This is a genomic window from Pseudonocardia endophytica (assembly GCF_004339565.1).
Lineage (GTDB): Bacteria > Actinomycetota > Actinomycetes > Mycobacteriales > Pseudonocardiaceae > Pseudonocardia > Pseudonocardia endophytica.
Window position 1 is genome coordinate 2,756,273 of the sequence record NZ_SMFZ01000001.1, and the last position, 54,865, is coordinate 2,811,137.

Annotated in this window: 59 protein-coding genes, 2 tRNA genes and 2 pseudogenes (2 of these 63 cut by a window edge); 31 read left to right on the plus strand and 32 right to left on the minus strand. The window is 72.2% G+C overall.

All coding sequences use genetic code 11. The features are described 5' to 3' along the window. Positions 1-18, minus strand: partial view of a hypothetical protein gene (locus tag EV378_RS12490; RefSeq protein ID WP_132424238.1) — the 5' portion only. 492 nt of this gene lie to the left of the window's left edge; the window shows 18 of its 510 coding nt (coding positions 1-18); it begins with the start codon at positions 16-18; its stop codon lies beyond the left edge, outside the window. Positions 19-370: 352 nt separating this feature from the next. Here EV378_RS12490 and EV378_RS12495 point away from each other — a divergent pair, with 352 nt between their 5' ends. Genes EV378_RS12495 through EV378_RS12520 form a run of 6 tightly spaced genes read left to right on the plus strand, consistent with a single transcriptional unit; the run spans position 371 to position 7,435 of the window. After that, on the plus strand, positions 371-2,023 hold the full coding sequence (locus tag EV378_RS12495) for an ATP-binding SpoIIE family protein phosphatase (RefSeq protein ID WP_132424241.1): 1,653 nt from the start codon (positions 371-373) through the stop codon (positions 2,021-2,023). Beyond that, positions 2,020-2,367, plus strand: a complete 348-nt coding sequence (locus EV378_RS12500) for an STAS domain-containing protein (RefSeq protein ID WP_132424244.1) — start codon at positions 2,020-2,022, stop codon at positions 2,365-2,367. Before EV378_RS12495 ends, EV378_RS12500 begins: the two co-directional genes overlap by 4 nt. Before the next feature lie 7 nt (positions 2,368-2,374). Beyond that, entirely contained in the window at positions 2,375-3,817 is a 1,443-nt protein-coding gene (locus tag EV378_RS12505; RefSeq protein ID WP_207908649.1) for a phytoene desaturase family protein, read from the plus strand. After that, positions 3,814-4,995 carry a hypothetical protein gene (locus EV378_RS12510; protein WP_132424250.1) on the plus strand — a complete coding sequence of 394 codons (1,182 nt, stop codon included), beginning with the start codon at positions 3,814-3,816 and terminating at the stop codon, positions 4,993-4,995. The genes EV378_RS12505 and EV378_RS12510 overlap by 4 nt, the downstream gene beginning before the upstream one ends. Next, a complete protein-coding gene (locus EV378_RS12515) occupies positions 4,992-6,173 on the plus strand; it encodes a hypothetical protein (RefSeq protein ID WP_132424253.1) in 1,182 nt (393 codons plus the stop codon). Before EV378_RS12510 ends, EV378_RS12515 begins: the two co-directional genes overlap by 4 nt. Further along, a complete protein-coding gene (locus tag EV378_RS12520; RefSeq protein ID WP_132424256.1) occupies positions 6,170-7,435 on the plus strand; it encodes a hypothetical protein in 1,266 nt (421 codons plus the stop codon). Before EV378_RS12515 ends, EV378_RS12520 begins: the two co-directional genes overlap by 4 nt. On the opposite strand, the gene EV378_RS12525 is transcribed toward EV378_RS12520, so the two are convergent. Continuing rightward, positions 7,390-8,754 carry an FAD-binding oxidoreductase gene (locus EV378_RS12525; protein ID WP_132424259.1) on the minus strand — a complete coding sequence of 455 codons (1,365 nt, stop codon included), beginning with the start codon at positions 8,752-8,754 and terminating at the stop codon, positions 7,390-7,392. The genes EV378_RS12520 and EV378_RS12525 overlap by 46 nt on opposite strands. Positions 8,755-8,964: 210 nt before the next feature. On the opposite strand from EV378_RS12525, the gene EV378_RS12530 reads away from it, so the two are divergent. Genes EV378_RS12530 through EV378_RS12540 form a run of 3 tightly spaced genes read left to right on the plus strand, consistent with a single transcriptional unit; the run spans position 8,965 to position 11,638 of the window. Beyond that, on the plus strand, positions 8,965-10,116 hold the full coding sequence (locus EV378_RS12530) for a response regulator transcription factor (RefSeq protein ID WP_132424262.1): 1,152 nt from the start codon (positions 8,965-8,967) through the stop codon (positions 10,114-10,116). After that, a complete protein-coding gene (locus tag EV378_RS12535; RefSeq protein WP_243653414.1) occupies positions 10,113-10,673 on the plus strand; it encodes a copper resistance CopC family protein in 561 nt (186 codons plus the stop codon). The genes EV378_RS12530 and EV378_RS12535 overlap by 4 nt, the downstream gene beginning before the upstream one ends. After that, on the plus strand, positions 10,670-11,638 hold the full coding sequence (locus tag EV378_RS12540; protein ID WP_132424265.1) for a CopD family protein: 969 nt from the start codon (positions 10,670-10,672) through the stop codon (positions 11,636-11,638). The genes EV378_RS12535 and EV378_RS12540 overlap by 4 nt, the downstream gene beginning before the upstream one ends. Here the strand turns inward: EV378_RS12540 and EV378_RS12545 are convergent. Further along, positions 11,626-12,369 carry an RluA family pseudouridine synthase gene (locus EV378_RS12545; RefSeq protein WP_243653415.1) on the minus strand — a complete coding sequence of 248 codons (744 nt, stop codon included), beginning with the start codon at positions 12,367-12,369 and terminating at the stop codon, positions 11,626-11,628. The two genes, EV378_RS12540 and EV378_RS12545, sit on opposite strands and share 13 nt — an antisense overlap. An 18-nt stretch (positions 12,370-12,387) precedes the next feature. Here EV378_RS12545 and EV378_RS12550 point away from each other — a divergent pair, with 18 nt between their 5' ends. Beyond that, positions 12,388-13,209 carry a class I SAM-dependent methyltransferase gene (locus tag EV378_RS12550; RefSeq protein WP_132424268.1) on the plus strand — a complete coding sequence of 274 codons (822 nt, stop codon included), beginning with the start codon at positions 12,388-12,390 and terminating at the stop codon, positions 13,207-13,209. A gap of 60 nt (positions 13,210-13,269) precedes the next feature. On the opposite strand, the gene EV378_RS12555 is transcribed toward EV378_RS12550, so the two are convergent. Next, positions 13,270-13,980: a MerR family transcriptional regulator gene (locus tag EV378_RS12555; protein ID WP_132424271.1), complete on the minus strand. Its 711-nt coding sequence runs from the start codon at positions 13,978-13,980 to the stop codon at positions 13,270-13,272. A 314-nt stretch (positions 13,981-14,294) separates the two neighbouring features. On the opposite strand from EV378_RS12555, the gene EV378_RS12560 reads away from it, so the two are divergent. Both EV378_RS12560 and EV378_RS12565 read left to right on the plus strand, forming a co-directional pair. After that, a complete protein-coding gene (locus EV378_RS12560) occupies positions 14,295-15,428 on the plus strand; it encodes a DUF418 domain-containing protein (RefSeq protein ID WP_132424274.1) in 1,134 nt (377 codons plus the stop codon). A 252-nt stretch (positions 15,429-15,680) separates the two neighbouring features. Continuing rightward, positions 15,681-16,379 carry a CPBP family intramembrane glutamic endopeptidase gene (locus EV378_RS12565; protein ID WP_132424277.1) on the plus strand — a complete coding sequence of 233 codons (699 nt, stop codon included), beginning with the start codon at positions 15,681-15,683 and terminating at the stop codon, positions 16,377-16,379. A 232-nt stretch (positions 16,380-16,611) separates the two neighbouring features. Here EV378_RS12565 and EV378_RS12570 read toward each other — a convergent pair. The 6 genes from EV378_RS12570 to EV378_RS12595 all read right to left on the minus strand — a co-directional run bounded on the left by EV378_RS12570 (position 16,612) and on the right by EV378_RS12595 (position 21,723). After that, a tRNA-Ala gene (locus EV378_RS12570) sits at positions 16,612-16,684 on the minus strand. A gap of 40 nt (positions 16,685-16,724) precedes the next feature. Continuing rightward, a complete protein-coding gene (gene sepX, locus EV378_RS12575; RefSeq protein ID WP_132424280.1) occupies positions 16,725-17,903 on the minus strand; it encodes a divisome protein SepX/GlpR in 1,179 nt (392 codons plus the stop codon). 254 nt (positions 17,904-18,157) lie between these two features. After that, positions 18,158-18,958 (minus strand): diaminopimelate epimerase, encoded by an 801-nt coding sequence (gene dapF / locus EV378_RS12580; protein ID WP_132424283.1) that lies wholly within the window; start codon positions 18,956-18,958, stop codon positions 18,158-18,160. A gap of 10 nt (positions 18,959-18,968) precedes the next feature. Next, positions 18,969-19,544 (minus strand): GNAT family N-acetyltransferase, encoded by a 576-nt coding sequence (locus EV378_RS12585; protein ID WP_243653416.1) that lies wholly within the window; start codon positions 19,542-19,544, stop codon positions 18,969-18,971. A gap of 70 nt (positions 19,545-19,614) precedes the next feature. Continuing rightward, positions 19,615-20,835, minus strand: a complete 1,221-nt coding sequence (locus tag EV378_RS12590) for a molybdopterin molybdotransferase MoeA (RefSeq protein ID WP_132424289.1) — start codon at positions 20,833-20,835, stop codon at positions 19,615-19,617. Positions 20,836-20,838: 3 nt separating this feature from the next. After that, positions 20,839-21,723 (minus strand): UTP--glucose-1-phosphate uridylyltransferase, encoded by an 885-nt coding sequence (locus EV378_RS12595; RefSeq protein WP_132424292.1) that lies wholly within the window; start codon positions 21,721-21,723, stop codon positions 20,839-20,841. Positions 21,724-21,759: 36 nt separating this feature from the next. Here EV378_RS12595 and EV378_RS12600 point away from each other — a divergent pair, with 36 nt between their 5' ends. Together EV378_RS12600 and EV378_RS37195 are read left to right on the plus strand one after the other, a co-directional pair. Continuing rightward, the gene (locus tag EV378_RS12600; protein WP_243653417.1) at positions 21,760-22,386 is read left to right on the plus strand and encodes a 5-formyltetrahydrofolate cyclo-ligase; all 627 of its coding nucleotides are present in this window, start codon (positions 21,760-21,762) and stop codon (positions 22,384-22,386) included. A gap of 65 nt (positions 22,387-22,451) precedes the next feature. After that, positions 22,452-22,592 (plus strand): annotated as a pseudogene (locus EV378_RS37195) (FmdB family zinc ribbon protein); the annotation flags it as partial. Between the two features lie 14 nt (positions 22,593-22,606). On the opposite strand, the gene EV378_RS37200 reads toward EV378_RS37195, so the two are convergent. Beyond that, a complete protein-coding gene (locus EV378_RS37200) occupies positions 22,607-22,804 on the minus strand; it encodes a hypothetical protein (RefSeq protein ID WP_481404377.1) in 198 nt (65 codons plus the stop codon). A 116-nt stretch (positions 22,805-22,920) separates the two neighbouring features. Between EV378_RS37200 and EV378_RS12610 the strand changes: the two genes are divergently transcribed. After that, the gene (locus tag EV378_RS12610; RefSeq protein ID WP_132424298.1) at positions 22,921-23,604 is read left to right on the plus strand and encodes an SAF domain-containing protein; all 684 of its coding nucleotides are present in this window, start codon (positions 22,921-22,923) and stop codon (positions 23,602-23,604) included. 223 nt (positions 23,605-23,827) lie between these two features. Here EV378_RS12610 and EV378_RS35315 read toward each other — a convergent pair whose 3' ends face one another. After that, entirely contained in the window at positions 23,828-23,995 is a 168-nt protein-coding gene (locus EV378_RS35315) for a hypothetical protein (protein WP_165922258.1), read from the minus strand. A 106-nt stretch (positions 23,996-24,101) separates the two neighbouring features. Between EV378_RS35315 and EV378_RS12615 the strand changes: the two genes are divergently transcribed. Beyond that, positions 24,102-24,578 carry an antitoxin gene (locus EV378_RS12615; protein ID WP_165922259.1) on the plus strand — a complete coding sequence of 159 codons (477 nt, stop codon included), beginning with the start codon at positions 24,102-24,104 and terminating at the stop codon, positions 24,576-24,578. 45 nt (positions 24,579-24,623) lie between these two features. On the opposite strand, the gene EV378_RS12620 is transcribed toward EV378_RS12615, so the two are convergent. The 5 genes from EV378_RS12620 to EV378_RS12640 all read right to left on the minus strand — a co-directional run bounded on the left by EV378_RS12620 (position 24,624) and on the right by EV378_RS12640 (position 30,088). Further along, a complete protein-coding gene (locus tag EV378_RS12620; RefSeq protein WP_424511239.1) occupies positions 24,624-25,115 on the minus strand; it encodes a MogA/MoaB family molybdenum cofactor biosynthesis protein in 492 nt (163 codons plus the stop codon). Positions 25,116-25,327: 212 nt separating this feature from the next. Next, complete coding sequence (locus EV378_RS12625) at positions 25,328-26,953, minus strand: S1C family serine protease (protein WP_243653418.1); 1,626 nt, start codon at positions 26,951-26,953, stop codon at positions 25,328-25,330. 67 nt (positions 26,954-27,020) lie between these two features. Then, a complete protein-coding gene (locus EV378_RS12630) occupies positions 27,021-28,466 on the minus strand; it encodes an ATP-binding protein (protein WP_341540420.1) in 1,446 nt (481 codons plus the stop codon). Further along, entirely contained in the window at positions 28,463-29,164 is a 702-nt protein-coding gene (locus EV378_RS12635) for a response regulator transcription factor (RefSeq protein WP_132424306.1), read from the minus strand. Before EV378_RS12635 ends, EV378_RS12630 begins: the two co-directional genes overlap by 4 nt. A gap of 57 nt (positions 29,165-29,221) precedes the next feature. Continuing rightward, positions 29,222-30,088, minus strand: coding sequence for an NAD(P)-dependent oxidoreductase (locus tag EV378_RS12640; RefSeq protein ID WP_132424309.1), 867 nt, complete (start codon positions 30,086-30,088; stop codon positions 29,222-29,224). Positions 30,089-30,136: 48 nt separating this feature from the next. Between EV378_RS12640 and EV378_RS12645 the strand changes: the two genes are divergently transcribed. Beyond that, a complete protein-coding gene (locus tag EV378_RS12645; RefSeq protein ID WP_243653419.1) occupies positions 30,137-30,814 on the plus strand; it encodes an SGNH/GDSL hydrolase family protein in 678 nt (225 codons plus the stop codon). A gap of 151 nt (positions 30,815-30,965) precedes the next feature. Here EV378_RS12645 and EV378_RS12650 read toward each other — a convergent pair whose 3' ends face one another. Continuing rightward, positions 30,966-32,189: an MFS transporter gene (locus tag EV378_RS12650; RefSeq protein ID WP_132424312.1), complete on the minus strand. Its 1,224-nt coding sequence runs from the start codon at positions 32,187-32,189 to the stop codon at positions 30,966-30,968. A gap of 147 nt (positions 32,190-32,336) precedes the next feature. Between EV378_RS12650 and ppk2 the strand changes: the two genes are divergently transcribed. Further along, complete coding sequence (ppk2, locus tag EV378_RS12655) at positions 32,337-33,143, plus strand: polyphosphate kinase 2 (protein ID WP_132424315.1); 807 nt, start codon at positions 32,337-32,339, stop codon at positions 33,141-33,143. Here the strand turns inward: ppk2 and EV378_RS12660 are convergent. After that, positions 33,132-33,554 carry a protein-tyrosine phosphatase family protein gene (locus EV378_RS12660; protein WP_132424318.1) on the minus strand — a complete coding sequence of 141 codons (423 nt, stop codon included), beginning with the start codon at positions 33,552-33,554 and terminating at the stop codon, positions 33,132-33,134. The genes ppk2 and EV378_RS12660 overlap by 12 nt on opposite strands. Further along, entirely contained in the window at positions 33,551-34,204 is a 654-nt protein-coding gene (locus EV378_RS12665; protein ID WP_132424321.1) for an alpha/beta fold hydrolase, read from the minus strand. Before EV378_RS12665 ends, EV378_RS12660 begins: the two co-directional genes overlap by 4 nt. A 91-nt stretch (positions 34,205-34,295) precedes the next feature. Here EV378_RS12665 and EV378_RS12670 point away from each other — a divergent pair, with 91 nt between their 5' ends. From EV378_RS12670 to EV378_RS12695, 6 genes are all read left to right on the plus strand, one after another. Beyond that, positions 34,296-35,708, plus strand: coding sequence for an amidase (locus EV378_RS12670; protein ID WP_132424324.1), 1,413 nt, complete (start codon positions 34,296-34,298; stop codon positions 35,706-35,708). Further along, positions 35,705-36,301, plus strand: a complete 597-nt coding sequence (locus EV378_RS12675) for a hypothetical protein (RefSeq protein WP_132424327.1) — start codon at positions 35,705-35,707, stop codon at positions 36,299-36,301. Before EV378_RS12670 ends, EV378_RS12675 begins: the two co-directional genes overlap by 4 nt. A gap of 153 nt (positions 36,302-36,454) precedes the next feature. Further along, complete coding sequence (locus EV378_RS12680) at positions 36,455-37,180, plus strand: GAF and ANTAR domain-containing protein (RefSeq protein WP_132424330.1); 726 nt, start codon at positions 36,455-36,457, stop codon at positions 37,178-37,180. A 241-nt stretch (positions 37,181-37,421) separates the two neighbouring features. Further along, on the plus strand, positions 37,422-38,648 hold the full coding sequence (locus EV378_RS12685; RefSeq protein ID WP_132424333.1) for an MFS transporter: 1,227 nt from the start codon (positions 37,422-37,424) through the stop codon (positions 38,646-38,648). 79 nt (positions 38,649-38,727) lie between these two features. Continuing rightward, positions 38,728-39,135: a YciI family protein gene (locus EV378_RS12690; protein ID WP_132424336.1), complete on the plus strand. Its 408-nt coding sequence runs from the start codon at positions 38,728-38,730 to the stop codon at positions 39,133-39,135. Next, positions 39,132-40,277 carry an RNA polymerase sigma factor gene (locus EV378_RS12695; RefSeq protein WP_132424338.1) on the plus strand — a complete coding sequence of 382 codons (1,146 nt, stop codon included), beginning with the start codon at positions 39,132-39,134 and terminating at the stop codon, positions 40,275-40,277. The genes EV378_RS12690 and EV378_RS12695 overlap by 4 nt, the downstream gene beginning before the upstream one ends. Before the next feature lie 33 nt (positions 40,278-40,310). Here the strand turns inward: EV378_RS12695 and EV378_RS12700 are convergent, their stop codons facing one another. Then, on the minus strand, positions 40,311-41,000 hold the full coding sequence (locus tag EV378_RS12700; RefSeq protein ID WP_165922260.1) for a DUF2306 domain-containing protein: 690 nt from the start codon (positions 40,998-41,000) through the stop codon (positions 40,311-40,313). A gap of 111 nt (positions 41,001-41,111) precedes the next feature. Between EV378_RS12700 and EV378_RS12705 the strand changes: the two genes are divergently transcribed. Further along, positions 41,112-41,184 (plus strand) — tRNA-Arg (locus EV378_RS12705). 487 nt (positions 41,185-41,671) lie between these two features. Here the strand turns inward: EV378_RS12705 and EV378_RS12710 are convergent. The 6 genes from EV378_RS12710 to EV378_RS12735 are packed head-to-tail and all read right to left on the minus strand — an operon-like array spanning position 41,672 to position 46,187. Beyond that, entirely contained in the window at positions 41,672-42,322 is a 651-nt protein-coding gene (locus EV378_RS12710) for a 3-oxoacid CoA-transferase subunit B (RefSeq protein ID WP_132424344.1), read from the minus strand. Continuing rightward, positions 42,319-43,098: a CoA transferase subunit A gene (locus tag EV378_RS12715; RefSeq protein ID WP_132424347.1), complete on the minus strand. Its 780-nt coding sequence runs from the start codon at positions 43,096-43,098 to the stop codon at positions 42,319-42,321. The genes EV378_RS12710 and EV378_RS12715 overlap by 4 nt, the downstream gene beginning before the upstream one ends. 32 nt (positions 43,099-43,130) lie before the next feature. After that, the gene (fdxA, locus tag EV378_RS35820) at positions 43,131-43,463 is read right to left on the minus strand and encodes a ferredoxin (protein WP_132424350.1); all 333 of its coding nucleotides are present in this window, start codon (positions 43,461-43,463) and stop codon (positions 43,131-43,133) included. A gap of 16 nt (positions 43,464-43,479) precedes the next feature. Then, on the minus strand, positions 43,480-44,520 hold the full coding sequence (locus EV378_RS12725) for an NAD(P)/FAD-dependent oxidoreductase (RefSeq protein ID WP_132424353.1): 1,041 nt from the start codon (positions 44,518-44,520) through the stop codon (positions 43,480-43,482). Next, complete coding sequence (locus EV378_RS12730; RefSeq protein ID WP_132424356.1) at positions 44,517-44,825, minus strand: EthD family reductase; 309 nt, start codon at positions 44,823-44,825, stop codon at positions 44,517-44,519. Before EV378_RS12730 ends, EV378_RS12725 begins: the two co-directional genes overlap by 4 nt. A 39-nt stretch (positions 44,826-44,864) precedes the next feature. Next, complete coding sequence (locus tag EV378_RS12735; RefSeq protein ID WP_132424359.1) at positions 44,865-46,187, minus strand: cytochrome P450; 1,323 nt, start codon at positions 46,185-46,187, stop codon at positions 44,865-44,867. Between the two features lie 381 nt (positions 46,188-46,568). Here EV378_RS12735 and EV378_RS12740 point away from each other — a divergent pair, with 381 nt between their 5' ends. Continuing rightward, positions 46,569-47,621 (plus strand): AraC family transcriptional regulator, encoded by a 1,053-nt coding sequence (locus EV378_RS12740; RefSeq protein ID WP_165922262.1) that lies wholly within the window; start codon positions 46,569-46,571, stop codon positions 47,619-47,621. Here the strand turns inward: EV378_RS12740 and EV378_RS12745 are convergent. From EV378_RS12745 to EV378_RS12755, 3 genes are all read right to left on the minus strand, one after another. After that, the gene (locus tag EV378_RS12745; RefSeq protein ID WP_132424365.1) at positions 47,618-48,031 is read right to left on the minus strand and encodes a hypothetical protein; all 414 of its coding nucleotides are present in this window, start codon (positions 48,029-48,031) and stop codon (positions 47,618-47,620) included. The two genes, EV378_RS12740 and EV378_RS12745, sit on opposite strands and share 4 nt — an antisense overlap. Before the next feature lie 158 nt (positions 48,032-48,189). Further along, positions 48,190-48,486, minus strand: a complete 297-nt coding sequence (locus tag EV378_RS12750; protein ID WP_132424368.1) for a YciI family protein — start codon at positions 48,484-48,486, stop codon at positions 48,190-48,192. A gap of 125 nt (positions 48,487-48,611) precedes the next feature. After that, positions 48,612-49,814: an acyl-CoA dehydrogenase family protein gene (locus EV378_RS12755; protein WP_132424371.1), complete on the minus strand. Its 1,203-nt coding sequence runs from the start codon at positions 49,812-49,814 to the stop codon at positions 48,612-48,614. A gap of 384 nt (positions 49,815-50,198) precedes the next feature. Between EV378_RS12755 and EV378_RS12760 the strand changes: the two genes are divergently transcribed. Further along, positions 50,199-51,167 carry an AraC family transcriptional regulator gene (locus tag EV378_RS12760; RefSeq protein ID WP_165922263.1) on the plus strand — a complete coding sequence of 323 codons (969 nt, stop codon included), beginning with the start codon at positions 50,199-50,201 and terminating at the stop codon, positions 51,165-51,167. A gap of 18 nt (positions 51,168-51,185) precedes the next feature. Here EV378_RS12760 and EV378_RS12765 read toward each other — a convergent pair whose 3' ends face one another. Next, entirely contained in the window at positions 51,186-52,043 is an 858-nt protein-coding gene (locus EV378_RS12765; protein WP_132424377.1) for a dioxygenase family protein, read from the minus strand. Positions 52,044-52,056: 13 nt separating this feature from the next. After that, entirely contained in the window at positions 52,057-52,356 is a 300-nt protein-coding gene (locus EV378_RS12770) for an antibiotic biosynthesis monooxygenase family protein (RefSeq protein ID WP_132424379.1), read from the minus strand. 226 nt (positions 52,357-52,582) lie between these two features. On the opposite strand from EV378_RS12770, the gene EV378_RS12775 reads away from it, so the two are divergent. The 4 genes and pseudogenes from EV378_RS12775 to EV378_RS12785 all read left to right on the plus strand — a co-directional run. Beyond that, a complete protein-coding gene (locus tag EV378_RS12775; protein ID WP_132424381.1) occupies positions 52,583-53,089 on the plus strand; it encodes a flavin reductase family protein in 507 nt (168 codons plus the stop codon). Between the two features lie 42 nt (positions 53,090-53,131). Further along, a pseudogene (locus EV378_RS36275) lies at positions 53,132-53,446 on the plus strand (VOC family protein); the annotation flags it as partial. Positions 53,447-53,669: 223 nt separating this feature from the next. Continuing rightward, positions 53,670-53,921: a VOC family protein gene (locus EV378_RS36280; RefSeq protein WP_243653639.1), complete on the plus strand. Its 252-nt coding sequence runs from the start codon at positions 53,670-53,672 to the stop codon at positions 53,919-53,921. Positions 53,922-53,980: 59 nt separating this feature from the next. Continuing rightward, positions 53,981-54,865 carry the 5' portion of a maleylacetate reductase gene (locus EV378_RS12785; protein ID WP_132424383.1) on the plus strand. The gene runs 207 nt beyond the window's last position, so the window shows 885 of its 1,092 coding nt (coding positions 1-885); it begins with the start codon at positions 53,981-53,983; the stop codon falls past the right edge of the window.

Here is a 54,865-nt window from a genome sequence, read left to right on the forward strand (position 1 = left end):
GCGGACCCAGTGCCGCATGAAACCTCCACTGTCGGTGAGAACAGAGTCACAGGCGCTCGCCGGCGCTACACCGCCTTTCCGGACGGACAGTTCGCGATCGAAAATTCGTCGACCGAACTGCTCCGTGACGCGTCTGGCTGCCGTCACGTGATGAAACGAGCCCTGTTATCGGCCACGCCCAGGCAGGGTCGGCACCAGTCGAGATGTCGTCCATGGCTGTCCCACCCATGATCGAACAGCCATGAGTGCCATCTCGACCGGAAGTCCGTTCAGCTCGACACGTCGGGCAGGCTCGTGAACGGACGGTTCGGTCGTAACGACAGGCCGCGTCCGGACGACTCCGCAGACGACCCCCACCGCAAGGACTCCCGTGGCCGTGCTGGACCGGATGCGCACGCTCGGACGGCTCGGCCGTTCGAGCGCGCTCGCGCGTCGTCGTTCCGAGATCCCCTCCCAACGCCCGCCGTCCGACGAGCCTGCCCCCGCCCCGCAGGTCGACATCGCCCCGGACGACCCGCTGCTCGACCACCTGCGCCGCACGGCGTCCCCGGTCGACCTGGACACGCTCGACGAGCTGGGCTCCCCCGCCGTCTCGGCGCTGCGGAAGGCCGGGATCGTGCTCGTCGTCCCGCTGGTCACGGCCGGTGAGCTGGTCGGCGTGCTCAACCTCGGACCGCGCCGGTCCGAGCAGGGCTACTCCACCGACGACCGGCGGCTGCTGGACACGCTTGCCGGGCACGCGGCGCCCGCACTGCGGGTCGGGCAGCTGGTGCGCGAGCACGAGGCGGAGGCCCGCGAGGTCGAGCGGATGGAGCAGGAACTGCGTGTCGCGCAGCTGATCCAGCAGCAGTTCCTGCCGCAGGAGCTGCCCGCGCTGCCCGGCTGGACCGTCCAGGCGCTCTACCGGCCGGCGCGCACCGTCGGCGGCGACTTCTACGACTTCGTCGCCCTCGACGACGGACGGCTGATGGTCGTCTGCGGCGACGTCACCGACAAGGGCGTGCCGGCCGCGCTGGTCATGTCCAGCACGCACGCCCTGCTCCGGGAGAACGGGCCGCGGCTCGTGTCCCCCGGCGCCGTGCTCGCCCGGGTCAACGACCTGCTGTGCGCGTCGATCCCCGAGCACATGTTCGTCACCTGCCTGGTCATGGTGATCGACCCCGCTGACGGGCGGGTCGTGTTCGCCAACGCCGGGCACAACCTGCCCTACCTGCGCGGACCCGACGGCGGCGTGCGGGAGCTGCGGGCCACCGGCATGCCGTTGGGGCTGCTGCCGGGTCAGACCTACGACGAGGTCGACGACGTCGTCGTCGCCGGCGAGTCGATGCTGCTGCACAGCGACGGGCTCGCCGAGGCGCACGACGCGCAGCGGAACCTGTTCGGTTTCGGCCGGGTCCGCCGGCTCGTCGGCGCGACGCCCGGCGGGCGCACGCTGATCGACCGCTGCCTGTCCGAGCTCGCCGCGTTCACCGGTCCGGGAGCCGAGCAGGAGGACGACATCACGCTCGTGACCATCGAACGGGAGAGGCGCACGTCCGACGACCCGCGCCAGGAGCCCGGCCACGCCGAGCTCACGCTGCACGTACCGAGCGACCCGGGCGGGGAGCGCGACGTCGTGGACCGCGTCGGCGAGGCGGCGCTCGAGCTGGGCATGGCCTGGGACCGCGTGCAGCGGCTGCGGACGGCGGTCGGGGAGACCGTGGGCAACGCGATGGAGCACGGCAACCGGCACGACCCGGCGCTGACCGTCGACGTGGCCGTGTACGCCACCGACGACGGCGTCGAGGTCCACGTCAGCGACCGCGGCGGCCCGTTCGAGCTGTCCGGCCCGGACCCGGAGCCGGACCTGGACGCGAAGCTCGCCGAGGAGCAGACCCCGCGCGGGTGGGGCCTGTTCCTGGTGCGGCACATGGTCGACGCCGTGGACACGCTGCCGGCGCCGGACGACGACCCGGAGCGCCACACCGTCGTGCTGACCCAGGCCCTGCAGGACTCCGACGCCAGACCGGGGAGGACCCGATGACCGACGTCCAGATGACGGTGCGCCGTCCCGGCACGCGGGTGGCGGTGATCGACGTCGTCGGCGACGTGACGGCCGACGCCAAGCCGGCGCTGGAGGCGGCCTACGACGAGGTCGGTCCGACGGTGCGCGCGGTCGTCCTGAACTTCTCCGGGCTGGGCTACATGAACTCGTCGGGCATCGGGATGCTGGTGACCCTGCTGGTGCGCACGAACCGCGCCAAGCAGCGGCTGCTGGCGTTCGGCCTGTCCGACCACTACCGGGAGATCTTCAGCCTGACCCGGCTGGACGAGGCGATCGCCGTCGTCGACGACGAGGACGCGGCCGTCTCCACCGTGGCGGCCTGAGATCGCGGTGCCGGACGCCGTCGTCGTCGGAGCCGGGCCGAACGGGCTCGCCGGCGCGATCACGCTGGCCAGGGCCGGACTGTCCGTCCGTGTGTACGAGGCCGCGTCGACGCCCGGCGGCGGCTGCCGCACGGCCGAGCTGACCGGCCCCGGTTACCTCCACGACGTCTGCTCGACGGTGCAGGCGCTGGCCGTCGTCTCGCCGTTCTTCCGCACGCTCGACCTGGAGTCGCTGGGCGTGCGGCTGCGCCGCCCGGAGGTCGCCTACGCGCACCCGCTGGACGGCGGGCGGGCCGGTGTCCTGCACGCCGACGTGGACCGCACGGCCGACGGGCTGGACGAGATCGCGCCCGGCGACGGGAAGCGCTGGCGACAGGTGGTCGGCCCGCTCGCCCGCAACGCCGACGACCTCTGGCCGGACGTCCTCGGCGACCTGCGCAGCGTGCCGCGGCATCCGGTGACGCTGGCCCGGTTCGGGGTGCCCGGCCTGCTGCCGGCGTCCGTGCTGGCCCGTTCGTTCCGCTCCGACGAGGGACAGGGCCTGATCGCCGGGGCGGCCGCGCACGCGATGCGCGCGCTGAGCGCCCCGCTGACGTCGGCGTTCGGGCTCGCGCTGATCACCGCGGCGCACGCGTCCGGCTGGCCGGTCGTCGAGGGGGGCAGCGGGGTGCTGGTCGACGCGATGGTGACGGAGCTGACCCGGCTCGGCGGCGAGATCGTCTGCGACCACCCCGTGCGGTCCGTCCCGGACGCCCCGGTGACGCTGCTCGACGTCACGCCCCGCCAGTTCCTCGCGATCGCCGGTGACCACCTGCCGTCGCGCTTCGCGAAGGCCATGCGCGACCACCGGTACGGGCCCGGCGTGTTCAAGATCGACTATGCGCTGTCCGGCCCGGTGCCGTGGACGAACCCGGACGCCCGCCGCGCCGGGACGCTGCACCTCGGCGGCACGCTCGGCGAGCTGGCCCGCAGCGAGGCGGACGTCGAGGCGGGGCGCCATCCGGACGCGCCGTACGTGCTCGCCGTGCAGGGCTCGGTGATGGATCCGACCCGCGCGCCCGCCGGCCACCACACGCTCTGGGCGTACTGCCACGTGCCGAACGGGTCGAATCGCGACATGACCGCCGGGATCGAGCGGCAGGTCGAACGGTTCGCGCCCGGCTTCCGCGACCTGGTGCTGCACCGCTCCACGCGCACCGCCGCCGGATATCACCAGTACGACGAGAACTACGTCGGCGGCGACATCAACGGCGGCATGGCGACGCTGCTCGGAACCGTGCTCGGCCCGGCGCCGCAGTGGTCCCGCTACGCGACGCCGTTGCCCGGCGTCTACCTGTGCTCGTCGTCGACCCCGCCCGGCGGTGGCGTGCACGGCATGTCCGGGCACCTCGCCGCGCGGGAGGCGCTGCGGTCGGTGCACGCGCGCGGACGGGCGGAGGTGCGCCGGTGAGCGACCGGTGGAACCGCGTCTGCGCCGCGATCGTGCTGCTGATCGGCGTCGTCGGCTCGGGTGTGGTGCTGTACGCGTCCTACGGGTTCGGCCGCGTCCACCCCACCGTGGCGGACCTGCTCGCCGGGGCCGTCACGTCGGTGACCACACTGATCTTCGTCGGTGTCGGCGTCGTGATCGTGCTCCGCGGGCACGACCGGGGGCGCCTGATCGGCCGGTTGCTCGTCCTCAGTGGACTGGGGTTGCTGGCGAGCTCCGTCGGGTCCGGGGTGGGGAGCCTCTACCAGGACGGCCACCCGGTCCCGCTCGGCGCGTGGGCCGCGTGGACCGACGACTGGGTGTGGGTGCTGCTCCTGCTCGGGGTCTGGCTGACGCTGATCCTGTTCCCGGACGGCCGCGCGTCCACCCGGACGGCGCGCGTGGCCGTCGCGCTGGGGCTTGCCGTCGCGGTCACCGTGCTGCTGACGTTCCCGTTCACGCCCGGCAATCTCTACGATCTCCCGGGCGTCGCGAACCCCGTCCCGCCGGTACCGGTGCTGTCCGCGCTGTCCGGGCCGGTGCACGCCGCGCTGATCCCGCTGATGCTCGGCATGTTCGTGCTGTCGGCGGTGTGCGTCGTGCTGCGCTACCGGGGTGGCGGGCCCGAGATCCGCGCGCAGATCCGGTGGCTCGGCTGGTCGACGCTGGTCACGGTGCTGTTCGTGATTGCCCAGAACGTGCTCCCCGCGCCGTGGTCGGACGCGGTGTCCGTCGCCACCCTGCTCACGATGCCGGTGCTGCCGGTCGTCGTCGCGATCTCGGTGCTGCGCTACCGGCTCTACGACATCGACCGGCTGTTGTCCCGCACCGTCTCCTACGCGCTGCTGACCGGACTGGTGGTCGCGGTCTACGTCGGCGTCGTCGCGCTGGCGTCGGTGCTGGTGCCGGAGGCGTCCGGGTCGCTCGGGGTCGCGGTCGCGACGCTCGCCGCCGTCTCGCTGGTGCGTCCGCTGCGACGCCGGCTGCAGGACGTCGTCGACCGGCGGTTCGACCGCGCGCGGTCGGACGCCCGCCGCACCGTCGCCGACTACGCCGACCGGTTGCGCACCATGGACACGTTCCAGGAGGACGACCTGCACGACGTCCTGTCCCGCACCGTCGCGCCGACGACGGCCTGGCTGTGGCAGCCGAACCGATGACGCGGGCCCGTCTGCTCTGCACCGGGGCGATCGCGCTGAGCGTGGTCGCGACGCTGCTGTGCTGGTACCTGCTGGCCGTCACGCCGGATCTGACCTGGGCGCGGGTCGTCAGCAACGTGCTGTTCGCGTGCTCCCCGCTGTTCACCGGGCTGGGCACGGTGATCGTCCGCCGCGGACAGGGCCACCGGATCGGGTGGCTGCTGGTCGGGACGGGCGTGGCGCTCGCCGTGGACATGGTCGCCGCGACGGCCGCGCAGGCGTACGTCGGCGGCGTCGCCGTGCCTCTCGGTCCGTGGCTGGCCTGGGCGGACGACTTCGCGTGGGCGCCGCTGCTGCTCGGCTGCTGGCTGATCCTGCTCCTGTTCCCGGACGGCCGGGTGGCGAACCGGCTCACCCGCGTCGGCCTCTGGGCGGGCTGCACGGTGGCCGGGGCGATCCTGGTGCTCGTACCGTTCCACTCCGGACAGCTGATCGACTACCCGACGGTGACCTCGCCGGTGCCGCCGGTACCCGTGCTGACCGACGTCACCCGGGCCGTGCTGCCGTTCCTCCAGCCGTCAGTCCCTCTGGTGTTCCTGCTGGTCGCGGCCTGCGTGATCGTCCGCTACCGGGGGTCCGGGACCGTGGCGCGGGCGCAGATCCGCTGGCTGGCGTGGCAGGCGCTGCTGATCGGGATCGTGATCCCGGTGCGGCTCGTCGTGCCGGAGGGCTGGCTTCCGGTGCTCGACGTCCTGTCCGGCGTCACGTTCCCGATGCTGCCGGTCGTCGTCGCGGTCGCCGTGCTGCGCTACCGGCTCTACGACGTCGACCGCCTGGTCAGCCGCACCGTCTCCTACGCGCTGCTGACCGGCGCGGTCGCCGGGCTGTACGTCGGCGTCGTCGCCGGCACGTCGGCGCTGCTGCACGACGACGCCGGGCAGCTCGGTGTGGCGGCGGCGACGCTGCTCGCCGTCTCGGTGGTGCGGCCGCTGCGACGGCGGCTGCAGGACGTCGTCGACCGGCGCTTCGACCGCGCACGCTACGACGCGCACCGGACCGTCGCCGGCTACGCCGAGCGCCTGCGGACGACCGAGACGTTCCGCGAGGCCGACATCCACGACGTGCTGGAGCGCACCGTCGCCCCGGAGCGGGCGTTCCTCTGGACCCCGACACCGACGCCGACGCAGGGGCGGACGTGACGCGGCGCCGCGCCACCGCCGTCTGCCTCGCCGTGCTGGCGCTGGCCATGGTGTGCTCGGTCCTGACGGTCGTCGTCCGCGTCGGGCGGCCGCTCGTCGGGGCCTCCCCCGCCGAGGCGATCAGCGGCGGGGTGCTGTTCAACACGTCGCTGCTGTTCGTGGCGCTGGGCACGCTGATCGTGCTGCGTGGCGCGGGGCACCGGATCGGCTGGGTGCTCGTCGGGACCGGGGGCGTGCTCGCCGTCGAGACGCTGGCCAGCACGGTCGGCACCACGTACATGTACGGGCAGGCCGTGCCGCTCGGGCAGTGGGCGGCCTGGGTCGACGACTTCGCGTGGGCCCCGCTGCTCTGGGGCGTCTGGGCGACACTCGTGCTGTTCCCGGACGGCCGCGTGCCCGGCCGGTTCGGGCGGGTGGTGCTGGCGGTGGCGACGGCGGTGGCCGGCGCGATCGTCGTCGTGCTGCCGTTCCACTCCGGGATGCTGGTCGACTACCCGACCGTCGCGTCCCCGGTCCCTCCGGTGCCGGTGCTGACCCCGGTCGCGGAGGTCGCCGCCGTCCCGCTGCAGGTCGCGACGAGCGTGGTGTTCGTGCTCGCCGCGTCCGTCACCGTCCTGCGCTACCGGGCGAGCGGCCCGGAGCAGCGGGCCCAGCTGCGCTGGCTCGGGTGGTACGGCGTGGTGCTCGCGACGTCCGTGCTGCTGTCCCAGGCCGTCGGCCGCGGCCTGATCACCGCAGCGCCGTGGCCGGACGTCGTCCAGATCGGCACCGGCCTGACCCTGCCGCTGCTGCCGGTCGTGATCGCGGTCGCCGTGCTGCGCTACCGGCTCTACGACATCGACCGCCTGGTCAGCCGCACCGTGTCCTACGCGCTGCTGACCGGCGCGGTGGTCGCGGTCTACGTCGCCGTCGTCGCGGCGGCATCGGTGCTGGTGCCCGACGCGGCCGGCTCGCTCGGCGTCGCGGCGGCCACGCTGGCGGCGGTGTCCCTGGTGGGTCCGCTGCGACGGCGGCTGCAGGCCGTCGTCGACCGTCGCTTCGACCGGGAACGCCACGAGGCGCACCGCGCCGTCGCCGCCTACGCCGACCGGCTGCGTGCCGACCCTGGCCGGGACACCGAGGCCGAGCTGCTGACCGTCCTCGACCACGCCGTGGCGCCGACCCGGGCCTGGTTGTGGAGGCCCGCGCCGGCGCCGGTGCTGCCGGACCAGCGGAGTCAGCCGATCACCACGTTCGTGCGGAACACGCCCGCCGGGTCGTAGCGCCGCTTGGTGTCCAGCAGCCGGGCCCGGTCGGCGTCCGACCACAGCGACCCGAGCCGCGCCGGACCGGCCTGGCCGTAGAAGTTGACCAGCCCGCCGGCCGCCCACGGCGCGAGCGACTCGACCAGCGACGAGCACCGGGCCGGCACCTGCACGGCCGCGTCCGGACCGGCGGGCACGCCGAGGCAGTACAGCGAGAACGCCGCGTCGCGCCCGGCGACCGCGTTCGGGACCCGCGGCGCCCGCGCGATCGCCCCGCCCATCAGGCGCAGCTCGACGAGCACCAGCGGGCTCGACGAGTCCGGCCCGGCCTCGGCGAGGATCTCCTCGACCGCCTCGGCGGGCAGCGAGGACAGCGTCGTCCCCCTGTCCCAGCACGGCATCGGCGACTGCGGGTCCATGTGCACGGCGTCCACGGCCGCGTACGGCATCTCGTCGACCAGATCCATGATCGGCTCGGCGACGGCGCGCATCGGGGCGATCAGCTCGGCGCCCTCGTCGGCCGACCCGAGGTGGGTGAACCGCAGGTGGGTGACGAACCGGCCCTGCAGCGGCGGCGGCAGCTGCGGGTCGGGGGGAAGCGCAAGCAGTGCCACCGACGTCGTCGTGTCCTCGGGCAGGGTGGGCGCCCACTCCCGCCAGGCGTGCAGCAGCTCGGGCGCCGCCTCACCCGGGAAGAAGATGCCGCCGCCGTAGAACCGCGGCTGCTCGACGAGCTCGAACTCGATCTCGGTGACGATGCCGACGGTGCCCTTACCGCCGCGCACGGCCCAGAACAGGTCCGGGTCGCGCTCCGCGTCGACGGTGCGGATCTCGCCGTCGCCGGTGACGACCGTCGCGGACAGCACGTGGTCGGCGGCGAAGCCGTGCCGGCGGGCCATCGGTCCGAGGCCGCCGCCGGTCGTGTAGCCGACGACCCCGACCGTCGACGACGAGCCGTTCAGCGGCGCCAGGCCGTACGGGGCGGCGGCGTCGATGACCTCGCGCCACCGGACCCCGGCCTGCACCCGCGCCGTGCGGGCGACCGGGTCGACGGTGCAGCCGGTCATCCGGCGGGTGGACACGAGCACGGCGCCGTTCAGGTCGCTGAGCAGGCCGTGGCCGGTCGACTGCACGGCGACCGGGAGGCCGAGCTCCGTGGCGTACCGGACGGCGGCCGCGACGTCCGTGTCGCACGTCGCACCGACCACCAGGCTCGGGGAGGGCATGTAGGCGACGTTGAAGCCCATGACCTCCTCGGTGTAGCCCTCGTCGGTCGCCCGGAACACCGGGCCGACGACGGTGGACAGGGTCTCGTCGGGGGGAAGGATCGTGGTCATGGTGGGCTCCGTGGTTCCGGGTGGTCGGCGGGTCCGTGTGCCCGTCGTCATGGCTGGAACTCTGGTCCGCGGAGTCGTCCGGACCCATCCCAGCGTTCTGGGGAGATGCCCCCCAGAAATCTGGGATAGGGCTCTGAGCTGCGGATTCGTCGGATCGGTTCATCAAGTTCGGGTATGACCGGCCGGTAACCCCGCCGCGAAAATCGGGGGGTGACCGCGACCACCGCAGAGCGCGCCAGGACCCGCCTCGAGGCACTGGCGTCGGCCGGGCTGGACACGCCCGCGTTCGCCACCGGGGCGATCGAGATCCTGCGCGGCGCGCTGCCGTTCTCGGCCGCGTGCCTGGCCACCGCGGACCCGGCGACCGAGCTCGTCACCGGCACCGTGAAGTGGGGCGGGCTGACGAACAACGAGGACGACATCTGGGCCCACCAGGAGTACGTGGTGGACAACCAGTACTCGTTCACCGACGTCACCCGCCGCCCGGGCGGGGTGACGACGGCGGCGGCCGAGACCGGCGGCGAGCCATCCCGCCTGCCGCGGTTCCACGAGTTCTTCACGCCCTGCTACGACTTCGGCGACGAGCTGCGGGTGTCCGCGCCCGCGGACGGCGCCACGTGGGGCTTCATCGCGCTGTTCCGCGACGGGAGCGGCCGGTTCACACCGGCCGAGATGGACTTCGCCAGCTCGGTGGGCCCGCTGTTCGGGCGCGGCCTGCGCGGCGGGCTCGTCGCGGGTGCCGTGGACACCGTGACGGGTCCGGACGGGCCGGCGGTGCTCGTCGTGGACCACGCGGGCGAGGTCGTGCAGGCCGGGGCGGGCGCGACGGCGCGGCTGCTCGACCTCGGTGCGACGGAGAACGGCCCCATGCCGTTCTCGCTGGTCGCGCTCGTCGGGGCGGCTCGCCGGTACGCGTCAGGACGCTCCCACCAGCTGCCGCGGACCCGCCTGCGCACCCGATCGGGGCAGTGGGTGGTGGCGCACGCGTCGCCGATGGCGTCGCGCGACGGGTCCGGCACCGACGTCGTCGTGACCATCGAGGAGGCGCGGCCGCCGGAGATCGTGCCGCTGGTGGTGGCCGCGTTCGGGCTCACCCCACGCGAGCAGGACGTCGTCCGGATGGTGCTGCAGGGGCACGGGACGGCGGAGATCGCGACCGCGCTGCACCTGTCCTCGTACACCGTGCAGGACCACCTGAAGGCGGTGTTCGCGAAGGTCGGCGTGCGCAGCCGCCGCGAGCTGACGTCGCGAGTGTTCTTCGACCAGTACGCCCCGCGCCTTGCCGAGGGCCGCGGCGTCGCGCCGTCCGGATGGTTCGCGCCGGGAACCCCACCGTGCGTGCCGACGACCACTGCCGTGTGACCGCTCTCCTGCCCCGTGTCCTGCGGGCCGCGACGCTCTGCGTCGTGACCGCCGTCGCGCTCGTCCTCGGCAGCGCGCCCGCCTGGGCGCACGCCGAGCTGGAGAGCAGCGACCCGGCCGAAGGCGCGTCGGTCGCGAAGGCCCCTGGCGCGGTGACCCTCACGTTCAGCGAGGCGGTCGCACCGAACCTGGCCACGATCTCCGTCTCCGGTCCCGGCGGAACCCGCTACGAGGCCGGCCCGGCGACCGGATCCGGTCCGACGCTGCGGGTGCCGCTCAAGCCGCTCGGCGCAGCGGGCGGCTACACGATCACCTACCGGGTGACGTCCGACGACGGCCACCCGATCAGCGGGATCGTGCCGTTCACGCTGACCACCCCCGGTCCGGCCGCAGCGGCCGCGTCCCCGGCCGCGTCGGCGCCGTCGGCACAGCCCGCTCCCGCACCGACGGCCGCCGCCTCCGACGACGGCGGCGCGCCGGTCTGGCCGTGGATCGTCGGTGCCGTCGTGGTCGTGCTCGGCGGCGCCGCGCTCGCCCTGCGGCGCAACCGGACGTGACCGAGGGGGCGGTCGGGGCGTCGGCCACCCCGGAGGCGGCCGACCGCCCGGCGGGCCGCGCGGCCCCGCTGGGGTGGGCCGCCGTCGCACTCGGCAGTGCCGTGCTCGCCGCCGGCGCGACCGGTGGCCTCACCGGCGGAATGCCCGCCGTCCTGGCGGCGACGCTCACCCGGGGCGCGATGGACGTCGCGGGCGTCGCCTGCGTGGGCGCCGTGCTCCTCGCGCTGCTCGCGCCGGGGCACGCCGCGGCCGCGGCACCGGTCCTGCGCGGGGCCGCGACGGTCTGGCTGGGCGCGGGCCTCCTCGACCTCGTGTTCCGCACGGCGCTGGTCCTCGGCAAACCGGTCACCGAGGTGCAGCCGCCGGACCTGGTCGCGTTCGTCACCGGACCGTCCGCCGGGACCGGGCTCGTCGCGGGCGTCACCGCGGCCGCCCTCGTGCTCGGCTGCTCGATCGCCGGCCCGCTGGGCGAGTGGCAGGGACCCGGCCCGGCGTGGCTGACGCTGGTGCTCGCACTCGCCGGGCTCGCCGGACCGGCCGCGACCGGCCACGCCACCGGGTCCGGTGAGGTGCCGGCGATCGTCGCGGTGGTCCTGCACGCGCCCGCCGCGGCGCTGTGGGTCGGCGGGCTGGCCGCGATGCTCGTCGTCGCCGGCCAGCGCGACGTGCTGGTCTCGGCGCTCCCCCGTTTCTCCCGGCTGGCCGTTGTCTGCATCACGGTGCTGGCCGTGACCGGCGTGGTCGCCGCCACCGCCCGGATCGACGCCGTCTCCGAGCTGGCGAGCCCGTACGGCGCACTGCTGTTCGCCAAGGCCGGGTGCCTGCTCGCCGCCGGGGTCCTCGGCGGGCTCACCCGCCGTCGCCTGCACACCGGTCGCACGCCGGTGCTGACGTGGGCCGGGGTCGAGGTGCTGGTGCTGGCCGTCGCGGTCGGGCTGGCCGGGACGCTCAGTCAGACGGCCTGAAGCAGTTCTCGGGGGTCGAGCCGGCCCGCGACCGGGTCCCAGAACCCGGCGTCCGGCTCGGCGCGCACGTCGATCCGGCCGTTCGGACCGTCCAGGGACAGCGCCAGCGAGTGCAGGTGGCAGCGCGGGGCGGGTGGCGCGCTCTTCGGACGGAACAACGGGTCTCCGACGATCGTGTGCCCGACCCAGGCCAGGTGCACGCGGATCTGGTGTCGGCGTCCGGTCACCGGATGCGCGAGCACGACGACGTCGTCCCCGTCGTCCCACAGCGCCCTGCACTCCGTCGTGGACGGGTAGTTCTTGCGCGGCAACAGGTCACCGTCGGCATGCCAGCGCGCCGCGGCCTCGTCGAACCGGATGTCGCCGCGCTCCGCCGCGACCCGCACCCGCCCGCTGCCGGCGGTCAGCAGCGGCAGGTCGATCGTCGCCTCGGTCGCGAACCCGCCGGGACGGCAGATCGCGAGGTAGGACTTGTCCACGGTGCGCTTCGCGAACCGGCGGGTCAGCTCCGCGTGCGCGGCCTTCGTCTTGGCCAGCAGCACGACGCCGGACGTGACCTTGTCGATCCGGTTCACCCACTGCAGCGACTCGCCGTCGTCGGCGGCCATCGTGATCAGGTCGGTGTCGTGGCGCTCGCCCATCACGGACAGGCCGTACGGCTTGTCGACGGCCAACACCGCGTCGTCCTCCCACAGCACGACGCGCTCCCGCATCTCGTTCCACCCGCCCACGGGGTCGAGGATGCCGGAATGACCTCCGACGGGTGGACCTGGGACCCCACGCTCTACGCCGGGAGCGCCGCGTACTACGTGACCGGCCGGGTCCCGTACCCGCCGGGACTCGCCTCCGTCCTGGCACGAGCCCTTCCGACCGACGGGACCGGCCGCCTGCTCGACGTCGGGTGCGGGCCCGGCTCGCTGACGCTGCTGCTGGCGCCGTTGTTCGACTCGGTGGTGGGCGTCGACGCCGACGCGGAGATGCTCGCCGTGGCCGCCGGTCAAGCCTCCGACCTGGGCGTCCGGAACGTGACCTGGCGGCACCTGCGTGCCGAGTCCCTGCCCGCCGACCTGCCCACGCCGACCGTGGTCACGTTCGCGCAGTCGTTCCACTGGACGGACCGGCCCCGGGTCGCCGCGGCGGTCCGCTCGATGCTCGCCGACGGCGGTGCGCTCGTGCACGTCCACGCCACGACCCACGAGGGCGATCCCACGTCCGTCCGGATGCCGCACCCGCAACCACCCCGGGCCGAGATCGGCGCGCTGATCCGGCGCTACCTCGGTGAGCGACGACGGGCCGGACGCTCGGTGCGTCCCGAGACGTACGCCCCGAGGCAGGAGGAGACGATCTACCGCGCTGCCGGCTTCCACGGTCCGGAGCGCCACGAGCTGCCGGAACGCACCGTGACCCGCTCGGCGGAGGAAGTGCGGGCGTCGGTCTACTCACTGTCGAACGCCGCCCCGCACCTGTTCGGAGACCGCTTCGACGAGTTCGACGCGGACCTTCGCGCGCTGGTGGACGAGGAGACCTACAGCGAACGCCTGCCCGTGATCACGATCGACGTGTGGAGGTGAGTTGCCCGCCCGGGCTGCCGGGCCGCCTCGCGATCACCCGTGGGCTCGCACGCGAGGGCTTCACGGTGCTGCTCGCCGCCCGACGAGTTCGCTCGCCCGGGCCAGAACCCTGATCTGGGCGGCGTGGTAGTTCTCGGCGAACGCCTGGGCGACCACCGTGTCCGCGGTGCGCTTGCCCCGCGGCGACCTGGATCCCGGATCACGCAACCACGGGAATCTCGCGTGATCCTCACGGACCGCCGCGGCCACCCGCACGGCCAGCGCCTCGATCGTCCCCTCGTCCGCGTCCTCCGGGAGCACCTCGAACTCCGCCTCGTACTCCCGGGATTCCGCAGCGAGCGCACTCAGGTCACCGAGGGACTCGTCCTCCCACACCCGCGAGAACACGGTGAGCAGCGCCCGGTCGCGTGGTCCCAGATCACCGGACACCGCACCGAACGCCGACGGGGTGTCCAGCGGCACCCGATGCTCCAGGATCACCGCCATCTCGGCGCGCATGCGTTGCAGCCGCTCGATCGTCGCGCCCAGCTCGTCATGGACCGCGCGGAGTGCCTCCTCCGGATGCACCGCGGCGCGGATCTCCTTGAGCGGGATCCCGAGCGCGCGCAGGCGCGTGACCTGGAGAAGTCGGACGAGGTGGGACGTCCGGTACTGCTTGTAGCCGTTCGGCTCGCGTTCGGGCTCGTCGAGCACCCCGACCTGGTGGTAGTGGCGCACCGCCTTCACCGTCGTGCCGGCGAGCTCGGCGAGCTCACGGGTGCTCCACGCCACGTCGTCCCCCGCTCTCGTCCTCGGGCTTCACGGCGCGCCGCCACAGGGTGCGCATCCGTGCCAGTACAGACCATGCCGTCGGGGCACAGGCAAGGGTGTCGACGGCCGCGTCACCGTCGCCTTGACCCTGCCCCGACGGCACACCGTTCACTCCGGCCGCGGTCGATCACCAGCCACGGTCGCCGCACATCTCCCCGGCCGCCACCGGGGAGCACCCGCCGGACGCGAGCGCTGCGTCGGCCCGAGGAGGAGGACGAGATGGACAGGACACCGACCGGCGTAGGCGCACCGGTGCACCACGCGAGCGGGCCGGCATGAGCACCGTCGCCGGTACACCGACCGCCCGGGCCGTCGCGCCCGACCTCGCCCGCGGCGCGATGCTGCTGATGATCGCGCTCGCGAACGTCCATCTCTACCTCTACGGCTCTGCCGGGCCGCGCGGCTACCCGGCGGATCTGGGCCTGGTCGATCAGATCGTCGCCGTGTTCCAGCTGCTGTTCGTCGACGGGCGGGCCTATCCGCTGTTCGCGATGCTCGTCGGCTACGGCGCCGTCCAGTCCGCACGAGGGCGGGAACCGGGCCGAGCCGTAGGGATCCTGCGCCGCCGCGGGGCCTGGATGATCGCGATCGGTGCGTCGCACGGCGTGCTGCTGTTCTCCGCGGACATCGTCGGCGCCTACGGCCTGCTGCTGCTCCTGTTCGCCGGGGTCCTGGTGCGCGGCTCCGAGCGCACCCTGCGGGTGATCGCGCTCGCCGGGCTGCTGGTCACCGGCGCGGTCGGGGTCACGTCGGGCCTGCCCTCCGGTCCCGCCTGGCCCAGCATGACGGTGGCCGAACCGGCCACGGCGTTCCTTCTGCGCCTGGCCGAGTGGCTGGGCAGCACGGTTGTCTCGGTGCTCACCACGGTCGGGATGCTCGCCCTCGGTGCCCTCGCGGCCCGCCGCGGCGTTCTCGACGAGCCCGGCCGGTACCGCCCGCTCCTGCTCCGGACCGCCGTCGCCGGGATCTCCGTCGCGGCGGTCACCGGGCTGCCGCTCGCGCTCGCGGCCGCGGGATGGTGGCAGCCGGCGATCGGACCGGCCCTGCTCTCCGGGGTGCTGCACCAGGCCGGCGGTCTCGCGGGTGGCGTCGGGTTCGGCGCGCTGTTCGGCCTGCTCGCGACGCGTGCGGCTCCACAGGTGCTGCTCGCCACCGGCCGTCGGTCGTTGTCGAACTACCTGGGCCAGTCCGCGGTCTTCTGTGCCCTGCTGCCCGCGTGGTCGCTCGGTCTGGGCGCCGACCTGACGGTCTGGCAGGCGTCGCTGCTCGGCGTCGCAACCTGGTTACTCGGGATCGCCGTCTCCGCGATCCTCGACCAGGCGGGTCGACGCGGCCCCGCCGAGGTGGTGCTCCGCCGCCTGACCCACGGCAGGCGACCGGCGCGGACCGATCCGCCCCACATCATCTGAACCCGGACACGGACCAGGGGACGGGACCTCAGGCAGTGGCGGCGGCGGATCCGCCGGTGGCGCGGACGAGGTCGCGACGGACGTCGCTCGAGGATGCAGCGCTCGTCCGACCTTGTCGTGAAGCGGTGCAGGGCGTGTGAAGAACGGTCGGGCGCGAGATGTTCGAGGCCACGCCTCCTCGGTGCCACACACCGAATCGCAGCTGGGAGCCGGCCTTGACCCTGCCCCTGCGGCACAGGAGAAGCTCGTCGCATGGAGATCGCGAACACCGCGCCGCAGGCAAGACCGCGTGTTAGCCGGCCCGGGTGGCTCGAACTTGTCGTTGGACTCGTCGTCGCCGTCGGCTTATACCTGGTGGGCGGAATCGTCGGCTATCTCGTACCCGAGGACGGACCTCTGTCTGCCGGACATGTCGCATTCATCGAGTCGGCGGCCGCCCCTGCCGGGGGCTTCCTCGCTGCGGTCCTCGTACGGATCCGCCGTCTTGGCCCGTTCGGGTTTCACCGAGTCCGCTCCGTCTGGATTCTTGCCGGCGCGGGGGCCGGTAGTGCGTGCTTCTCCCTCAGCTGGCCCGTGTCCTGGCTTCTCGATCCGCTGTTCCCCGGCTCTGAGGCTGTCCAGCAAACCTACCGGGAAGCGACCCAGCTGAGCCTGCTGTCGCTCGCTGTCACGGTCTTCCTCGGAGGAATCCTGTCTCCGATCGGCGAAGAACTGCTGTTCCGGGGCCTCCTTGCCAATTTCCTCTTCCGGTGGGGTCCCTGGGTGGGAGTTCTCGTGAGCGCCGCGATCTTCGCCGTCGCCCACGGTGTCAACGCTGTGATGCCCGTCGCGTTCGTCGTCGGCGTCGCGGCCGGCGTCCTCTTGCGAGTGTCAGGATCGATGTGGCCCGCGATCGCCGTGCACATCGTGTACAACTCGGCAGGATTGGTCTATCACGGGATCACGGGCTGAAAGGGGCCGCGCAGTGGCTTCGGGACACGGACAACTGGCCCGAACTGGCAGGGAACAGCCGACGAGGTCGGACTCCGTGAGATACCCGAGCGCGCCGCCAACGGATACAGCACGGACGAGAACGACTGCTGCAAGCCCATTACGCCAACGCGCTCAACCGGGCTCAGAACAAGGATAAGGCCGACCCCGGCGAACGACTCCATTGGCAAGGGCTCGAGCCTTGTGCGCGGAGTGGAGCTGAGGGGAATCGAACCCCTGACCTTCTCGATGCGAACGAGACGCGCTACCAACTGCGCTACAGCCCCGGAGTCCGCCGTCAGGCGGACGTGAGAACCATATCAGGGCCTACTCGCCGACCGCCGGGCGGTGGTCGGTCGCCCCGACGGCGGCGTCGAGCTCGTCCTCGTCGTCCACGTCGACCAGCGACGTGCCGGACGGGATCGGCGGTGTCGGGGCCGCACTGATCCGCGGGAGCGACGACGCGTGCTCGGTGCTCTCCGGACCGTCGACGGTCCGGCAGCGGGCGGGCAGGACGCCGAGGGGCTCGCCGGTGCCGCGGATGCGGCCGGTCTGATCGTCGTCGGCGGTCCAGTCCTCGTCGTCGGTCGCGTCGTCCTCGACAGCGGTCCCGGTGGCGCGCTGCCCCTCCCGCCGGTCGTCGCGCCGGGTGTCCTCGTCGTCGACGTCCTCGGCGTCGTCGGCGCGGTCGTCGTCAGCGCGGTCGTCGACATCGCGGCCGTCGAACTCCGCGTCGTCGAACCCGTCGACCTCGACCGGGCGGCGGGGACCGTTCAGGCGCTGGGTGCGCCGGGTGCGGATGTCCTCCTCGAACCGGACCTGGCGGCGCAGGTAGGTGAGGTAGCCGGCCAGCGCGAGGCCGATGCCGCCCGCGACCCACCAGAACACGTCGGAGACGAGCAGCGCGCAGGCTGCGGCGCCGAGCAGGAGCACGAGCAACGCGAGCACCAGCCGCTGGCGGAACGCGTACTTGGCGTGGGCCGTCGCGGCGGCCGCCTCCGGGTCGAACCCCCCGCGGCCGGGGCGGTAGCTCCTGACTGCAGGTGCCTCTCGGCGGCCGTCCTCCCGGTCGATCTCCCGGTCGATCTCGTCGCGGTCGAGCTCGCGGTCCAGTTCGTCGTCGAACTCCCCGTCCTCGCGCTCGTCGTCCTGGCTCCCCGTCTCGCGCTCGGAGTCCACGTCGCCGTCGCGTCCGGCCTCGGGGCCGTACCAGTCGCGCTCGTCGACGGGGCGGTCCCCCGCCTCGTCGACCTCGTCACCCTCCCGCGGTGACGGCACGTCGTCGCGTTGCCGGGCGAGCTCCCCCACCGTCGTCGCGCCGCCGTCGTCGCGCCGTTCCGTCATGTCCACCTCCGGGATTCGATGCCGCATCGGCCGCTCCAGCACGCGCCCGGACAGCACGGCCGGGCTCAGCCGCGCGACCTCCTGCTGCCGCCGGGCGACGGCCGGCACCAGAATCAGCAGCCACAGCACGACCAGGCCCGCGAAGATCAGCGAGCTGGGCATGGGGCTGCCTCCTCCCGACCGGCGCAGTCCACACGTGACCGCCCCCGACAGCAGGTCACACCCCGTCACCGTAGTTCGCGGACACGCCGCCACCTGGGCGCGACGCGCCGGGTGTCGCCCGGACGGACGGTGATTCGCGGGAAGAGTGAGGTCCGCGTGGGTGACCTACGACGCCCTGGGTCACGTGTGGCGGGCCCGTGCACCGGTCGGGTCGGCTCCCGGTGCCGCGATCGGGCGCGCCCGGTCGCGACGAGTCAGACGCGGGTCGGGAGGAGCGGCGCGAGCCAGCGGTCGTCGATCTCCCCGGACGCGACGAGCACCGCCGGGCCACAGAGCGTCGCACCGGTGTCGGTGATCGTCGCCCAGGTACGGCCACCCGGCGTGTCGACGGTCACGGTGCCGGTCCCGCCGTCCAGCGTCGCGGCAGCCGCGGCGACGATCCCGGTGCCGCAGGAGCGCGTCTCCCCCGACCCGCGCTCGAACACCCGGAACCGGACCGCGTCCGGCGCCGTGCGCGTCACGAACTCGACGTTCACGCCGTGCGGGAACACGGCCGCGTCGAAGCCGGGCGCCGTGGAGAGGTCGAGCGCGTCCACGTCGTCCACCGGGCACACCAGATGCGGGTTCCCGACGTCGACGGCCGTCCCGTCCAGCGTCGTGCCGGTGACCGTCGCGGTCGACCGGACGCCGAGCGCGGCGCGTCCCATCTCGACGGTGACCAGGTCGTCGGCGACGGTCACCGCGCGCTCACCAGCGCGGGTGTGCACGACGAACTCGCGTCTCGACTCCAGGCCGGAGTCCACGAGGTAGCGGGCGAACACGCGCACGCCGTTGCCGCACATCTCGGCCAGCGACCCGTCGGAGTTGCGGTAGTCCATGAACCAGCCGCCGGACGGAGCCGTGGCCACCCGGATCAGGCCGTCGCCGCCGATCCCGGCCCGCCGGTCGCAGATCGCGCGGACCGCGTCCGGACCGATGTCCAGCTCGTCGTGCGGGTCCGGGACCAGCACGAAGTCGTTCTCGGTGCCGTGCCCCTTGACGAACCGTACGGACATGCCCACCAGACTAGTGAGAGGCGCGGCCCTGCCGGACGAGCCGTCCGGCCAGCCCACCGGCCGGGAGTTCCTCGGCCGTGATCGCGTAGCTGTGGTGGTCGCGCCAGGCGCCGTCCACGTCGAGGTAGCGCAGCAGCACGCCCTCGTGGCGGAAGCCCAGCTTGGCCAGCACACGCAGGCTGGCGACGTTCTCCGGGCGGACGGTGGCCTCGAGCCGGTGCAGGCGCACGGCACGGAAGCAGTGGTCGACGACGAGTGCGACGGCCGCCGTCGTCACGCCCTTGCCGGAGAGCCTGCTGTCGCACCAGTAGCCGACGTAGCCGGACAGCAGCGGCTCGCGGACGACGTTGCCGACCATGACGTGCCCGGCCAGCCGTCCGTCGACGGTGATCGCGTACGGCAGCGTGCTGCCCCGGCGGGCAGCCGCGCGCAACAGGTACCAGCGGCCCGGCCACTCGACCGCGCTGTTGCGCCGGGCCCACCCGCCGTAGGGGGTGGGCTCCCACGGCGTCAGGTACTGCTCGTCGCGGATCCGGATCGCCGACCAGGCGCGCGCGTCACCGAGCCGGACGGGGCGCAGCGCCACCTCCCCCGCCGGTGTCCGCAGCGGCCCGAGCCGGCTCGGCCAGCCCGGATGCCCCCCGAGAGGCTCCGGGTCACGCACGTCCACGGGGCAGGAGCTCGACCTGCTCGCCGACGGTCAGCTCCGCCGTGTCCTCACCGACGATCGCCAGGGCGTTCACCTCGGCCAGCACGGCGAGCATCTGCCGGCCCGACGAGCCCAACGGCTGGGCCAGGTACTCGCCGCCTCCCTCCTCGCGCAGCAGCCGCGCCGGCAGGTACGAGCGCCGTCCCTGCGGCGAGACGACCGGCGAGGTCAGGCGCGCGGTGACGGTCTTGCGGTAGGGCTCCAGGCCGAGCGCGAGCCGCACCAACGGTCGTGCGAACACCTCGAACAGGACGAGCGCCGTCGCCGGGTGGGAGGGGAACAGGAACACCGGGACGGCGTCCGGCCCGAGTCGCCCGTACCCCTGGGCGGATCCCGGGTGCACGGCGACCCGGGTGTCGTCGATCCCGCCGAGCTCGGCGAGTCCGGCGCGGGCCTCCGCGGCCACCGCACCACCGCCCGCGCCACAGACGATGATCACTTCGCTGGCCGGCAGCAGGTCCTCGACGGCAGCCCTGATCTCCGCGGCGTTCCCGCCGGCCGTGCGCGACCGGTTCGTGGCGGCGCCCGCCTCACGGGCGGCCGCGACGATCGCGTGCGAGCACACGTCCGCGACCTGCCCGGACGCGGCCGAGCGCGACACCTCGACCAGCTCGTCGCCGACCGAGACGACCGAGACCCGCGGGCGCGGGTGCACGAGCAGCTTGTCCCGACCGGCCGCGGCGAGCATCGCCACCTGCACGGCGCCGACGACATCGCCCTCGCGCACGGCGACGTCACCGGACTGCACGTCCTCACCGATCCGCCGCACGAAACCGGCCGACGGCACCCCGCGATGCACCTGCACGCGCGCCGACCCGCCGTCGGTCCACCCGACCGGGGCGACGGCGTCGGCCAGCGTAGGCAGCGGCGCCCCGGCCGCGACCCGGACGGCCTGTCCGGGCTGCAGCCGCAGCGGCTGCCGGGATCCGGCCGCGATCTCGCCGACGACGGGGACCGTCGCCGGCTGGGTCGAGCCCGCACCCGCGACGTCCACGCTGCGCACGGCGTAACCGTCGATCGCGGCCTGGTCGAACACCGGGAGGGGCCGGGCCGCGACGACCTCCTCGGCACTGCGCAGGCCCTGGGCGTCGGCGATCGCGACCCGCACCGGGGCGGGCCGCACCGCGACGTCCATGATCCGCGACAGCTGCTCGTCGACCGTGCGCACGAGCTAGCCCTTCAGCCGCTCGTCGAGCCAGGTGCGCAGGCTGTCGCCGTACTCGGGATGCTGTAGCGCGTAGTCGACGAACGCACGCACGTAGCCCCCCGGGTTGCCGAGGTCGTGCCGGCCGCCGCGGTGCACGACGACGTGCACCGGGTGCCCCTCGGAGATCAGCAGTGCGACGGCGTCGGTGAGCTGCAGCTCGCCGCCGGAGCCCGGGGTGATCCGCTCGAGCGCGTCGAAGATCGCCCGGTCGAGCAGGTAGCGGCCGGCCGCGGCGAACGTGGACGGCGCGTCCTCCGGCTCCGGCTTCTCGACCATCCCGTGGACCTGCTTCACGTCCTCGTCGCCGGTGTCCGAGACCTCGAACACCCCGTACGCGGAGATCTGGTCGAGCGGCACGTCGAACGCGCAGAGGACGCTGCCGCCGAACCGCTCGCGGACGGCGGACATCTTCTCCAGCACACCCGTCGGCAGCACCAGGTCGTCCGGCAGCAGCACGGCGACGGCCTGCTCGTCGTCGGCCAGTGCGGGTCCGGCCTGCGCGACCGCGTGCCCGAGCCCCCTGGGTTCGTACTGGTAGACCGTGTCCGCCTCGATCAGGGCGGGCGCCCTGCGGATCTTCGCGAGCTGGTCGTCCTTGCCGCGAGCCTCGAGCGCCTTCTCCAGCTCGGAGTTGCTCCGGAAGTACTCGGCGACGGCCTCCTTGCCCGGTGACGTCACGATCAGCAGGCGCTGGGCGCCCGCCTGCGCGGCCTCGGCGGCGACCAGCTCGATCCCGGGCGTGTCGACGACCGGGAGGAGTTCCTTGGGAACGGCCTTCGTCGTCGGCAGGAACCGGGTGCCCAGACCGGCGGCCGGGACCACGGCGGTGCGGAACGAGGGGCTCGTCATGGTCGGCGAGCCTATCTGCGCGGTTACTCTGCGGGCGTGACGGCTCGCGAGGACACCCCGGGGTTATCGGACGAGAAGCGCCTGCTGCGGCGCCGTCTGCTGGACGCGCGCTCGGCACGGTCCGACGACGAGCGCGCCGCGTCGACCCGCGCACTGGCCGGTCACGTGCTCGATCTCGCTCGCGACATGCGCGGTCCGGTCTGCTGCTACCTCCCGATCGGCCCGGAGCCGGGCGCCACCGGATCGGGTGCGACGACCGTGCCGGACGCGCTGCTCGCCGCAGGCCACGAGGTGTACGCGCCGATCGTGCCCGCCGAGCCGGGGCCGCTGGACTGGACGCGCTACGACGGGCCGGACGGCCTGGTCGAGGGCAAGCTCGGCGTGCGGGAGCCGGGCGGCCCGCGGCTCGGGACCGCGGCCGTCGCCGACGCCGGCCTGGTGCTGGTACCGGCGCTGGCCGTCGACCGGCGCGGTGCGCGGATCGGACGCGGCGGCGGCTACTACGACCGGACGCTGCCCGCCGTGCCTGCCTCGACGCCACTGGCGGTCCTCCTGCACGACGACGAGCTGATCGACCACGTCCCTGCCGACGACCACGACGTCCGGGTAGGGCGAGTCGTGCTGCCCACCGACGGAGTGGTTGCCGTGCGGAACAACGGCTGAGCCCGACGGGTTATGCTTGGCACTCGCATCTATCGAGTGCCAGGTCCGTTACCGCGGAGGATGTTGTGCCGACCTACCAGTACGCATGCACGGCGTGTGACCACCGTTTCGACGCGGTGCAGGCGTTCTCCGACGACGCACTCACGGAGTGCCCGGAGTGCGGCGGGAAGCTGCGCAAGGTGTTCTCCTCGGTCGGGATCGTGTTCAAGGGCAGCGGCTTCTACCGCACGGACAGCCGTGGCGGTTCGGTGAACGGGTCCGGGTCGGACTCCGGGAAGTCGGAGTCGGGCACGTCGGAGTCCGGCTCGTCGTCGTCCGAGAGCAACTCGTCCTCCTCGTCGTCGTCCTCGTCGGACTCGAGCAAGGCGTCCTCCGGTTCGTCGTCGGGTTCGTCGTCCTCAGGGTCCTCCTCGACCACCAGTTCCGCGGCCGCCGCGAGCTCCTGACCCCCGAGTTGTCCACAACCTGACGACTCCGTCCACAGGCGGACGATCGTCGGGTCCGGACGGCGCCCGCGGCCCCTACCGTCGAGGCGTGGGGACATCGACCCCGGGTGACCGCCCGGCCCGGTCGCTCGCGCCGCCGGGGTGGCAGCGGGCGCTCGCCGTGCTGCGTGGCCCGGACTGGGCGCGCACGGCACTGATCCGCCGGATCGCCGCGGGCCTGCTCACCCTGGCCGCCGTCGCGCTCCTGCTCGTACCGGAGGACGCGCCGGCCGAGACGTCCGTGCTGGTCGCCGTGCGGGACCTGGCTCCGGGCTCCACCGTCGCGGCCGCCGACCTCGCCGTGCGGCGCTGGCCGACCGCCCAGGTCCCGGCGGGTGCTCTGCACGCCGTCCCGGACGCCGACGGGCGGGTGCTCGCGGGTGCCGTTCGCGCCGGTGAGGCGCTGACCGACCTCCGGCTGATCGGTCCGCAACTCGTGGTGCGCGCCGGTGGTCCGGACGCGGCGGCCGTGCCGCTGCGCCCCGCCGATCCGGCGGTGGCCGCACTGCTCGCGCCGGGAACCGTCGTCGACGTCGTGGCGCCAGGGGACGGCGCGGGCGGCGCTCGGGTGGTCGCGGGCCGGGCGACCGTGCTGTCCGTGCTCGCCACCGCGCCCGGCGGTCCGGGTCGTGGCACCGAGGGGCCGCTGGTGCTGGTCGCGCTCCCGCAGGACGTCGCGACCGAGGTGGCGGCCGCGTCGCTGGCCGGTGAGCTGGCGGTGACGCTGCGGTGAGGGGGCGCGCCACCGCGGGCATCGACCACACGCTCGACGGACCCGTCGGCGAGTCCGGCGACGGCCCGCCCGCACGCCTCGGCCGTTCCCAGGTGATCCACACCGGTCGACATGGCACTCATGGCTGTCCGAGTGGGTCCGCGACAACCGTGAGTGCCATCTCGACCGGATTTCCACTACTTCGCCCACAGGTGAGCGCTGCCTCGCGGAGTTCGGTCGCGGCTCAGCCGTGGTGGGGCGGGCGGTCCTCGCGCAGGTGGCGCTCGCGGTCGTCGGCGTCCTCGCGCTCGGAGGCGGACCCGCCGTCCGCTCTCTCGTCGCGCGTGGTCGGCGCGTCGTCGCCGAACACCTCGGCGAGGCGGCGGCGCACGGAATCGGGCAGGTCGGTCATGCCTCCATCGTGCCGCGATCTCACGCGAACGCCCACATGGTGCCAACATGGGCGCCAGCACCGCACGACGCGTGCGCTGCACACGGGAAGCGAGGAAGGATCCGCGATGGGGTTCCTGGACAAGGCGAAGGAAGCCGCCGAGAACGCGCTGGAGAAGGCGGGTCCGGCTCTGGAGAAGGCCAAGGAGAAGGCGGGCCCGGCGTTCGAGAAGGCCAGGGAGCAGGCCGGTCCCGCGCTGGACAAGGTCGCCGAGCAGGTCGACAAGGCCACCGGCGGCAAGTACTCCGACCAGATCGACGGCGTGAAGGGCAAGGCGCAGGACGCCCTGGGGACGAACCCGCCGCCCGCGCCGGGTGCCGGGACGCACGGCAGCGGCGTGTCCGCGGTTCCGCCGTCGCCGCCCGGCGGGGACGCGCTGTCCCCGCAGGACCACCGCCCGGCCGACACTACGCCGTCGAACGACGGGCCGTCCGCCGTGCCGCCGCCCCCGCCGGGTGGCGACAAGCCGTCGAACCAGGACCCGAAGCCGGGCACGGCGAGCGGCCCGGACCAGCCGCCCGCGGTTCCGCCGCCGTCGGCCTGACGCTCCGTCCGGCCGCGTCCGCCCGGCGGTTCCTCCGCCGGGCGGTCAGGCGTCCAGCCCGGACAGCTCCGAGATCACGTGCGGGACCAGCGGCGTCAGCGTCGCCATGCCGTCCCGCACCGCGGCACGCGACGGCGCCAGGTTCACGACGAGTGTGCTGCCGGACACACCGACCAGCCCGCGGGACAGCCCCGCGTCCACCGCCCCGGCGGCCAGCCCGGAGGCCCGCACCGCCTCGGCGATACCGGGGATGGGGCGGTCCAGCACGCCCTGCGTCGCGTCCGGCGTGACGTCGCGCGGTGACACCCCGGTTCCACCGACGGTCACGACGAGGTCGACGCCGCCGATCACGGCCGTGTTCAACGCGCTGCGGATCGCGACCAGGTCACCGGGCGCGAAGACCACGCCGTCGACCAGGAAGTTCGCCTCCTCCAGCAGCTCCCTGACCAGCGGTCCCGTGGTGTCGGATCGCTCGCCACCGGCCACCCGGTCGTCCACGATCACGACGAGTGCTCGGCCGATCTGCGGGTCCGCCATCTGCATGCCCGCCACCCTAGCGAGGCGTTTTCGGCGGCCGATTCGGGCCGTGCCGACGCAGGGAGGGGGAACCTGCGCCGGCACGTCCCTTGGTCACCCGGTCGGTGGGGCACCACCGGTCGGGCGGCTCCCAGACCACCATGCGGTCGATTCACACGTCAACGACAGTGCGACGGTGGCCACGATGAGGGACGGATCAGAGTACCCGCCCGTCATTTCTCACCCAACGTGACCTGGACGGTGCGATCCGCGAGCTGGACGTCGACGACGGCGCCCGGAGGCTGGGACCGCACGGCCGCCTGGAGCTCCGTCCCGGTGGTGATCTGCTGGTCACCGAACCGGACGACCAGATCGCCCGGCTTCAGCCCGGCTCGCGCCGCCGCGCCGTCCGGTGTCACCGTCCGCAACCGGGCACCGGTCTGCTGCGGATCGTCGGTGACCTCGACGCCGAGAATCGCGTGGGTCGCCTTCCCGGTGGTCCGCAGCTGGTCGGCGATCCGCTTGGCCTGGTTCACGGGGATCGAGAACCCGACGCCGATCGATCCCCCGCCCGGTCCGGCGGTCGCGATCGCCGAGTTGATGCCGATCACGCGGCCCTGCATGTCGACCAGCGGGCCGCCGGAGTTGCCCGGGTTGATCGCGGCGTCGGTCTGCAGGGCGGACAGCACGGTGCTGGACGCCGTGGGCCTCGTCGCGCCGCCCTCGTCGCCGCCGACGCTCACGGCACGGTTGAGCGCGGACACGATACCGGTGGTCACGGAGCCACCGAGCCCGAGCGGCGACCCGAACGCCGTCACCTGCTGGCCGACCCGCACCCCGTCGGAGTTGCCCAGCTCGACCGGGGTCAGGCCGGTGATGTCCGCCTTGACCAGCGCGATGTCCGACTCCGGGTCCCGGCCGACGATCCGCACGGTCGCGGTCCGGCCGTCCTGGAACACGGCACGCAGGGTGCCTCCGGACGCGGCGGGCTCGACGACGTGGTTGTTCGTCAGCACCAGGCCGTCCGGGCTGACGACCATGCCGGATCCCTCGCCGAGCTGGCCGCTCGCCAGCGCGCCGCCCTCGACGCGCAGCTGCACGACGCTCGGGAGCACCCGCTGCGCGACCTGCTCGACCGGGGTCATCGGCACGTCGGGGTCGACGTCCGGGAGCGGCCCGGCGAGCACGCCGCCGTCGCCGCCACCGGAGCGGGCGATGTCGGCCCCGACCGCGCCGCCGATCCCGCCCGCCACGAGGGCGAGCACCGCGCCGATCGCGATCACGGCGAGGACGCGGTTGCGACGGGTGGGCCCCTGCGCCGGTGCCGGTCCCGGCCCGTAGCCGGGCGGGTACGGCGGCGCTGCGGAGGGCACACCCGGCCCGGCCGGGTGCTGCGCGGTCGGCTGGTCCGCACCCACGGCCGGCATGCCGGGGTACTGCGGTGCACCCGGGTACGGCTGCTGCGCGCCGGGGTAAGGGACGTACGGGTAGTGGCCGTACGTCTGCGGCGCGCCCTGGCCCGCGTACGGCGGGTGCGGCGGCCGGGCCCCCGCCGTCGGGCCTGCGGGGTCCGCGGCGGCCGGACTCGCGGGGTGCTGCTCGCCCGCGCCGGGGTCCGTCGGTCGCTGCTCGGTCGTCGTGGCCTCGGCCGGTCGGTGCTCGGCCGACGCGGAGCCGGGCCGGGCCCAGGGGTTCGGGCCGGGATCGGGTGCGGCACCGGCGGCACCACCGGCACCCGCATCGCCCGTGGCTCCGTCCGCCGCACCGCTGCCCGCCGACGACGTCGACGTCCCGGTCGGCTCGCTGGTGTCGGACGGCTGCCCGGTCTCCTGCTCGCCGCGCGGGTTGTCCTGGGCCATGCGTCCACCGTCCGCCGTCGTGCTTCGTGCCGTGAGGCGGGTCGTGCACCGCCCCGCCGCGTCAAGGCTATGGGCTCGGCACGGTTTCCGGGTGACGGCCCGGAAGTCGCAGGGCGAGAAGCGCTCCGCCCTCCGGCGCGCGGCCCGCGGTGACCGATCCGCCGTGTCGCGCGACCGCCTGGGCGACGATCGACAGCCCGAGCCCGGAGCCGGGCATCGTCCGCGACTCCTCGGACCGGTAGAAGCGGTCGAACACGTGCGGGAGGTCGGCGTCCGCGATGCCCGGACCGGCATCGGCCACCTCGATCGCGATCGAGGTGTCGTCCACCGGGACCATCGTCACCCGGACTCGGGCACCCGGCGGGCTCCACTTCGCAGCGTTGTCCAGCAGGTTGAGCACGGCCCGCTCCAGCGCGTTGGCGTCGCCGTCGATCGTCCACCGCACGGTCGTGAGGTCGAAGTCGATACCAGGGGCGCGACGCCGGACCCGGGACAGCGCACGCTCGACGATCTCGCCGAGGTCCAGCGCCTCCGTCGTGATCATCGGTGCGTCGTCGCGCGCCAGCTCCACCAGGTCCCCGACGAGGTGGGACAGCTCCTCGACCTGTGCCCGGACGTCGACGAGCAGCTCGGCGCGGTCCTGCGGCGGCAACGACGGCGCGTCCGGCTGGTCGGCGGCGGCCAGCAGCTCGAGGTTGGTCCGCAACGACGTGAGCGGGGTCCGCAGCTCGTGCCCGGCGTCCGCGACGAGGCGTCGCTGCTGTTCGCGGGACGCCGCGAGCGCGCCGAGCATCGCGTTGAAGCTGTAGGTCAGCCGGGCGAGCTCGTCCGAGCCGCTGATCGGGATCGGCCGCAGGTCGCCGGTGGTCGCGACACGTTCGGTCGCCGCGGTGAGTCGCTGCACGGGGCGCAGCCCGGTGCGTGCGACGGCGACCCCGGCCAGCCCGGCCAGCACGACGCCGCCGAGCCCGACGACCGGCAGCGCGGTCCCGAGCCGGGTCATCACCGTGTACAGGCTGTCCAGCTTCTGAGCGATCACGAGCGCCCGGCCCTGGCCGGCCTGCACCGCGACCACCCGGTAGGGCTGCTTGTCCACGTAGCCGTCGCGGAACGAGTCCTCCGCCTGGCCGCGGGCCACGGCCAGCTCCTCCTCGCCGAGTGGCGGGACCGACGTCTCGTCGGCGACGGACGCGATGCCGGACGCGTAGAGCACGGCGATGTGCAGGTCGGCGGCTCCGAGCACGGCCGGCGGGACGGCCGTCAGCAACTGCGGGCTGGCCAGCTCGGTCTGCGCGGCGGCGGTCGCGCGGGCGTACAGGTTCTCGTTGAGCGAGTCATTGAGGTTCTTGCGGACGACCAGGAACGCGGCCGTGGAGACGAGCAGCACCATCACGGCGGCGACGAGCGCCGCGAGCACCCCGATCCGGGCCCGGAGGGTGAAGCGCTCCCGGTCGGACTCACGACCCGGGCTCGGCCGGACGGCCCGGACGGCCCGCTGCAGGAACGCGATCACGGTGGCGACTCGCGCAGCACGTAACCGACCCCGCGCACGGTGTGGATCAGGCGGGGCTCGCCCTCGGCCTCGGTCTTGCGCCGCAGGTAGCCGACGTAGACCTCCAACGCGTTCCCGCTGGTCGGGAAGTCGTACCCCCACACCTGCTCCAGGATCTGCGCCCGGGTGAGCACCCGGCGCGGGTGCGCCAGGAGGAGCTCGAGCAGCGAGAACTCGGTGCGGGTGAGGCTGATCGCCCGCTCCCCGCGACGGACCTCACGGGTGTCCGGGTCCAGCGAGAGGTCGGCGAACGTCATCGTGCGCGCCGGCCCGGCCGTCGCCTCGGCGACCTCCTCCGGCGTCCGGCGGCGCAGCAGCGCACGCAACCGGGCCAGCAGCTCCTCGAGGGCGAACGGCTTGGGCAGGTAGTCGTCGGCGCCCGCGTCGAGTCCGGCCACCCGGTCGGACACGGCGTCGCGCGCGGTCAGTACGAGGATCGGCAGCTCGTCGCCCGCACTGCGCAGCCGCCGGCAGACCTCCAACCCGTCCACCCGGGGCATCATCACGTCGAGCACGAGCGCGTCCGGTCGCTGGTCGATCATCAGGTCCAGGGCGGCCTGGCCGTCCTCGGCCAGGTCGACCTGGTACCCGTTGAACGCCAGCGAACGACGCAGCGAGTCCCGCACCGCCTTGTCGTCGTCGACGACCAGAATGCGCATGGTCGTCAGTCTTTCCCATCACCCTGAGAGAAATCTGAGCCCCCGGGGCGAACCACGTCACGACGCGAAGTACGCGCCCGCCATGTCGTCGCCGCCGTGACCGCGCTCGGACGCCCGTCGCAGGCGGGCCCCGACGGCCTGCGCCACGTCGAGCGTGATCCCGGCGTCCTCGGCCGCCGCGACGATCAGGCCGGCGTCCTTGGCCGCGTTGTCGACCGTGAAGTTCGGCGTGTAGTCGTCGCCCAGGATCGCGGACGCCTTGGCCTGCAGGTACGGCAGGTCGAGCGGGCCGCCGGAGATCGCGTCCAGGAACGCCTGCGGGTCGACGCCGAGGCCCTGCGCCAGCGAGATCGTCTCGCCGGTCGCGGCGGTGACGGCCAGCACCCAGCTGTTCGCGACGAGCTTGAGCCGGCTCGCTGCCGCATCCTCGGCCGTGTCCGCGACCCAGACCGTGGCCCTCCCGACCGCGTCCAGCACCGGGTCCACGGTGGATCGCGCGTCGGGCGGGCCGGCCACGAACATCGTCAGCTGCCCGGTCTCGGCTGGCTGGCGGGTGCCGAGCACCGGCGCGTCGAGGAACGTCAGACCGTGCCGGTCGGCGATCTCCCGCAGCCCGGTCGTCGGATCCACCCCGACGGTCGTCGTCTGCAGCCACACCTGCCCGGAGGACAGCCCGTCGGCGGCCTGGTCCATGACGGCGCGCACGTCGTCGGCGTTGCCGAGCATGGTGACCACCACGTCCGCGCCGCGGACCGCGTCGGCCGGGTCGTCCGGGACGGTGGCCCCGGCGTCGGCCAGCGGCGCCGCCTTCTCCGGGCTGCGGTTCCACGCGCGCAACGGAAGTCCCGCGGCCAGGACGTTGTGCCCCATCCCGGCTCCCATGATCCCGGTCCCCAGCAGCGCGACGGTCGGCTTCTCACTCATGCGATCACCGTAGGAGCGTCCGGCCACGAACGCTGCTTGACTGGGATCGTGACCGAGTTCGGCTACTCCAACCTCAGCGGACGGCCCCCCGGACGGCTGATCACGCTGGCCGGCCGGTTCCTGCCCGGTATCCGACGGGTGCAGTCGCAGGTCGAGCCGTACGCGCACGTCTGGCAGACGCGCAACCGCGCCGCACTCGACGCCACCGGCCCGCTGTGGGTCGCGCTCGGCGACTCGATGGCCCAGGGCATCGGCGCGAGCTCGCCGGAGCAGGGCTGGGTCGGGCAGCTCTCCCGCCACCTGCCGGGGTACCGGCTGCTCAACCTGTCGGTCAGCGGCGGCCTCGTCGAGGACGTGCTGGACCGGCAACTGCCGGCCATGGACGCCCTCGACGAGACACCTGCCCTGGTCACGTGCCTGATCGGCTCGAACGACCTGATGAACCCGCGGCACCGCGACGGGATCGGCGACCGCTACGCGAAGCTCGTCGACCGGCTCCCGCCCGGCACCGTGGTCGGAAACCAGCCCGGCACGTTCGAGGCGGCGCTCGAGGTCAACGACATCATCGACGACGCCGTCGCCCGCCGCGGCCTCGTCCTCGCCGAGCTCCGCGACCCCCGTACCCGCCACTGGCGCGGCAAGCTCTCGCCGGACCACTTCCATCCCAACGACCGGGGCTACGCCGGCATCGCCGACGTCTTCGCCGAGGCCCTGGCCCGCCGCTGACCACCCGTTCCCCGGGAGAACGCCACCCCTCCGACCCTCCGACCCTCCCGAACGAGGGTGCCGTTCGAGCAATGTCATTGCCCGAAGGTGCCCTTCGTTCGCGATGGGCCGGCCCCGGCGGGGGCGGGCGGCGCGAGCGGCGGGCGTGGAGTCAGGCCGCGGCGGGGGCCAGATCGGCGTCGCGAGCGGAGGCGCGGGCTTCGGCGCGGCGGTCCGACCGGCCGGCGACGACGGCGATGGCGAGCCCCGCAACGGCGAGTCCGGCCGCCACGACGTTCGGCGACGCGACGCCGAAGCCTGCGGAGATCGCCACGCCACCGAGGGCGGCGCCCAGGGCGTTGGCGACGTTGAACGCCGCCTGGTTCGCACCCGAGGCGAGGTTCGGCGCGTCCCCGGCCCCCGCGATGATCCGCAGTTGCACGGACGGGACCACGGTGAACGTCGTGACCGCGAACGCGAAGAGCACCAGGATCGTCGTGAGCTGGTTCTGCAGCGCGGGCACGAACACCAGCGCCAGCACGGCCTCCGCGGCGAGCCCGCCGTAGATCGTCGGCAGCGTCGCGGAGTCGGCCAGCCGGGCCCCGAGCAGGTTCCCGACCGTCATGCCGATACCGAACAGTGCGAGCAGTCCGGTCACCTCGGTCGGGCTGAAACCGGCCACGTCGGTGAGCATCGGCGTGATGTAGCTGTACGTGGCGAACAGACCGGCACCACCGACCGTCGCGACCAGCAGTGCCATCCACACCGGACGGCGGCCGAGCGCGCGCAGCTCACGGGAGAGCCGGACCGGGCCGTCGGCGGGCCGGACGTCCGGGACGTACAGGGCCACGGCCGTCGCGGCGAGCGCGCCGATCAGGCCGACCACGGCGAACACCCAGCGCCACCCGACCTGCTGTCCGAGCAATGTGGACACCGGCACACCGGCCACGTTGGCCAGCGTCAGCCCGGCGAACATCCGGGCCATCGCCCTGGCGCGGCGGTCCGGCGCGACGAGGCTCCCGGCCACGACGGCGCCGATCCCGAAGAACGCGCCGTGCGGGAGCCCCGCCATGAACCGTCCGACGACCAGGAGGTCGTAGCTCGGCGCCAGCGCCGAGACGACGTTGAACACCGCGTACGCGGCCATCAGTCCGATCAGGACGGCCTTGCGCGGGAAGCGGTTCGACGCCGCGATCAGCAGCGGCGCACCGACCACGACGCCGAGCGCGTAGGCCGAGATCAGGTGCCCGGCCGACGGCACGTCGACGGACAGGCCGCCCGCGACGTCGGGCAGCAAGCCCATGATCACGAACTCGCCGGTGCCGATCGCGAACGCGCCGATCGCCAGGGCGGCGAGCGCGAGCGGTGGTGATGTACGGGTCTGCGCGGCGCGCATCGATCCCCCTTAAGAGTCTGAGAAACAGAACGACGTCTTCGGCGCGAACAATCCACGCTACGGACGCCCGGGAGGAGATCTCCAGCCACGACGTTGTCCGTCTGGTCACGCTGTGAATCGGGGCGAACCGGGAATACCGTGTCGGCCATGGCCGACGCCCCGCCGCGACTCCAACGCAGGCCCTACGAGAAGGAGCTGCTCCGCCTGCAGGGCGAACTCGTCCAGCTCCAGGAGTGGGTGAAGGCGACCGGGGCGCGCGTCGTCGTCGTGTTCGAGGGCCGTGACGCGGCCGGCAAGGGCGGCGTGATCAAGCGGGTGACGGAGCACCTCAACCCGCGCGTCTGCCGGATCGTCGCGCTCCCCGCGCCGACCGAGCGGCAGCGCACCCAGTGGTACTTCCAGCGCTACGTCGAGCAGCTGCCGGCAGCGGGCGAGATCGTCCTGATGGACCGCAGCTGGTACAACCGCGCAGGCGTCGAGCGGGTGATGGGCTTCTGCACCGAGCCCGAGTACCGGCGGTTCCTCCAGCAGTGCCCGGTCTTCGAGAAGCTGCTCGTCGACGACGGGATCCTGCTGCTCAAGTACTGGTTCTCGGTGTCGGCCGACGAGCAGGAGAACCGCTTCCGCGAGCGGCTGGAGAACCCGCTCAAGCAGTGGAAACTCTCGCCGATGGACCTGGAGTCGATCAGCCGGTGGGACGACTACTCGAAGGCCCGTGACGACATGATCGACGCCACGGACACCGACCACGCGCCGTGGACCGTCGTCGAGTCGGCGGACAAGCGCCGGGCCCGGATCAACATGATCGCCCACCTGCTGGCGACGCTGCCGTGGGAGCGCGTGGAACGGCCGGCCCTCGTGCTCCCGGAGCGCCCGCCCGGCGGCGGCTACGAGCGCCCGCCGCGCGACCCGGGCCGCGCGGTGCCCGACCACGCGGCGACGCTAGAGGCGTGATCGACCGAACGAGTCGACCCACCGTCGCTGCCACGGCGTCTCGACGGCCTTCGGCCGGTGATGCGTCCGCGTCCAGGTGATCGCGTCCTCCGGAGAGAGTCCATCCATCGTGGCCAGACATGCGAGGACGGTCCCGGTGCGGCCGGTCCCACCACCGCAGGCGACCTCGACGCGCTCGCCACGGGACGCTCTCGCGTGCAGGTCGCCGATCGCGGCACGTGCGGACATCGTCGACAGCGGCAGACCGAAGTCCGGCCAGGTGATCCACGCGTGTGGCCAGGTGATGCCGGAGCCACGACGGCGGCGCAGCCACCAGGTGCCGAGGTACAGCCCGAAGTCGGGCCGGCGATCCGGTGGCGCGTCGCGCACCAGGCCGCGCCCGTGCACGGCCGCCCCGCCGGGGAGTATCACCCCAGGTCCAGCAGGATCGCGGCCAGCTTCTCCGGGACGTCGCGCATGAAGTTGTGCGCCGAGGACAGCACGTGCACCTCCCACGTCGCGTCGTCGCGGACACGCTCGTAGCTGGCCCGCATCGGTGACTCGCCGGGCCACTCGGTGGCGTAGAGGTAGACCCGGCGGCGGAAGCGTGACAGGTCGCCGCTCAGGTGGATGCGCTGCATCAGCGTGGCGCGCGGGTGGGCCAGCGCCCGCTCGTCGAAGAACGGCAGGGTCGGTACGGCGAACCCGGAGCCGTCGTCGTCGGTGTACCAGGCGCGCTCGGCGTCGTTCGCCTGCATCCAGCAGTTCTCGCCGTCGCGCGGGACGAACGCGTCCAGGTAGACGACGGAGTCGACGTGCTCGGGCAGCCGGTCGGCGACCCCGCTCACGATCATGCCGCCGTAGCTGTGTCCGACCAACAGCACGTCCTCCAGATCCGCGACGACCGATGCGGCGGCCGCGATGTGCGTCTCCAGGTTGACGCCGGACACGTCGTCCCCGGCTGTCAGCCCGGGCAGTGTCAGCGCGTGCACGGTGTGGCCCTCCGCACGCAGACGCGCCGCCAGGTCGTCGAAGCACCAGCCGCCGTGGTTCATGCCGGGGATCAGGACGTATGTGCTCATGGGTTCCACCCTGGTCGGCGGCGCGACAGAAGTCGAAGACCTGGATGTTCTGCCCGCGAGAAGCCGGCGTGCTGGGGGCAGAATCGTGACCATGAGGGTGCACGCGTTCTCCGACGACGCCCTGGGCGACGACGACGCTCTCGGGCTCGTCGCACGGTTGCGGCGCGGCGAGGTGTCCGCCGCGGAGCTGCGCACCGCCGCGGCGTTGCGCGCGGACAAGGTCGACCCGGACCTGCGCGGGCTAGTCGAACGCCACTTCGACGACCCGGTGCACGGCGAGCGCGGCGGCCCGCTGGCCGGCGTCCCGACGCTCGTCAAGGACAACACCGAGGTCAGGGGGTGGTCGTGCGGCAACGGCAGCGCCGCCTACGTCGCGCGCCCGGCCCGCACGCACTCGGCCGTCACGGAGCAGCTGCTGGCGTCCGGGCTGGATCTCGTCGGCACGTCGCGGCTGCCGGAGTACGGCCTGAATGCGAGCACCGAGTTCGCCGACGCCGAGCCGACCCGCAACCCCTGGGACGTCCGCTACTCGGCCGGGGCGTCGTCCGGCGGGGCGGCGGCGCTGGTGGCGTCCGGGGTGGTGCCGATCGCGCACGCCAACGACGGCGGCGGCTCGATCCGGATCCCGGCCGCGGCGTGCGGGCTGGTCGGACTCAAGCCGACGCGGGGCCGCACGGCGGTGAGCGCGCACGGTGCGCACATGCCCGTCGACATCGTGTCCGACGGCGTGATCACCCGGTCGGTGCGGGACACGGCCGCGTTCCTCGCCGCCGTCGACCGCAGGCAGCGCAACCCGCACCTCCCGCCGCTCGGTCGGGTCGAAGGGCCCGCGGCACGACGGCTGCGGATCGGCCTGATCCTGGAGTCCCCGACCGGCGCGCAGGTCGACGCGGACACCAGGGCCGCCGTCGAGGACGTCGCGCGTCTGTTGCAGGACCAGGGCCACGACGTCCTGCCGGCCACCACCGGCGTCGGCCGCCGGTTCGTCGACGACTTCCTCGACTACTGGTCGCTGCTGGCGTTCACGGTGTCCACCGGCGGGAAGCTGATGCACGGCCCGACGTTCGACGCCGGCCGCCTCGACCCGTTCACCCGCGCGCTCGCCGACCACTACCGCCGCGCCGTCGCCCGCACGCCGGCGTTCCTGCGCAGGCTGTCCCGGGTCCGCGAGACGTACGCCGAAGAGTTCACCCGCCACGACGTGCTGCTCTCCCCCACGCTCGCGCACGTGACGCCAGAGCTGGGCTGGCTCAGCCCGACCACCGATTTCGACGTGCTGCGGGCCCGCCTGCTCGACTATGTCGCGTTCACCCCGCTCTGCAACGTGGCGGGCGCCCCGGCGATCTCGCTGCCCGCGGGCGTCGCCGCGAACGGCCTGCCGGTCGGCGTCCACCTGTGCTCGACGATCGGCGACGAGCGCACGCTGCTCGAGCTCGCCTACGCCGTCGAGGCCGACCGTCCGTGGCGGCGGATCACCGACGACGTGCTGATGGAGTCCCCGTGAGCCTCGTCCGCAGCGCCGCGGGCGCGGTGCTCGTCGGAGGCGGCCGCGCCGTCGGGCACCTGCAGGAGCTCGTGCCCGCGCTGCGCGGCGCACCTCCGAGCGCCGGCCAGGAACGGTTGCTGCGCATGGTCTTCGGCGACGCTCTGCCGCCCGGGGAGATCAGCATCGTGGCCGGGCTGCGCGCGGCCGGGATCTTCGGACTCAACCGCAGACCGGTCACGCTGGGCACGACGATCTACCTGAAGGACGACACCCGGAACTCGTTGCTGGTCCACGAGGCCACCCACGTCTGGCAGTACCGGCGGCTGGGCGTGCGCTACGCGGCGGACGCGGTCGTCGCGCAGACCACCGGGCACGCCTACGACTGGCGTGCCGCGGTCGCCGCCGGTGCGACGCGGTGGCTCGACCTGGACGTCGAAGGGCAGGCCCAATACCTGCAGGACCTGTACGAGGGCGGCAACGGCTACGAGGACGGGAACCTCGTGATCGGCGGCGGGGTCTACTTCCGCGCCTGGGACGCGGGCACCGTCCGCGACCACCCGGGCCACCGCGCGCTCGCCGAGGACGCCGTCGCGACGATCCGTGGGGCGTGATCGCCTCACGCGGGCGCCGCGTCCCGGATCCGGAACAGCAGTGGAACGCTTCGCTCCCTGTCCGGACGATTCGTTCGACGACTAGGGTGATGCAAGTTCAGATGCATGTTCATCACCACCGAGCAGGCGACGACGGCGAGGAGCGCACACGCTGTGGCATCGGAGCAGCTCGACCGGTTAGAGGAGGCGTTGGCCCGCAGTGCTTCCGAGGTCGCTCGGCCGGCCGACCGGCCTGCAGGGCCCGGCGTCGAGGAGCGGCTGGCGGAGCTGACCCGCGCCGCCGTGGACAACGTGCCGGCGGCGGACGCGGTGGTGCTGACCATGCGCAGCCCCGACGGCGGTCTGGACACCTACGCCCCGACCGGCCCGGACGTCGTCGAGCTCGACCGGTTGCAGGCCCTGCTGCGAGAGGGACCGTGCCTGGACGCCGTCGCGGGCGGGGCGACGACCGTGATCGAGGTGGCCGACTTCGCGCAGGCGCGGGAGCGCTGGCCCCGGTTCGCCACGACGGCGGCCGAACAGGGCATCACCAGCCTGCTCACGTTCGCCGTGGCGCCGGACGGGGCGATCCCGTCGGCGGTCACGTACTACTCGCGGTCCCCGGCGGGCTTCGACGAGCTGTCCCGGTCGGTCGCCACGGCGTTCGCCGGCCAGATCGCGACCGCCCTCTACGGAGCGGAGCGGATCGCCGACTCCGACCGCACCGCCGCGCTGCGGGACGTGCTCGGCGAGGCGAAGGGCATCCTCATGGAGCGCCACCGGACCGACGGCGAGCAGGCGTTCGAGATCCTGCTCCGCGCCGCGCGCACGTCGAACCTCATGCTCGTCGACGTGGCGCTCTGGCTCGTGGTCGGCGGGGGGCGGCAGGCGGCACCGTAGGCCGGGCCTGTTCGACCCCCGAGCGGAGCGAGTCGAGCAGGCGCGTCGCGCTCTCGTCGTCGTGCTCGTCTGCCGACCGCGTGTAGTCCATCGCGCCCTGGTGGAACACGACCCACCACAACGCGTCGTGTGTTCTGCGCCCGGTCTGCGGCATGGGGAGAACGGTAGGTCGCACCCGCTGCCCGGCGCGTCGGTCGAGTTCCCTATCCCGGATCCCGGCCGCGCCCTATATACCGGGTACGTGACCGCCTCGACGCCCGAGCAGCGCCGCATCCTTGTCGTGCTCGTCGCGGCGCAGGTCCTCAGCGGAGCGGGTCTGGCCGCCGGGATCACCGTCGGCGCGCTGCTCGCCCAGGAGTTGTCGGGCAGCACCGGACTCGCCGGTGTCCCGACGGCCTTGTTCACGATCGGGTCGGCCGCCGCTGCCGTCGGGGTCGGACGCCTGTCGCAGGCCCGCGGCAGGCGACCGGGGCTGACGCTGGGCTACGTCGTCGGCGCCGTCGGCGCCATGGGTGTGGTGGTGACCGCGGTGACCGCGAACGTCGTGCTGTTGTTCGTCGCGCTGCTCGTCTACGGCGCGGGCACCTCCACGAACCTGCAGGCCCGGTACGCGGGCGCCGACCTCGCGCCGCCGGGCGGCCGTGCCCGCGCCGTCAGCATCGTGCTCGTCGCGACGACGCTCGGCGGGGTCGTCGGACCGAACCTCACCGCCGCGACGGGCTCGCTGGCCGAGGCGCTCGGCATCCGGCCGTTGGCCGGGCCGTTCCTGCTGGCCGCGGCCGCCTACGCCCTCGCGGCCCTCGTGCTGGGGGTGTTCCTGCGCCCGGATCCGCTGCAGCGGGCCCGTGAGCTCGACGAGTCCCCGGTCGTCGCGAACGCCGGACCCGCGCGGCCCGTCGACGGCAGTGTCCTGCCGGGCGCCGCCGTGATGATCGTGACCCAGCTCGTCATGGTTGCGATCATGACCATGACCCCGGTGCACATCCTCGAGCACGGGCACGGCGTCGGCGCCGCGGGAGCGGTGATCGCCCTGCACGTGGCCGCGATGTTCCTGCCGTCGCCGGTCACCGGATGGCTCGTGGACCGCGTCGGTCGCGTCCCGGTCGCCGCGGCCTCCGGTGGCACGCTGCTCGCGGCCGGCGTGCTCGGCGCCGTCGCACCGGACGACTCGACGGCGCTGCTGGCCGTCGCGCTGGTCCTGCTCGGCCTGGGCTGGAACCTCGGCCTGGTCAGCGGCACCGCGATGATCACCGACGCGGTGCCGCTGGCCCGGCGCGCCCGCACGCAGGGCACGGTCGACGTCGGCATCGCGCTGTCCGGGGCGGGAGCCGGGCTGGCGTCGGGGCTGGTGGTGGCCGGTTCCGGGTACGCGGAGCTGTCCCTCGGCGGCGGGATCGTCGCGCTGGTGATGCTGCCGTTCCTCGCGGCCGGGCGCCGTCGCAGAATTCCCTCGGATCGGCATGCCTGACGTGTCGAGAACCCGGCACCGGCTCCGTCCCCGGGGTGCGAGCGGCCGGACGGGCCGCGCCGACACGAGGAGAACGACGATGAAGTACCTGCTCCTGAAGCACTACCGCGGCGGCCCCACCCCCGTGACCGACTGCGGGCCGATGGACCGCTGGACGCCCGGCGAGGTGGACGCCCACATCACGTACATGCTCGACTTCAACGAGCGTCTCCAGCGGACCGGCGAGTTCGTCGACGCCCAGGGGCTGTCTCCCGACGGCACGTTCGTGCGCTTCGACGGCGAGGGCCGCCCGCCGGTCACCGACGGCCCGTTCGCCGAGACGAAGGACCTCATCGCCGGCTGGGTGATCATCGACGTGGAGTCATGGGACCGCGCCGTGGAGCTGGCCGGGGAGCTGTCCGCAGCGCCCGGTGCCGGCGGCGAGCCGATCCACGAGTGGCTGGAGGTCCGGCCGTTCATGTCCGCGCCGCCCACGGTGACCGAGTGAACGAGTCCCTGCTGCGGGAGCTGGTGCCCGCGGTGATCGGTGTCCTCGTCCGGCGCGGAGCGGACTTCGCGTCGGCCGAGGACGCCGTGCAGGAGGCGCTGATCAAGGCGCTCGAGACGTGGCCGGACGACCCGCCGCGCGACCCGAAGGGCTGGCTGGTCGCCGCGGCGTGGCGCCGGTTCCTCGACGCCGTGCGGTCCGAGTCGTCGCGACGGGGCCGGGAGCTGGCGGTGGACGCCGAGCCGCCGCCCGGCCCGGCGCCCGTCGCGGACGACACGTTGCGCCTCTACTTCCTGTGCGCGCACCCCACGCTGCCGCCCCCGGCGGCCGTCGCGCTGACGCTGCGGGCTGTCGGTGGCCTGACCACCCGTCAGATCGCCGAGGCCTACCTCGTGCCAGAGGCGACCATGGCGCAGCGGATCAGCCGGGCCAAGAAGAAGATCTCCGGGGAGTCGCTCGACAGGCCCGGGGACCTCGCGACCGTGCTCCGGGTCGTCTACCTCGTCTTCAACGAGGGCTACGGCGGCGACGTCGACCTCGCGGCCGAGGCGATCCGGATCGCCCGCCAGCTCGTGACGCTGACCGACGAGCCGGAGGTCGCGGGCCTGCTCGCGCTGATGCTCCTGCATCACGCACGACGCGCGGCTCGCACCGGCGCGGGCGGACGCCTGGTGCCGCTGGCCGAGCAGGACCGGTCGCTGTGGGACACCGTCGCGATCGCCGAGGGCGTGCAGATCCTGCAGACGGCGCTGGCCCGTGACCGCCTCGGCGAGTACCAGGCCCAGGCGGCGATCGCGGCCCTGCACGCGGACGCCCCGAGCACCGCGGAGACGGACTGGGTGCAGATCGTGGAGTGGTACGACGAGCTGCTGGCCATCACCGACAGCCCGGTCGTGCGGCTCAACCGCGCCGTCGCCGTCGGGGAGTCCGACGGGCCGCAGGCCGGTCTCGCGGCGCTCTCCGGTCTCGACCCGGACCTCCCCCGCCACGCCGCCGTGACCGCTTACCTGCACGAACGCTCCGGCGATCTCGCTCGGGCCGCGGACCTGTACGCGCAGGCGTCACGATCCGCGACGAGCACCCTCGAGCGCGATCACCTGGCCCGGGAGGCGGCACGGGTGCGCCGGTTGCCGGCACCCTGACGACGTGACCGTGGCGGGACCGCCGACCGGTGATCAGACGGCCGCGCGCGCCGGAAGGCCCGCTCGGACCCGGCGGCGACGGATCAGGACCTCGACGATCGTCAGGTTCACGATCCACGCGAGCACCTGACCGACCGGGATCAGCGACGACACGCCCGCCGCCGGGTCCGCGCCGTCGGAGAACGGGATCTGCACCACCAGCATCACCGGCACGAGCACGCGGGCGGTGATCGCCAGGAACGTCAGCGCGTAGTTGCGCATCATCCACTCGTGGTGCGCGACGACGTCGCCGCCGCGGATCGCCCGCACGGCGAGCCAGGCGGTGACCAGCCAACCCAGGAACGGGATGGTCAGCCCGACCTGCGTCAGCAACCTGCCGGAGAGGATCGCGACCGGGATGCCGACCAGCGCCGACGGCACCACCCCGACGAGCAGGTAGCACCGCCCGATGACGCGGTGCACCGCCCGTCGTGCACGGACGGCCGGCACGAACTGCAGCGGTCCCAGCACGAGCGCGACCGACGCCGTGACGATGTGCGCGACGAGCAGGGCGTAGTGCAACGTGCTCGTCGTCGGGATCCGGCTCGCGTCGACGTCGAGGCCCACGTACGGGACGACCAGCGCGATCGTGGCGCCCACCGCGACGACGCCCATGATCACGACGGGCCACGTCCACCCGCGCGCAGACCGGAAGCCGGGCGGCGCCGGTTCGGTGGGGGTCATGTCCGGAAGTCTGTGGCGCGAACCGACCGGTGTCGTCCTCCCGGTGATGACACCCGGACTACGTCCGGCGCAGTACGAGTTGCTCATGACGAGCCGGTAGTCTGCCGACGAGCCCCCGTAGCTCAGGGGATAGAGCACCGCTCTCCTAAAGCGGGTGTCGCAGGTTCGAATCCTGCCGGGGGCGCTGGTCAGAGGTCACATGAGTCCACATGCGACGGTTGTCGTGGGGCTATATGGTGCGACTTGTACCTGCCGAGAACGCATGATTCCGACCGGCAAAGGCATGAAAGTCAGCGACTACCCGACTGCTCCACGACAGCCCCACCCGGCAAGGACCGGCCGTCGCGCACCGTCCGTTCAGACGGCGTCAGTGGCCTGGGTGCTGCCTCCTCGGTCTGCTTGAAGAAGTCTTCGAATAGCACCCAGTCGGCGGCCTCTGCAGCGTCGGACGGCCGATGGTCGGAGGCGCGAGCGGATCATCGCGACGTCTCCCTCGAGTCGCTCGTCGAGGGATCCCGATTGGTCTCCACTCGCCTCTAGCTGTACTGCCCACTGAGGTTGAAACGGTCTAAAGCAGCGGCGTCATCAGGTCGCCGCCGAGCTGCACGCGCCCACAAGCTCGGGTTGTTGTTCTTGTGCAGCAGTGCGCAGTCCGCAGCGACCGCCCCGGCTCAGGCGTCGGTGCTGGCGAGACCGTCGGTGACGGGGGCGTCGGTCTGGTCGCGTACCTCATCCGCGGCTACGCCGGGGGCGAGCTCGCGCAGGACGAAGCCGGCGGAAGTCACGTCAACGACGGCGAGATCGGTGATCACGCGGCTGACGACGCCGCGGCCGGTCAAAGGCAGTGCGCAAGACTGGACGAGCTTGGCCGCGCCCTTCTTGGTCACGTGTTCCATGACGACGAGCACGCGGCGGGCGCCGTGGACGAGGTCCATCGCGCCGCCGATCCCCTTGACCATCGCGCCGGGAACGGCCCAGTTGGCGATGTCGCCGCCGGCCGACACCTGCATCGCACCGAGAACCGCGGTGTCGATCTTGCCCCCGCGGATCATCCCGAACGAGACTGCGGAGTCGAAGAACGAGGCGCCGTCGCGGACGGTCACCGTCTCCTTCCCGGCGTTGATGAGGTCGGGGTCGACCTCGTCCTCGGTGGGGTACGGCCCGACGCCGAGCAACCCGTTCTCCGAGTGCAGCAGGACGTCGACGCCATCCGGAAGGTGGTTCGGGATCAGCGTTGGCAGTCCGATGCCGAGGTTGACATAGGACCCGTGGGCCAGCTCGCGTGCGGCGCGTGCAGCCATCTGCTCACGGGTGAGGCTCATGGGCCCGTCCGAACTGTGCGCTTCTCGATGTGTTTGGCGGTGACCTGCTCGCTCGTCAGCTCGACAACGCGGTGCACGAAGATGCCGGGCAGGTGCACGTCGTCGGGGTCGATATCGCCGGGTTCGACGAGTTCCTCCACTTCGGCGATGGTGGTGCGTCCGGCCATCGCCGCGAGCGGGTTGAAGTTGCGCGCCGAGCGGTGGAACACCAGGTTTCCGTGCCGGTCGCCCTTGGCCGCGCGGACCAGCCCGAAGTCGCACACGAGGGAGAGTTCGAGGACGAAGGGGACGCGTTGTCCGTCGACCTCGAACTCCCGCACTTCCTTCGGCGACGATGAGACCGCCACCGACCCGTCGGGGTGGTAGCGCCACGGCATCGCGCCCTCCGCGACCCAGGTGCCGACCCCGGCCGGCGTGTAGAACGCCGGTATCCCCGCGCCGGCCGCGCGCAGCCGTTCCGCGAGAGTGCCTTGCGGGGTCAGCTCGACCTCGAGCTCACCGGCGAGGTACTGGCGGCCGAACTCCTTGTTCTCCCCGATGTAGGAGGCCACGACCCGAGCGATGCGTCCCTGCTCGAGCAGGACGCCCAGGCCCCATCCATCGGTGCCGCAGTTGTTCGAGGCCACCTGCAAGGCGGTTGCCGACCGGTGCGCCAGCGCGTCGATCAGTGCGATCGGGACCCCCGCGAGACCGAAACCTCCGACCACCAACGAGGCCCCGTCGCGGATGTCCGCGACGGCCTCATCGGCCGACGGGACTGTCTTGTCGAGGCTCACGTCGGTCGTCCGTTCACCGCGCAGTGGTGCATTCAGCTGCCGTACGTGCTGACGAACGGCGTGTCGACGGCGATGGTGCCGATCTTCATCGCTCCGCCTGGATTGCCGAGGGGTTCGGCTCGACCGGGCAGCGGCTCCCGGAAGTAGTCCGCGTTGTCGACCGCGAAGACGTCCGACCTTCCCACCGTGCTGGAGTTGCGGATCGCGTCCATCGGGCAGGCCATCTCGCAGGCACCGCAGTCGATGCACTCGACCGGGTTGATGTACATCTTGCGGTCGCCCTCGTAGATGCAGTCGACCGGACATTCCTCGACGCAGGCCCGGTCCTTCACGTCGATACATTCACTGGAGATGAAGTAGGTCATTTCGTTTCTCCTTTCGCTATGCCGTGGACGACGCGGCTACTGCCGCTGGCTGCTGCGCGCTGTCGGTGCTGTGACCGGGGGCGAGAGAGAGCTGCGGGTCGAGGTACGTCGCCGCGTTGTTGACGGCGAGCGCGGATTCGCCGAAGCCGACCGAGATCAGTCGGACCTTTCCGCCATAGTCGGTGATGTCACCGGCGGCATAGATACCGGGCTGACAGGTCCGCATCGCCGTGTCGACCACGATCCTGCGGTCGACGATCTGGATTCCCCACGACTCGAGTGGGCCGAGATCCGCTGTGAAACCGAGCGCAACGATCAGCGAGTTCGCCGCCAGAGTGGTGCGCTCACCGGAACTGTGTGCGATGACCACCCGCTGCAGATGGTCATCGCCGTCGGCGTCGGTGACCTGGGCGTCGGTGATGATGGTGCATGTGCCCTGCCGAAGTTCACCGACGCTCGACTCGTGAGCACGGAACTTGGCACGGCGATGGACGAGGGTGACCGATGCGGCGATCGGCTGCAGGGCGAGCGCCCAGTCGACTGCACTGTCGCCCCCGCCGACGATGACGACATCGCGTCCGGCGTGCTCGGCGAGGTGGCGGACGTGGTATGTCAGCCCACTGCCTTCCCAGGCTGCCGCGGCCGGCAACGGACGGGGGGTGAACCTCCCGATCCCGCCGGTCACGACGATCGCTCCGCAGTTGACGCGACGTCCGTGGTCCGTGCCGACCAGCCACCTCGACGGTCCACCGTCGCTCGACGGCACGATGGGAGCAGCGGTGGTCGCCTGCTCCCCCAGGATGTAGGTGGGTCCGAAGGCGTCGGCCTGACTGATCAGGTTCTCGACCAGGTCACGGCCGCGCACGGCGGGCAGCGCCGCGACGTCGTAGATCAGTTTCTCGGGGTAGAGCGCCGCGACCTGTCCGCCCGGTTCGGGCAGGTTGTCGATCACGGCGACGCGCAGACCGCGGAAGCCGCCGCAGTAGGCGGCGTACAGCCCGGCCGGCCCGGCCCCGACGATCAGGAGGTCCACCTCGATATCGACGTGCGTGCTCACCGGTGCCGAGCCACCTGGTAGGTCAGGAGCTCCACACCGGCCCCCGCGAAGTTGGCGAGATCGGCGGCGGCCTTCTGGCCCTCCGGGGATCCCAGCGCCGCCTGTAGCGCTCCTTCGTCGTCGAACTCGGCCTCGAACACGCAGCCGTACGTCGTGTCGCCCTGGATCGCCGCGACGTCGAAGGAGTAGCTGATGTTCCGGATGCCGGGCAGCGCCTCGACGAGAGGGACATGCACGGTCGTGTAGTGCTCCCGGAATGCGGTGGCGTCCTCGGGACGCGAGTACAGCGCCAGGAATCTCTGCATGGGTGTTCGTCCTTGCTGCGGTAGAGGGTCGGGGTTCGGTCAGCTGGGCCGGTCGGCCTCGATCGGGTTCGCCGATGGGTCCCACTCGACCCGCAGGTGCTCCGGTCCGCGGAACGAGGTGTTCGGCGAGTAGGCGAAGTCCTGCCCGGCCACGAGACGCATGTGGGGCAGGCGCCGGCTCAGCTCCTCCAGGAAGATCTGCATCTCGATACGCGCCAGGGCCGCGCCGAGGCACAGATGCCGGCCGAGGCCGAAGGCGAAGTGCTTCTTGGCGTTGGAACGGGTGATGTCGAACTTCTCCGCGTCCGGGAACACGGACTCGTCGTGGTTCGCGGAGCCGGTCACCGCGAGGACCTTCGAGCCAGCCGGAAGCTCCACACCCCCGACGACGACGTCCTTGACGACCTCACGCCGCCAGGCGATGACCGACGAGCTGTAGCGCAGGATCTCCTCGACCGCGTTCGGCGCCAGCGACGGGTCGGCGCACAGCGCGTCCCACTGGTCCCGGTTCTCCATGAGGGCCCGAAGGCCGTTGGCGGTGGCGTTGGTCGTCGTCTCGTGGCCCGCGAACAGGAAGTTCATCATGGTCGTGACGAGGTAGTTCTCGTCGAACAGCTCCTCGTTGCCGGGAGTCCGCCACGCCCTGATCAGCTCGCTGATGTAGTCGTCGGTCGGCTCCTCCAGGCGCCGCTGGACGTGCTCTTTGGCATAGGTCCAGTACTGGCCCATGCCGGCTGCGAGCTGGGTCTGCTCTTCCTCGCTCGGGTAGCCCCACGTGAACAGCGCGAGCCGGCCGGAGTACTCCTTCGCGCGCTCGACGTCCTCGTCGGGAACGCCCATCAGCGCGAACGCCACGAGTGCGGGGATCTCCCAGGCGAAGTCCGTGACGAGGTCGGCCTGGCCGCGCTGGACGAAGCCGTCGATGTACCGGTTGGCGAACTCGCGGATCCGGGGGCGTACCTGCTCGATGCGGGCCGGGCTGACCAGCGCGTCGCGAATGTGCTTGCGGCGGTCGGTGTGCAGCGGCGGGTCCTCGTTGACGAGGCTCGGACCCATCACCATCTGCGCCTTGACCAGCTCGTCGATCGCCGCCGCGCACAGTTCCTTGAGCGGGGTGATGGAGATGGAGGCCGAGAAGGAGTCGGTGTCCATGAAGATCTGGCGGACGTCGTCGTACCGGCTCACGATCCAGTAGTCGAGCGACGGGCTGTAGAAGACGGGCTCGTCCTGACGGGCCTCCTGCCACAGGCTGTACGGATCCTGCAGGTAGGGGTCGTTGAAGGGGTCGAACTTCTCGGCGAGGTGGCTCACCGGGCAGCGGGCGGCGTCCGTCCTGGGCTCTTCGCTCAGCGATGACGACATTGCTTCTCCTCGATCGAACGGGACAACAGCGGCCAGTCGGGCGGGGTGTCCGAGGCCGATCGGTCGCGCTTGGTTTTGCTCCGACGGCCTGTCGTGCGGATCTGTCCTGCTCCTGTGATCCGGGTCATGGACGAGGGCAAGATAGGGAGGCGGCCCGCCGGCACGGGAGTCACATCGCGTCCGGCGTAGCCGAGTTGCGAACCCCGGGACGCGCGATGGGTGCTCATCAGCCGTATTGCGAAGCGGGCGATCCGAAGGGCGAACCTCCCTGCGGATATCCCGCATGATCGGCGCCGCGGGCGTTGAAGTTTCCGGCCACCGACAAGACGATTGCTGCTCACCCCGCTGTCACCCGTGATGCGCGCAAGGGAGCGCCCCGTCATGGCAGAGCACGTTCCGTCGTCGGCGCTGCGACCACCACAGTCAGCGCTCGCCTCAGCCAGTACGAGCGGCTCCGAGCACGTTCTCGCGAACCGCGAGATCTGCCGGTCCAGCTCGTTGGAGGTCATCAGGGACAATCTCGGCGCGTACTACTACCCGGCTCGCGTGGAGACGCTGAGCCGGGCCGCCGACCTGAGCACGTCACTGCTCAGCGCCGTCCGGCTGAACTACACGACGCTCGGCTTTCTACGGTTCGGATCCGAGACGATGGTGGATCCGGGCGCCCTCGGCGCCTACCACGTCAACGTTCCGGTGTCGGGGCGAATCGCCTCCGAGTGCGGTGACAGACAGGTGGTGGCCGTCCCGGGGACGGGCGCCGTGTTCACGCCGCGCGACCACACGGTGCTGCCGTGGTGGAGCGACGACTCCGCCCAGATTTGCATCAAGATCTCGAAGGCGGCCGTCGAGACCGAACTCGAGGCGTTGCTGGGCCACCCCGTCGCCGGTGACGTCCGCTTCGATCTCGGCGTGGACCTCACCACTCCGACGGCGGCGAGCTGGCTGGGCGTCGTCCGGCTCCTCATCGACGAGGTCGACCGGCCCGGAGGTCTTCTGGAGCGGTCAGCGACCCATCGGGAGCACCTGGAGAAGCTGCTCATCAACGGGCTGCTGCACCTGCAGAACCACGACTATCTCGACGCACTCCTGAGCCCCGAACCACCGGCACGGCCGCGCACGGTCAAACGCGTCATCGACCTCATCGAGACGAATCCGGAGGCGAACTACACGATCTCGGACCTCGCTCGTCATGCCGGAGTCGGTGCACGGAGACTGCAGATCTCGTTCCAGGAGGCCCTCAACACCTCGCCGACCGGATACCTGCGCAAGGTCAAACTCGAGCACGCACGACAGGATCTTCTGACCGGTGACGAGTCGGTGATGACGGTCGCGTACCGCTGGGGCTTCAACCACGCCGGACGCTTCTCGACCTACTACCGGCAGACCTACGGGGAATCACCGTCGGACACCGCCCGCCGTAGTCGCGGTTTCTAAGCGGACTCGGCTCGTCGGTGGCGAAACGCCGTCAGCGATCCTTCGTCCACCCACGCCGGCAGGCGATGCGGCAGGCGCAGACGGGTGCTGTGGTCACGGAACCGGATGGTTGCCACCTCTGAGTCGACGTGCACACGAACGGCCTCGAGATTGTGCGGTTCACCCGGGTCACTTCCGATCGCCGACGCGACGAACGCGCGCATCGGGGCCGAGTGTGTCGCGAGCCGCTCGACAACGGCATCAGCCGCGTCCATCACGGTGCCGTCCACGGACACGCGAAGGTTGTCGAACCACGTCTCCGGCTGCAACGCACCGACGTCGATGCCGCCGGTCTCGCCTACTGCGTCGAGGAGGGAGCTACGGAGCGCTGCGGCGGTCGCGGTCGCCCGGGCGGTCCGGGCGTGCAACATCCGCACCGTCGTGCCCGGAGCGAGCTCCGACGCCAGTGACACACCACGGTCTCTGGCCTGGCTCTCGCCACGCTCGGTCAGACCGTGATCGCCGTCGTATCCGACGGTCTCCCCGTGCCGGAGCAGGATGACCTCGTACCCGGCGATTCCGTTGTGGCTCACGACGTCGCCAATGTCGCCGAGAGCTCGCCCAGCGACGGCAACCACTGTCGTACGTGGACATTCGACACGAGGCCGTGGGTACGAAACGGGTCGTCCTCGGTCAGCGCGAGCGCCTTCTCCTTCGAGGTGGCCCTGAGCAGCAGGAGAGCGCCTGCGTCCTCGTCGGGCCCGAACGGGCCGGAGCACAGATTGACCTCGCCGAGCCTTTCGAGGAACGCCCGGTGGCTCGGTCGTATCTCTTCTCTGCGCTCGTGCTCGTCGGTGTAGCTGTAGACGACGGCGAAGACCGACACCTCTCCACTCCCCACTGGTCAGCTGATCTGGTCGGATCGGCCGCCCCATCACGGTGGCCGCCGCACGCAAGGTGCGGCGGCCACCGTGGCTCGGGCGTCCCCCGTATCCGAAGTGACTGCGCCTGTCAGACGTCGATGGTGAGTGGCTCGTCGGCGCCGAGCAGGAGCCGTCCGTACGCCTCCTTACCGAGTTCCGGCATGACCAGCGCGTGCCGGCCGGCGATCTCGGAGTCGCGCCAGACCATGCTCAGCACGTTGGCGTCGGCGAACGACGACGCTCCGTTCGCCGTCATCAGCTTGTCCACGCCCTCCTTGACCAGCTGACCGATCATGCCCGTGTCCATGCGGACGCGTGCCCTGGTCAGCCTGTCGAGCTGCACGCCGCGGGCGGCGGCGTCGTCGACATCCGCACACGCCCTCTGCAGGAGCATCTCGGCCTGGTCGAACAGGCTGGACGCCTCCGCGACACCCACCTGGTGAGTCGGGGAATTGCGTGCGTTCGTGTAGCAGGTGTACGCGACGTTCTTCGGCGGGAGCTTCGACAGCGTGCGTTCCATCGCGTGCCGTGCGAGACCGATCTGCGCGCCGACCAGGATGACTGCCGCGACGGGGATGAACGCCATGTTCGCGTTCTGCTCGTCGGGCTTGTGCGAGGTCCGGAAGGCACCCTCGACCATGTCCGCGAACCGCTGGATGCGGTGGTCCGGCACGAAGTGGTCCTCGACGACGATCGTGTCGCTGCCGGATCCCTTCATGCCGGCGACGAACCAGGTCGGCTCGATCGTCCAGGCGCTCGCCGGGATCAGCGCGAGCGCGCGGGGGTCGTCACCCTCGACCCCGATGCCCAGAGTTGCCCAGGTGGCGGCGAACGAGCCCGAGGAGTACGCCCACCGGCCGCTGACGAGGTAGCCCCCCTCGACGCGCTCGGACTTCAGCGGGGGCGAGAAGATGCCGCAGGCCTTGGTGTTCGGGGTCGAGAACATCTCCTCCTGGGCCTCGTCGGAGAACGTGGTGGAGAACCAGGTGCACACGTTGAGCAGCGCCACGGCCCACGCCGTGGAGCCGTCACCCCGTCCCACCTCGGCGACGCACTCCATCATCGTGCGGAGGTTGGTCTCCAGGCCGCCGAGCCGGCGCGGAACGAGGAGCTTGAACAGCCCGGCTTCCTCGAGTGCGTCCACGACCTCCGGGACCACACGTCGCTCCTCCGACGACTTCACGGCGTGCTCGCGGATCAGCGGCACCAACGCGGTGGCGCGAGCGATCACGTCGTGGTCGGGCGCTGTTCCTGCCCCGGTCGCCTGTGGCCGGTCAAGGATGTCGGTCATGGCCTGTCCTCCGTTCGATCCTGAATGTGGCCGAGACGCTAGGCGGAGCGTGAGAAGTGACCAGCCGCTTCACGCCAGGCACAGTCCGGATGGCGAACCGACATACGAAAACCTCCGGGCGACGGGCAGGGAATAGTCGTGCGCGGCCTGGTCACCCGGCCTGCGAACAGTGATCGCCCTGCGGAGATCCGCTCGGTGCCGATCGACCACCGGTGCCGTTGACACCGGCTGCCGGCCCGCTTAGCTTCAGGGCCGATGACCCCGAGGAGGTCACGCCCACGGTGGCGGTGATGCCACCACTGCTTGTCCGGGAGACGGTCTCGTATGGAGCGGTCGACGGCCGACATCGAGCCGCTAGGGCCGGACGGGTCGCGAACTCCCGGGGTGCTGACCAGCTACGAGTTGTGCCGTGGTGCGCGGTTCGATGCCTTCCGCGACAGTCTGAACGGGGTCTTCTACCCCGCTCGCGTGGAGCCGACCGGGCCTGACAGTGCCGTTCCCGAATCGTGGCTGAGTGCGACCAGCCTCACCCACCTGACCCTGGGATTCGTCCGTTTCGGCACCGAGACGGCGCTCGACCCCGGCGCCCTGGGCGCGTACCACGTCAACGTGGCGATGTCGGGGAGCGTGGAGTCGCGGTGCGGCAGTCAGCACGTCGTCGCCAGACCCGGTACGGCGGCCGTGTTCACACCGCATGAGCACACCCTGCTCCCACGTTGGGGTGCCGACGCCGGCCAGCTCTGCATAAAGATCAACCGTCGCTCGCTCGAGAGCGAGCTGGAGAACCTGGTCGGCCGACCGATCTCCTCGTGGGTGCGCTTCTCCCTCGGATTCGACCTCACCAGCCCGGCCGGGAAGAGCTGGCTCGCGGTGGTGCGGCTACTGCTGTCCGAACTGGACACTCCGCACAGCCTGGTTCGCCGGTCCGTGGCGCATCGGGAGCAGATCGAACGAATGGTCGTCAGCTCGCTACTGCTCGCACAGCCCAGCGACTACTTCGACGCACTCCACACCGACGGTCCGCCGGCGCGGTCGCGGACGGTCAAACGCGTCGTCGACGCCATCGACGCGGCCCCCGAGAAGCCGTGGGACCTCTCTGACATGGCGCGGGTCGCCGGCGTGAGTGGACGCCGGCTTCAACAGGGCTTTCGGGAACAGATGGAGATGTCACCGACGACCTACCTGCGAACCGTGCGGCTCGAGCGGGTACGTGCCGACCTCGTGGCGGGTACCGGGTCGGTCACGGATGTCGCACTGCGGTGGGGATTCACCCACCTCAGCAGGTTCTCGGCCGCCTACCGTGATCGGTTCGGGGAAGCACCTTCGGACACGCTACGGACTCTCCGGAGCTGAGATCCGACGGCTCCTCGGTCAGGCCTGCTCCTGCAGGACGATGTCGAACTCGGCCAGCACGAAGGGCGCCTCGACGCCGTAGGCCGCAGCCAGCCCACTATCGGCACAGTCGGCGAAGTCGACGAGCAGCTGCTTCTTGACGGCGAACACCGCATCGGAGTCGGTGTAGGCACTCCCGGCGACGAAGGCGTGGGTGGTGACCTCCTCGTGTCCGTCGGCGGAGACGAGGAAGTGCACGTGTGCCGGGCGGTACGGGTGCCGGCGGGTGGCGGCCAGCAGGCGACCCACAGGCCCGTCCGTCGGGATCGGATAGTGGGACGGAACGACCGTGCGGAACCGGTACCGGCCGTCCTCATCGGTCGTGAACAGTCCTCGCCCGTTCCCCGGTGGCTGGACATCGGGTTGCTGGACGTCGTAGAAGCCGTCCTCGGTGCACTGCCACACGTCGACCGCCGCACCCGCCAGTGGACGACCGGAGGTGCTCCGCACCTGGCCGCTCATCACACACGTCCGGCTCCCCCCGATCATGTCGATGGAATCGCCGAGCATCCGCCGCGGGGACTCCGTCATGTGGAACGGCCCGAGCACGGTGCTCTCGGTGCCACCGTCCTGGCCGTTGATCGTCTCGACGAGCATCGAGACACCGAGGACGTCGGAGAGCAGGATGAACTCCTGACGGGTGTCGGAGCACCACTTCCCGACGTCGGTGAGGAACGCGATGGCCGAGTTCCACTCCTCGATCGTCGGGGAGGCCTCCCGAACGAAGTCGTGCAGGTGCCGGGTGAGCATCTGGAGGATCTCGCGCTGCCGCGGATCAGGCGTCGCCTCGAAGCTCGCAGAGACGGCCGGAGTGGCGGAGTCGATGGTGAAGTCCATGGTCGGCGCCGGCCTACGCGGTGACGGCGTCGGCCGCGAAATGCCGGACTTCCGGGGCATCGGCGAAGAAGTGCGCGACCTGGGCGGCGAACTCCTGGCCTGCCGGGCTCGTCGGGAACACCTCGAGGTGGTCCTCGAGCCGATCCCACGTCACCCGCAGCAGGTAGCTACCGGAGTACTCGGCGTCGCGGAACAACGCCGTCTCTCGGCAGCCGGCCGCCCCGGCGAGAACAGACTCCGCCTTGACGTACGCCGCCTCGAAGTCGGCCTCGCGACCGGCGACGACCGTGATGTAGGCATGCTCGACGACCATTTCGCTCCCTCTCTCTGGTCCGGGCCACGGTAGGTAGCCGGTCACGGGGTGACGAGCCGGATCGCGTGGCTGCGATCCGAAAAGCGAACACCTGATTACGTTCGCTCATCGGCTGCCCCGCAACGTCTTTCGGCTCTTCCGCACCGGCAACGGCACGTAGCTTCACCCGCGCCGACGCCCGGCAGGCCCGTCGGCACTCATCGACCGACTCGAGGAGGAGCACGCGATGACCACGTTGCCACTGATGCCCACCACCCCCGGCGACACCGCACAGCTCCGGACGGTCTTCGGCTGCTTTCCCAGCGGCGTGACCGCCGTGTGCGCCGACGTCGACGGCGCGCCGGTGGGCATGGCGGCCAGCTCGTTCACCTCGGTGTCGGTCGGGCCACCGCTGGTGTCGGTGTGCGTCCAGAACAGCTCCGAGACCTGGCCCCGTCTGCGTACCGCTGATCGCATCGGACTCAGCGTCCTCTCCGACGGCCAGGACGGCGTGTGCCGATCGTTGTCAACGAAGAACGGCGACCGGTTCGCCGGCGTGCGGTGGACCTGCAGCGCCGACGGCTCGATCTTCATCGAGGGGGCGGCCGCGATGCTCGACTGCACGCTGTACGGCGAGATGCCCGCCGGCGACCACGCCATCGCGCTGCTGCAGATCCGCCAGGTCCACGCCGAGGTCGGCGTAGCACCCCTGGTGTTCCACGGGAGCCGGTTCCGCCGGCTCGCCGAGGTATGACCCCGCGTCCCTAGTCATCCGCCCCAGCAGCAGGAACCGGTAATGCCGTTCATTCAGGGATCGCATCACGTGACCCTTTCCGTCGGTCACGCACAGGAGGACGTGGATTTCCACACCGGGGTGCTGGGGATGCGCTTCATCAAGAAGACCGTGCTCTACGACGGCTCGACGCCGGTGTACCACCTGTACTACTCGAACGCGGGCGGTGACCCGTCGAGCGTCGTGACGACGTTCCCGTGGGCCCAGCACAACGTCTACGGCAAGCGCGGCACCAACCAGGCCCGCGAGGTGCTGCTCTCCGTCCCGGAGGAGTCCCTGGACTTCTGGTACCGGCGGCTCACCGAGCACGGCGTGGCCGCGCGCAACGCGGAGGTCTTGGACGCTCGTCGGATCCTGTTCGAGCACCCGTGCGGCATCGAGTACGCGCTCGTCGGCACCGTCGGGGACCCGCGCGCGGCCTACGGCGGTCACGGTGTGCCCGCGGAGCACGGCATCCACGGAATCCACGGCACCGCGATCCACGCGCACACCCCCGAACGGGCCGTCGAGTTCGCCGAGACCGTCTTCTTCTCCCAGGGCGGTGAAGTTCGACATCGAGGGCGCCGGTTACACCGACATCTCCGAGCTCAAGGACCGCACCTATTTCAAGAACGTGTACTGCCGCATGCCCGGTGGAGCGTTGTTCGGGCTGGCTGTCACGCACGACGAAGGCGGCTGGGACTGCGACGAGTCGCCCGAGGAGCTGGGGCGGGACTTCATGCTCCCGCCGCAATTCGAGCACGAGCGCGACGACATCATGCGCCGGCCCGAACCGATCACCGTCGGCGACTGACACGGATGAGGCCCCGGGAGACGTCGACGGCCATCACGGGGCGGATAGGGAGACGACAGATGACCCCGCACACGGTCGAGGGACTGCAGCGCTTCGTTCACGAAGCGCTACCGATGCGGGTCCGGTTCGGCGCCGGGTCCGTCTCGGAGCTCCCTGAGGAGATCGACCTTCTCGGCCTGGAACGGGTGGTCGTGCTCTGCTCGCCGGAGCAGACCGACACCGCCGAGATGGTCGCCGGGATACTCGGCGACCGATGTGTGGGGATACTCCCGCACGCCCGGATGCACGTCCCCCGTGACGCTGCGACGGACACCCGGGAGTCAGTGGAGCGGGGCGACGCCCAGGGATGTGTCGCGGTCGGCGGCGGCTCCGCGGTCGGGCTCGGCAAAGCCATCGCCCTCACAACCGACCTGCCGGTGGTCGCACTGCCCACCACCTACGCAGGTTCGGAGATGACACCGATCTGGGGTCTCACCGAGAACGGCGTGAAGCGGACGGGACGCGACCGACGGGTTTTGCCACGCGCGGTCGTCTACGACCCGGAGCTCACGATCTCGTTGCCGGCGGCTCTGTCGGTGGTCAGCGGGATCAACGCCGTCGCCCACGCGGTCGAGGGCCTCTACGCTCCCGACTCGACCCCGATCCTCGACCTGATGGCGGCCGAGGGCACGCGCGCGCTCCTCGCCTCGCTCCCCCGCCTCGTCGAGAACGGCACTGACCTGTCTGCACGCGCGGAGGCTCTGTCGGGCGCCTGGTTGTGCGGGGCCGTCCTCGGCGCAACCACCATGTCGTTGCACCACAAGATCTGTCACGTACTGGGTGGGATGCTGGACCTTCCGCACGCCCCCACCCACACGGTAGTCCTCCCGCACGTCCTCGCGTACAACGCGCCTGCCGGGTCGCGCGCGGTCGACGCCGTCGCCGGAGCCCTCGGTGGGAGCGCC

Bases quoted from the DNA above. Each gene is read 5' to 3' on its own strand.
- EV378_RS12500 (WP_132424244.1), top strand. From the start codon at position 2,020: ATGACCGACGTCCAGATGACGGTGCGCCGTCCCGGCACGCGGGTGGCG.
- EV378_RS12515 (WP_132424253.1), top strand. From the start codon at position 4,992: ATGACGCGGGCCCGTCTGCTCTGCACCGGGGCGATCGCGCTGAGCGTG.
- EV378_RS12525 (WP_132424259.1), bottom strand. From the start codon at position 8,754: ATGACCACGATCCTTCCCCCCGACGAGACCCTGTCCACCGTCGTCGGC.
- EV378_RS12550 (WP_132424268.1), top strand. From the start codon at position 12,388: ATGACCTCCGACGGGTGGACCTGGGACCCCACGCTCTACGCCGGGAGC.
- EV378_RS12560 (WP_132424274.1), top strand. From the start codon at position 14,295: ATGAGCACCGTCGCCGGTACACCGACCGCCCGGGCCGTCGCGCCCGAC.
- EV378_RS12565 (WP_132424277.1), top strand. From the start codon at position 15,681: ATGGAGATCGCGAACACCGCGCCGCAGGCAAGACCGCGTGTTAGCCGG.
- sepX (WP_132424280.1), bottom strand. From the start codon at position 17,903: ATGCCCAGCTCGCTGATCTTCGCGGGCCTGGTCGTGCTGTGGCTGCTG.
- dapF (WP_132424283.1), bottom strand. From the start codon at position 18,958: ATGTCCGTACGGTTCGTCAAGGGGCACGGCACCGAGAACGACTTCGTG.
- EV378_RS12595 (WP_132424292.1), bottom strand. From the start codon at position 21,723: ATGACGAGCCCCTCGTTCCGCACCGCCGTGGTCCCGGCCGCCGGTCTG.
- EV378_RS35315 (WP_165922258.1), bottom strand. From the start codon at position 23,995: ATGACCGACCTGCCCGATTCCGTGCGCCGCCGCCTCGCCGAGGTGTTC.
- EV378_RS12615 (WP_165922259.1), top strand. From the start codon at position 24,102: ATGGGGTTCCTGGACAAGGCGAAGGAAGCCGCCGAGAACGCGCTGGAG.
- EV378_RS12620 (WP_424511239.1), bottom strand. From the start codon at position 25,115: ATGGCGGACCCGCAGATCGGCCGAGCACTCGTCGTGATCGTGGACGAC.
- EV378_RS12625 (WP_243653418.1), bottom strand. From the start codon at position 26,953: ATGGCCCAGGACAACCCGCGCGGCGAGCAGGAGACCGGGCAGCCGTCC.
- EV378_RS12635 (WP_132424306.1), bottom strand. From the start codon at position 29,164: ATGCGCATTCTGGTCGTCGACGACGACAAGGCGGTGCGGGACTCGCTG.
- EV378_RS12640 (WP_132424309.1), bottom strand. From the start codon at position 30,088: ATGAGTGAGAAGCCGACCGTCGCGCTGCTGGGGACCGGGATCATGGGA.
- EV378_RS12650 (WP_132424312.1), bottom strand. From the start codon at position 32,189: ATGCGCGCCGCGCAGACCCGTACATCACCACCGCTCGCGCTCGCCGCC.
- ppk2 (WP_132424315.1), top strand. From the start codon at position 32,337: ATGGCCGACGCCCCGCCGCGACTCCAACGCAGGCCCTACGAGAAGGAG.
- EV378_RS12665 (WP_132424321.1), bottom strand. From the start codon at position 34,204: ATGAGCACATACGTCCTGATCCCCGGCATGAACCACGGCGGCTGGTGC.
- EV378_RS12670 (WP_132424324.1), top strand. From the start codon at position 34,296: ATGAGGGTGCACGCGTTCTCCGACGACGCCCTGGGCGACGACGACGCT.
- EV378_RS12690 (WP_132424336.1), top strand. From the start codon at position 38,728: ATGAAGTACCTGCTCCTGAAGCACTACCGCGGCGGCCCCACCCCCGTG.
- EV378_RS12700 (WP_165922260.1), bottom strand. From the start codon at position 41,000: ATGACCCCCACCGAACCGGCGCCGCCCGGCTTCCGGTCTGCGCGCGGG.
- EV378_RS12710 (WP_132424344.1), bottom strand. From the start codon at position 42,322: ATGAGCCTCACCCGTGAGCAGATGGCTGCACGCGCCGCACGCGAGCTG.
- fdxA (WP_132424350.1), bottom strand. From the start codon at position 43,463: ATGACCTACTTCATCTCCAGTGAATGTATCGACGTGAAGGACCGGGCC.
- EV378_RS12730 (WP_132424356.1), bottom strand. From the start codon at position 44,825: ATGCAGAGATTCCTGGCGCTGTACTCGCGTCCCGAGGACGCCACCGCA.
- EV378_RS12735 (WP_132424359.1), bottom strand. From the start codon at position 46,187: ATGTCGTCATCGCTGAGCGAAGAGCCCAGGACGGACGCCGCCCGCTGC.
- EV378_RS12740 (WP_165922262.1), top strand. From the start codon at position 46,569: ATGGCAGAGCACGTTCCGTCGTCGGCGCTGCGACCACCACAGTCAGCG.
- EV378_RS12745 (WP_132424365.1), bottom strand. From the start codon at position 48,031: ATGTTGCACGCCCGGACCGCCCGGGCGACCGCGACCGCCGCAGCGCTC.
- EV378_RS12755 (WP_132424371.1), bottom strand. From the start codon at position 49,814: ATGACCGACATCCTTGACCGGCCACAGGCGACCGGGGCAGGAACAGCG.
- EV378_RS12765 (WP_132424377.1), bottom strand. From the start codon at position 52,043: ATGGACTTCACCATCGACTCCGCCACTCCGGCCGTCTCTGCGAGCTTC.
- EV378_RS12770 (WP_132424379.1), bottom strand. From the start codon at position 52,356: ATGGTCGTCGAGCATGCCTACATCACGGTCGTCGCCGGTCGCGAGGCC.
- EV378_RS12775 (WP_132424381.1), top strand. From the start codon at position 52,583: ATGACCACGTTGCCACTGATGCCCACCACCCCCGGCGACACCGCACAG.